This is a genomic window from Nocardioides sp. 31GB23, assembly GCF_040012395.1.
Lineage (GTDB): Bacteria > Actinomycetota > Actinomycetes > Propionibacteriales > Nocardioidaceae > Nocardioides > Nocardioides salarius.
In genome coordinates this window covers 1-57,671 of record NZ_JBDYKJ010000010.1, presented here as the reverse complement: position 1 = coordinate 57,671, position 57,671 = coordinate 1, and the positions used below count along the sequence as shown (strand labels likewise).

47 protein-coding genes, 1 tRNA gene and 1 pseudogene (1 of these 49 running past the window's edge) are annotated in these 57,671 nt (G+C 73.3%); 32 read left to right on the top strand and 17 right to left on the bottom strand.

What is annotated here, in order from left to right; all coding sequences use genetic code 11:
• Nucleotides 1–496 carry the beginning of an amidohydrolase family protein gene (locus ABKW28_RS04810; RefSeq protein ID WP_348606772.1) on the bottom strand. The gene continues 1,106 nt to the left of window position 1, outside the view, so 496 of the gene's 1,602 nt are visible here — the first part of the coding sequence; it begins with the start codon at nt 494–496; its stop codon lies off the left edge, out of view.
• Nucleotides 497–644: 148 nt separating this feature from the next.
• Between ABKW28_RS04810 and ABKW28_RS04805 the strand changes: the two genes are divergently transcribed.
• Genes ABKW28_RS04805 through ABKW28_RS04780 form a run of 6 tightly spaced genes read left to right on the top strand, consistent with a single transcriptional unit; the run spans nt 645 to nt 6,043 of the window.
• Entirely contained in the window at nt 645–2,483 is a 1,839-nt protein-coding gene (locus ABKW28_RS04805; protein WP_348606769.1) for an ABC transporter ATP-binding protein, read from the top strand.
• On the top strand, nt 2,480–4,291 hold the full coding sequence (locus ABKW28_RS04800) for an ABC transporter ATP-binding protein (RefSeq protein WP_348606766.1): 1,812 nt from the start codon (nt 2,480–2,482) through the stop codon (nt 4,289–4,291). Before ABKW28_RS04805 ends, ABKW28_RS04800 begins: the two co-directional genes overlap by 4 nt.
• Before the next feature lie 33 nt (nt 4,292–4,324).
• Nucleotides 4,325–4,687 (top strand): phosphoribosyl-AMP cyclohydrolase, encoded by a 363-nt coding sequence (hisI, locus tag ABKW28_RS04795; RefSeq protein WP_193670252.1) that lies wholly within the window; start codon nt 4,325–4,327, stop codon nt 4,685–4,687.
• Complete coding sequence (locus ABKW28_RS04790; RefSeq protein WP_348606763.1) at nt 4,680–5,324, top strand: Trp biosynthesis-associated membrane protein; 645 nt, start codon at nt 4,680–4,682, stop codon at nt 5,322–5,324. Before hisI ends, ABKW28_RS04790 begins: the two co-directional genes overlap by 8 nt.
• 58 nt (nt 5,325–5,382) lie before the next feature.
• Nucleotides 5,383–5,586, top strand: coding sequence for an HGxxPAAW family protein (locus ABKW28_RS04785; protein WP_348606760.1), 204 nt, complete (start codon nt 5,383–5,385; stop codon nt 5,584–5,586).
• Nucleotides 5,587–5,599: 13 nt separating this feature from the next.
• Nucleotides 5,600–6,043, top strand: coding sequence for a DUF2752 domain-containing protein (locus ABKW28_RS04780; RefSeq protein WP_348606757.1), 444 nt, complete (start codon nt 5,600–5,602; stop codon nt 6,041–6,043).
• Between the two features lie 18 nt (nt 6,044–6,061).
• Here ABKW28_RS04780 and ABKW28_RS04775 read toward each other — a convergent pair whose 3' ends face one another.
• Nucleotides 6,062–6,430, bottom strand: coding sequence for a DUF4190 domain-containing protein (locus ABKW28_RS04775; protein WP_348606754.1), 369 nt, complete (start codon nt 6,428–6,430; stop codon nt 6,062–6,064).
• Nucleotides 6,431–6,477: 47 nt separating this feature from the next.
• Here ABKW28_RS04775 and trpC point away from each other — a divergent pair, with 47 nt between their 5' ends.
• From trpC to pyk, 11 genes are all read left to right on the top strand, one after another.
• Nucleotides 6,478–7,260, top strand: coding sequence for an indole-3-glycerol phosphate synthase TrpC (trpC, locus tag ABKW28_RS04770; RefSeq protein ID WP_193670257.1), 783 nt, complete (start codon nt 6,478–6,480; stop codon nt 7,258–7,260).
• On the top strand, nt 7,257–8,552 hold the full coding sequence (gene trpB, locus ABKW28_RS04765; protein WP_348606751.1) for a tryptophan synthase subunit beta: 1,296 nt from the start codon (nt 7,257–7,259) through the stop codon (nt 8,550–8,552). Before trpC ends, trpB begins: the two co-directional genes overlap by 4 nt.
• Complete coding sequence (gene trpA, locus ABKW28_RS04760; protein WP_348606748.1) at nt 8,549–9,388, top strand: tryptophan synthase subunit alpha; 840 nt, start codon at nt 8,549–8,551, stop codon at nt 9,386–9,388. The genes trpB and trpA overlap by 4 nt, the downstream gene beginning before the upstream one ends.
• Entirely contained in the window at nt 9,381–10,010 is a 630-nt protein-coding gene (locus ABKW28_RS04755) for an SCO family protein (RefSeq protein WP_307823114.1), read from the top strand. The genes trpA and ABKW28_RS04755 overlap by 8 nt, the downstream gene beginning before the upstream one ends.
• Nucleotides 10,011–10,012: 2 nt before the next feature.
• Complete coding sequence (lgt, locus tag ABKW28_RS04750; RefSeq protein ID WP_193670260.1) at nt 10,013–10,909, top strand: prolipoprotein diacylglyceryl transferase; 897 nt, start codon at nt 10,013–10,015, stop codon at nt 10,907–10,909.
• A 196-nt stretch (nt 10,910–11,105) separates the two neighbouring features.
• Nucleotides 11,106–15,677: a glutamate synthase large subunit gene (gene gltB / locus ABKW28_RS04745; RefSeq protein ID WP_348606745.1), complete on the top strand. Its 4,572-nt coding sequence runs from the start codon at nt 11,106–11,108 to the stop codon at nt 15,675–15,677.
• Complete coding sequence (locus ABKW28_RS04740) at nt 15,670–17,136, top strand: glutamate synthase subunit beta (protein ID WP_348606740.1); 1,467 nt, start codon at nt 15,670–15,672, stop codon at nt 17,134–17,136. The genes gltB and ABKW28_RS04740 overlap by 8 nt, the downstream gene beginning before the upstream one ends.
• 49 nt (nt 17,137–17,185) lie before the next feature.
• Nucleotides 17,186–18,361 carry a sugar diacid recognition domain-containing protein gene (locus ABKW28_RS04735; RefSeq protein WP_348606734.1) on the top strand — a complete coding sequence of 392 codons (1,176 nt, stop codon included), beginning with the start codon at nt 17,186–17,188 and terminating at the stop codon, nt 18,359–18,361.
• Nucleotides 18,362–18,431: 70 nt separating this feature from the next.
• On the top strand, nt 18,432–19,796 hold the full coding sequence (locus tag ABKW28_RS04730) for a GntP family permease (protein ID WP_348606731.1): 1,365 nt from the start codon (nt 18,432–18,434) through the stop codon (nt 19,794–19,796).
• Complete coding sequence (locus tag ABKW28_RS04725; RefSeq protein ID WP_348606728.1) at nt 19,793–20,977, top strand: glycerate kinase; 1,185 nt, start codon at nt 19,793–19,795, stop codon at nt 20,975–20,977. Before ABKW28_RS04730 ends, ABKW28_RS04725 begins: the two co-directional genes overlap by 4 nt.
• Before the next feature lie 4 nt (nt 20,978–20,981).
• Nucleotides 20,982–22,439: a pyruvate kinase gene (pyk, locus tag ABKW28_RS04720; RefSeq protein ID WP_348606725.1), complete on the top strand. Its 1,458-nt coding sequence runs from the start codon at nt 20,982–20,984 to the stop codon at nt 22,437–22,439.
• A 12-nt stretch (nt 22,440–22,451) separates the two neighbouring features.
• On the opposite strand, the gene ABKW28_RS04715 is transcribed toward pyk, so the two are convergent.
• Both ABKW28_RS04715 and ABKW28_RS04710 read right to left on the bottom strand, forming a co-directional pair.
• Nucleotides 22,452–23,231, bottom strand: coding sequence for a helix-turn-helix domain-containing protein (locus ABKW28_RS04715; RefSeq protein WP_348606722.1), 780 nt, complete (start codon nt 23,229–23,231; stop codon nt 22,452–22,454).
• 66 nt (nt 23,232–23,297) lie between these two features.
• Nucleotides 23,298–23,380: transfer RNA gene (locus tag ABKW28_RS04710), tRNA-Leu, on the bottom strand.
• A gap of 69 nt (nt 23,381–23,449) precedes the next feature.
• Here ABKW28_RS04710 and ABKW28_RS04705 point away from each other — a divergent pair.
• From ABKW28_RS04705 to ABKW28_RS04685, 5 genes are all read left to right on the top strand, one after another.
• Nucleotides 23,450–24,085 (top strand): response regulator, encoded by a 636-nt coding sequence (locus tag ABKW28_RS04705; RefSeq protein WP_193670265.1) that lies wholly within the window; start codon nt 23,450–23,452, stop codon nt 24,083–24,085.
• A gap of 192 nt (nt 24,086–24,277) precedes the next feature.
• On the top strand, nt 24,278–25,597 hold the full coding sequence (locus tag ABKW28_RS04700; protein ID WP_348606720.1) for a branched-chain amino acid ABC transporter permease: 1,320 nt from the start codon (nt 24,278–24,280) through the stop codon (nt 25,595–25,597).
• Nucleotides 25,598–25,611: 14 nt separating this feature from the next.
• A complete protein-coding gene (locus ABKW28_RS04695) occupies nt 25,612–26,808 on the top strand; it encodes a branched-chain amino acid ABC transporter permease (protein WP_348606718.1) in 1,197 nt (398 codons plus the stop codon).
• Nucleotides 26,801–27,814, top strand: coding sequence for an ABC transporter ATP-binding protein (locus tag ABKW28_RS04690; RefSeq protein ID WP_348606716.1), 1,014 nt, complete (start codon nt 26,801–26,803; stop codon nt 27,812–27,814). Before ABKW28_RS04695 ends, ABKW28_RS04690 begins: the two co-directional genes overlap by 8 nt.
• Nucleotides 27,811–28,593, top strand: a complete 783-nt coding sequence (locus tag ABKW28_RS04685) for an ABC transporter ATP-binding protein (RefSeq protein WP_193670269.1) — start codon at nt 27,811–27,813, stop codon at nt 28,591–28,593. Before ABKW28_RS04690 ends, ABKW28_RS04685 begins: the two co-directional genes overlap by 4 nt.
• Before the next feature lie 203 nt (nt 28,594–28,796).
• On the opposite strand, the gene ABKW28_RS04680 is transcribed toward ABKW28_RS04685, so the two are convergent.
• Nucleotides 28,797–30,158, bottom strand: coding sequence for an ABC transporter substrate-binding protein (locus ABKW28_RS04680; protein ID WP_348606714.1), 1,362 nt, complete (start codon nt 30,156–30,158; stop codon nt 28,797–28,799).
• Nucleotides 30,159–30,309: 151 nt separating this feature from the next.
• Nucleotides 30,310–31,089, bottom strand: coding sequence for a DUF554 domain-containing protein (locus ABKW28_RS04675; protein WP_307823115.1), 780 nt, complete (start codon nt 31,087–31,089; stop codon nt 30,310–30,312).
• A 144-nt stretch (nt 31,090–31,233) separates the two neighbouring features.
• On the opposite strand from ABKW28_RS04675, the gene ABKW28_RS04670 reads away from it, so the two are divergent.
• The gene (locus ABKW28_RS04670) at nt 31,234–31,800 is read left to right on the top strand and encodes a GNAT family N-acetyltransferase (RefSeq protein ID WP_193670270.1); all 567 of its coding nucleotides are present in this window, start codon (nt 31,234–31,236) and stop codon (nt 31,798–31,800) included.
• Here the strand turns inward: ABKW28_RS04670 and ABKW28_RS04665 are convergent.
• Nucleotides 31,797–32,225, bottom strand: a complete 429-nt coding sequence (locus tag ABKW28_RS04665) for a hotdog fold thioesterase (protein WP_193670271.1) — start codon at nt 32,223–32,225, stop codon at nt 31,797–31,799. The genes ABKW28_RS04670 and ABKW28_RS04665 overlap by 4 nt on opposite strands.
• A 49-nt stretch (nt 32,226–32,274) precedes the next feature.
• On the opposite strand from ABKW28_RS04665, the gene polA reads away from it, so the two are divergent.
• Nucleotides 32,275–34,995 (top strand): DNA polymerase I, encoded by a 2,721-nt coding sequence (gene polA, locus ABKW28_RS04660; protein WP_193670272.1) that lies wholly within the window; start codon nt 32,275–32,277, stop codon nt 34,993–34,995.
• 58 nt (nt 34,996–35,053) lie between these two features.
• Here polA and ABKW28_RS04655 read toward each other — a convergent pair whose 3' ends face one another.
• Nucleotides 35,054–36,328 (bottom strand): polysaccharide biosynthesis protein, encoded by a 1,275-nt coding sequence (locus ABKW28_RS04655; RefSeq protein WP_348606712.1) that lies wholly within the window; start codon nt 36,326–36,328, stop codon nt 35,054–35,056.
• A gap of 79 nt (nt 36,329–36,407) precedes the next feature.
• Here ABKW28_RS04655 and ABKW28_RS04650 point away from each other — a divergent pair, with 79 nt between their 5' ends.
• Nucleotides 36,408–38,111, top strand: coding sequence for a hypothetical protein (locus ABKW28_RS04650; RefSeq protein WP_348606711.1), 1,704 nt, complete (start codon nt 36,408–36,410; stop codon nt 38,109–38,111).
• A gap of 67 nt (nt 38,112–38,178) precedes the next feature.
• Complete coding sequence (locus ABKW28_RS04645; protein ID WP_193670275.1) at nt 38,179–38,358, top strand: hypothetical protein; 180 nt, start codon at nt 38,179–38,181, stop codon at nt 38,356–38,358.
• Between the two features lie 22 nt (nt 38,359–38,380).
• On the opposite strand, the gene ABKW28_RS04640 is transcribed toward ABKW28_RS04645, so the two are convergent.
• Nucleotides 38,381–39,544: a glycosyltransferase family 4 protein gene (locus tag ABKW28_RS04640; RefSeq protein WP_193670276.1), complete on the bottom strand. Its 1,164-nt coding sequence runs from the start codon at nt 39,542–39,544 to the stop codon at nt 38,381–38,383.
• 32 nt (nt 39,545–39,576) lie between these two features.
• Between ABKW28_RS04640 and ABKW28_RS04635 the strand changes: the two genes are divergently transcribed.
• On the top strand, nt 39,577–40,344 hold the full coding sequence (locus ABKW28_RS04635) for a class I SAM-dependent methyltransferase (RefSeq protein WP_348606710.1): 768 nt from the start codon (nt 39,577–39,579) through the stop codon (nt 40,342–40,344).
• A complete protein-coding gene (locus tag ABKW28_RS04630; RefSeq protein ID WP_348606708.1) occupies nt 40,341–44,546 on the top strand; it encodes an alpha-(1->3)-arabinofuranosyltransferase family protein in 4,206 nt (1,401 codons plus the stop codon). Before ABKW28_RS04635 ends, ABKW28_RS04630 begins: the two co-directional genes overlap by 4 nt.
• Here the strand turns inward: ABKW28_RS04630 and ABKW28_RS04625 are convergent.
• A complete protein-coding gene (locus ABKW28_RS04625; RefSeq protein WP_193670278.1) occupies nt 44,432–45,664 on the bottom strand; it encodes an acyltransferase in 1,233 nt (410 codons plus the stop codon). The genes ABKW28_RS04630 and ABKW28_RS04625 overlap by 115 nt on opposite strands.
• Entirely contained in the window at nt 45,661–47,508 is a 1,848-nt protein-coding gene (locus tag ABKW28_RS04620) for a hypothetical protein (protein ID WP_348606706.1), read from the bottom strand. Before ABKW28_RS04620 ends, ABKW28_RS04625 begins: the two co-directional genes overlap by 4 nt.
• Before the next feature lie 103 nt (nt 47,509–47,611).
• Here ABKW28_RS04620 and ABKW28_RS04615 point away from each other — a divergent pair, with 103 nt between their 5' ends.
• On the top strand, nt 47,612–48,529 hold the full coding sequence (locus ABKW28_RS04615) for a DUF3068 domain-containing protein (RefSeq protein ID WP_193670280.1): 918 nt from the start codon (nt 47,612–47,614) through the stop codon (nt 48,527–48,529).
• A gap of 37 nt (nt 48,530–48,566) precedes the next feature.
• On the opposite strand, the gene ABKW28_RS04610 is transcribed toward ABKW28_RS04615, so the two are convergent.
• Both ABKW28_RS04610 and ABKW28_RS04605 read right to left on the bottom strand, forming a co-directional pair.
• Nucleotides 48,567–49,427, bottom strand: coding sequence for a class I SAM-dependent methyltransferase (locus ABKW28_RS04610; protein ID WP_307823117.1), 861 nt, complete (start codon nt 49,425–49,427; stop codon nt 48,567–48,569).
• Nucleotides 49,424–50,116 carry a hypothetical protein gene (locus ABKW28_RS04605; protein WP_348606704.1) on the bottom strand — a complete coding sequence of 231 codons (693 nt, stop codon included), beginning with the start codon at nt 50,114–50,116 and terminating at the stop codon, nt 49,424–49,426. Before ABKW28_RS04605 ends, ABKW28_RS04610 begins: the two co-directional genes overlap by 4 nt.
• Nucleotides 50,117–50,174: 58 nt before the next feature.
• Here ABKW28_RS04605 and ABKW28_RS04600 point away from each other — a divergent pair, with 58 nt between their 5' ends.
• Both ABKW28_RS04600 and rpsA read left to right on the top strand, forming a co-directional pair.
• A complete protein-coding gene (locus ABKW28_RS04600) occupies nt 50,175–51,125 on the top strand; it encodes an aminoglycoside phosphotransferase family protein (protein WP_348606702.1) in 951 nt (316 codons plus the stop codon).
• 255 nt (nt 51,126–51,380) lie between these two features.
• Nucleotides 51,381–52,871 (top strand): 30S ribosomal protein S1, encoded by a 1,491-nt coding sequence (gene rpsA / locus ABKW28_RS04595; RefSeq protein WP_193670283.1) that lies wholly within the window; start codon nt 51,381–51,383, stop codon nt 52,869–52,871.
• 117 nt (nt 52,872–52,988) lie between these two features.
• Here the strand turns inward: rpsA and ABKW28_RS04590 are convergent, their stop codons facing one another.
• Entirely contained in the window at nt 52,989–53,156 is a 168-nt protein-coding gene (locus ABKW28_RS04590) for a hypothetical protein (protein WP_193670284.1), read from the bottom strand.
• 91 nt (nt 53,157–53,247) lie between these two features.
• Here ABKW28_RS04590 and ABKW28_RS04585 point away from each other — a divergent pair, with 91 nt between their 5' ends.
• Nucleotides 53,248–54,192 carry a helix-turn-helix domain-containing protein gene (locus tag ABKW28_RS04585; protein ID WP_348606700.1) on the top strand — a complete coding sequence of 315 codons (945 nt, stop codon included), beginning with the start codon at nt 53,248–53,250 and terminating at the stop codon, nt 54,190–54,192.
• A 12-nt stretch (nt 54,193–54,204) separates the two neighbouring features.
• On the opposite strand, the gene ABKW28_RS04580 is transcribed toward ABKW28_RS04585, so the two are convergent.
• The 3 genes and pseudogenes from ABKW28_RS04580 to ABKW28_RS04570 form a co-directional block, all read right to left on the bottom strand.
• Nucleotides 54,205–55,803 carry an SLC13 family permease gene (locus tag ABKW28_RS04580; RefSeq protein WP_348606695.1) on the bottom strand — a complete coding sequence of 533 codons (1,599 nt, stop codon included), beginning with the start codon at nt 55,801–55,803 and terminating at the stop codon, nt 54,205–54,207.
• A gap of 77 nt (nt 55,804–55,880) precedes the next feature.
• On the bottom strand, nt 55,881–57,155 hold the full coding sequence (locus tag ABKW28_RS04575) for an AMP-binding protein (RefSeq protein WP_348606694.1): 1,275 nt from the start codon (nt 57,153–57,155) through the stop codon (nt 55,881–55,883).
• Nucleotides 57,156–57,197: 42 nt separating this feature from the next.
• Nucleotides 57,198–57,671, bottom strand: a pseudogene (locus ABKW28_RS04570) (hypothetical protein); the annotation flags it as partial.

The window sequence follows — 57,671 nt, the reverse complement described above, 5'->3', positions numbered from 1 at the left end:
AGTGGCCGTCGACGCGGGTCAGGTAGGTGCGCCGGCCCGGCGCGGCCCGCTCGAGCTCGTCGCCGGTGGGCGGGCGTCCCGCGCGCCACGGCGTCTCGTCCCAGCCCTGGCCGACCAGCACCGCGTCGTCGGGGTGGCGCCGCGCGTGCGTGGCCAGGGCGTCGAGCACGTCGTCGAGCCCCGTGGCGGCGGCGTACGCCGGCCCGGAGAGGTCGAGGCCCGTCAGCGCGAAGCCGGTGCGCACGGTGTGCACGTGGCTGTCGACGAAGGCAGGGGTGACCAGGGCGCCGTCGAGGGCGACCACCTGCGGCGCGCCGTCGCCGGTGCCGGCCCACGCGTCGGCGTCGTCCTCGCTGCCCAGCGCCACCACCCGGCCGTCCTCGACCGCGAGGGCCGTGGGGCCCCCGCCGGGCCGGGCCGGCGACGTCGGGTCGAGGAGCCGGGCGCCGCGCAGCACGGTGCGGCGGGCCCGGGCGGAGGGAGCGGGGGCGTCCATGGCGTCACTGTAGGGGCGGGTGAGCAGGGGTGATCAGGGTGAGTGGGGTGAGCTCGGGTGCGGGGCCGAGCAGGAATAGCCTCGGGTGCCGCGGGGTTGGCCCGCGGTCCGGGCAGACCGGTCGAGCGTGCGACGAGACGGGGGAACGGTGAGCCAGCAGGCAGGGTCGGACCGGGCGGCAGCGAACCGGGCCACGACCACTCGCGACGGGTTCGCCGTGCTGTGGGTCGCCATCAAGCGCGAGCCGTGGGTCTTCGCGGTCTCCGCGCTGGGCAGCGTGCTCTTCGGTGCCCTGACGGTGGCCGACGCGTGGGTGCTGGGCTGGTCGACGGAGAACGTCGTGCTGCCCGCCCTCGAGACCGGTGAGGTCGGTGCGGGGATGCTGTGGGCGGTGCTGGCGCTCTTCCTGGGCGTGGCCATCCTGCGCGCGGTCGGCATCGTCGCGCGTCGCCTGGGCGCCGGCATCATGCAGTACCGGATGCAGGCGCACACCCGCCGTGCCGTGACCCGCCAGTACCTCGCCCTGCCGATGGAGTGGCACCAGCGCCACCCGACCGGGCAGCTGCTCTCCAACGCCAACTCCGACGTCGAGGCCGCCTGGGGCCCGGTCGCGCCGCTGCCGATGGCGGTCGGCACGGTCGCGATGATGGTCATCGCGGTGGTCCAGATGCTCGTCGCCGACCTGGTGCTGGCCGTGGTCGGGCTGCTCGTCTTCCCCGCGGTGATCGCCGCCAACGTCGTCTTCCAGCGGCTCAGCTCGCCGCTGATGACCCGGGCGCAGCAGCTGCGCGCGGAGCTCTCGGAGGTCGCCCACGAGTCCTTCGACGGCGCCATGGTCGTCAAGACCCTGGGCCGCGAGGGCGAGGAGACCGCCCGGTTCGCGGCGAAGGCCCAGGAGCTGCGCGGGGTGCTGGTGCGCGCCGGGCGCATCCGGGCGGCCTTCGACCCCTCCCTCGCGGCGCTGCCCAACCTGGGCGTGCTGGTCGTCCTGGCCGTCGGGGTCGCGCGGGTGCAGAGCGGTGCCACCGACCCCGGCAACGTCGTGCAGGTGGCCTACCTGCTGACCATCGTCTCCTTCCCGATCCGCTCGATCGGCTGGCTGCTGGGGGAGTTCCCCCGCAGCGTCGTGGGCTTCCGGCGGGTCACCAGCGTGCTCGAGGCCACCGGCGAGATGCCGTACGGCGACGCGGCGCTGGCGCGCACCGGCCGCGGTGGCGCGCACCTCGAGATCGACGGCCTGAGCTACTCCCACGTCCCCGGCCAGCGGCTCCTCGACGACCTGCGCTTCAGCGTCGAGCCGGGGCGCACGGTGGCGCTGGTGGGAGCCACCGCCTCCGGCAAGAGCACCCTGACCTCGTTGGTCAGCCGCCTGGTCGACCCCGACGCCGGTCGGATCCTCCTCGACGGCCAGGACGTGCGCGACCTCGCGCCCGGCCAGCTGGCCCGGGCGGTCTCGCTGGTGGCCCAGACCGCCTTCCTCTTCGACGACACCGTGCGCGGCAACATCACCCTGGGCGCCGACGTCAGCGACGAGGAGGTGTGGTCGGTGCTGCGCGCGGCCCAGGCCGACGGGTTCGTCGCCGCCCTGCCGCACGGCCTCGACAGCCGGCTCGGCGAGCGCGGCACCTCGCTCTCCGGCGGCCAGCGCCAGCGGATCTCGCTGGCCCGGGCGCTGGTGCGCCGGCCCCGGCTGCTGGTGCTCGACGACGCGACGTCCGCGGTCGACCCCGAGGTCGAGGCACGCATCCTGGCGGCGCTGCGCTCGGGTGCCGACGGCGCCGAGCGCCCGAGCCTGCTGGTCGTGGCCTACCGCAAGGCCACCATCGGGCTGGCCGACGAGGTCGTGCACCTCGAGGGCGGGCGCGTCGTCGACCGCGGCACCCACGACGAGCTGCTGGCGCGCAACCCCTCCTACGCCGCGCTGGTCAACGCCTACGAGGACGAGGCCGACGCCGTCACCACCACCACCGCAGGAGAGTCGTCATGAGTGCCGTCCGTGCCGCCTCGACCTCGGGCACCGCGCTCGACACCGGCGAGGAGATGCGTGCGATCGAGACGATCCGCCGCGGACTGCACCACTCGCCCGAGCTCACCGTCGGCATCCGCACCACCCTGGCCTACGCCGTGCTCGCCTCGGCGGGCCAGGTCGTGGTGCCGGTCGCGGTCCAGCAGACCCTCGACCGCGGGCTCGGCGCCGAGGGCGGCCCCGACCTCGCCTTCACCGCCTGGATGGGGGTGCTGGCCGCGCTGGCCATCGTGCTGACGTCGTGGGCGTCGTACAAGATGACCAGCCGGCTCTTCCGCACCGCCGAGGGCGGGCTGGCCACGCTGCGCACCAAGGCCTTCCGCCACGTCCACGACCTGCCGCTGCTGACCCAGAACACCGAGCGTCGCGGCGCCCTGGTCGCCCGGGTCACCAGCGACGTCGACCAGGTCAGCCAGTTCCTGGTCTTCGGCGGCCTGCTGTTCGTGGTCAGCATCGGGCAGGTCGTGATCGCGACCGCGGTGATGCTCGTCTACTCCTGGCAGCTGACGCTGGTGGTGTGGCTGTGCTTCGCACCGCTGTTCGCCTCGCTGAAGTACTTCCAGCGCAAGCTGTCGCAGGCCTACGGCACCGTGCGCCGCCAGGTCGGCGTGATGCTCTCGGCCATCTCCGAGCCGGTCGTCGGCGCCGCGGTGGTCCGGTCGTACGCCGTGCAGTCGCGCACCCAGGACCGCATCGACGAGGCCGTCGACGCGCACCGCGTCGCGAGCACCCGCGCCCAGGGCTTCACGGCCTTCTCCTTCTCGCTCGGCGGCGTCTCGGCGGGGCTGGCCAACGCCGGCGTCATCGTGGTGGGCGTGCTGCTGGGCCTGGACGGCGACATCTCGGCCGGCGAGATCCTCGCCTTCGCGTTCCTGGTCACGCTCTTCGTGGGACCGGTCCAGATGGGCACCCAGATCCTCACCGACGCCCAGCTCGCGATCGCGGGCTGGCGCCGGGTGATCGGCATCCTCGACACCCCCGCCGACCTCGTCGACCCCGGACCCGAGGGCCACGACCTGCCGCCGGGCCCGATCGACGTGCGCTTCGAGGACGTGACCTTCGCCTACCCCGGCGGCCCGCCGGTGCTGCGGGACGTCGACATGTCCATCGACGCGGGCCGCCGGGTGGCGATCGTGGGGGAGACGGGCTCGGGGAAGTCGACCTTCGCCAAGCTCCTGACCCGGCTCATGGATCCCTCGGAGGGCGCCGTGCTGCTCGACGGGGTCGACGTGCGCGACATCGCCCAGGCCACCCTGCGCCGCAGCGTCGTGCTGGTGCCGCAGGAGGGCTTCCTCTTCGACGACACCATCACCGCCAACGTGCGCTACGGCCGCCTCGACGCCTCCGAGGCCGACATCTGGGCCAGCGCGGAGGAGCTGGGCCTGGGGGACTGGCTGGCGGGGCTCCCGGCCGGGCTCGAGACCCGCGTGGGCCAGCGCGGCGACTCGCTGTCGGCCGGCGAGCGCCAGCTCGTGGCGCTGCTGCGCGCCCACCTGGCCGACCCCGACCTGCTGGTGCTCGACGAGGCCACCAGCGCGGTCGACCCGTCGCTGGAGATGCGGATCGGGCGTGCCCTCGAGCGGTTGATGAGCGGTCGCACCTCGGTCACCATCGCGCACCGGATGTCGACCGCCGAGGCCGCCGACGAGGTGGTCGTCGTCGACGCCGGCCGCCTCGTGCAGCGCGGGCCGCACGCCGACCTCGTCGCGCAGCCGGGATCGGTCTACGCGGGCCTGCACGCGTCGTGGGTGGCCCAGCAGGGGCGCTGAGCCCCGCCCGCCACTCCGGGGGATGATGGGGCCATGACCGACCAGCTCGCCCCCGACGTGGCCGCACGCCTCAAGCGCACCAGCGACGGGCTGGTGCCGGCCGTGGCCCAGCAGCACGACACCGGCGAGGTGCTGATGCTGGGCTGGATGGACGACACCGCGCTGGCCCGCACCCTGTCCACCGGCCGGGCCACCTACTGGTCGCGCAGCCGGGGCGAGTACTGGGTCAAGGGGGACACCTCGGGCCACGTGCAGCACGTCGTCGAGGTCCGCCTCGACTGCGACGGCGACACGATCCTGGTCAAGGTCGACCAGGTCGGCGCCGCCTGCCACACCGGCGAGCACACCTGCTTCGACGCCGACCTGCTGCCGCTGGGCGGCCCCGAGCGTGGCTGAGCCCCACCGCGCGCGGCGCGCCTTCGCCCCGGTCGTGCTGCTGGGCCTGGTCGCGGGCACCCTGACGGCCGTCGCCGGCACCCGGCCGGGCGTCGACGTCGTGGGCGACCCCGGCTCCGGCGTCACCGCCTCGGTCGGTCTCGGCGGCCCCGAGGCGGCCTACGACCTGCCGCTGGTCACCTCGCTCGCCCTGGTGGCGCTGGCCGCCTGGGGCGTGGTGCTCGTGACCCGCGGTCGGGTGCGTCGCGTCGTCGTCGCGGTGGGCCTCCTCGGGTCGGTGGGGGCCCTCGTGGCCGCGCTGGCCGCCTGGGGCAGCCTGCCCGACGAGCTGCGCACCGCGCTCGAGCAGGTGGGCGCCGGCGACACCGATGTCACGCGCACCGGCTGGTACGCCACCGCGGTGGTCGGCTCGCTGCTGCTGGTGCTCGCCTCGGGCGCGGCGCTGCGGCTGGTGCCGCACTGGCCCGAGATGGGCAGCCGGTACGACGCCCCGACGGGCCAGGCGGCCGGCGCCCGGCCGGCCGCGCCCACCCGCCCGGTGGAGGAGCTCTCCGGCCTCGACCTGTGGCGCGCCATCGACGAGGGCCACGACCCGACCGACGACGACACGTCGGGGCCGGACCGGGGTGCGGGCTGAGCCCGGCGCGCCACTACACTCGGCCGCACCGATCGACGTACACCCGAGGAGCAGCGACATGTCGAACAACCACGGCAACACCCCCGCAGCCTGGACCGCGGTGGTCGTGGGACTCCTCGGCTTCACCGTCGGCAGCGTGGGCCTGCTCTTCAGCCCCGTGAGCTTCACGGTCTTCTGGATCGGCGTGGCGATCACCCTCGCCGCCGGCATCGTCTTCCTCGTGATGGCCAAGATGGGCCTGCACGAGGAGGCCGGGCACTGAGCACTCCGCCGCGATGAGCGTCCTGGCCCCCGTCGCGCCGCCGCCGACGCCCCGGCGCGAGCGGCTGCGGGCGCCGGCGCTGACCATCGGCGGCCTGGCGCTGGCCACCATCGCCCTGCGGCTGCACGACCCGCACGTCGCCGGCAGCTGGGGCATCTGCCCCTCCGCGGCGCTGGGCTTCTGGTGCCCGGGCTGCGGCGGCCTGCGGGCCGTCAACGACCTGACCCATGGCGACGTCGCCTCGGCGGCCTCGAGCAACCTGCTGCTCGTGGTGCTGATGCCGGTGGCCGTGGCGCTGCTGGCCGCATGGGCGCTCTCGCGCTGGCACGGACGCCGCGCGCCCCGGCTGCGGGGACGCGCGGCGGCGGTCGTGCTGGTGGCCGGGCTGGTCGTGGTGGGCGCGTTCACGCTCCTGCGCAACCTGCCGCTGCCGGTGGGCACCTGGCTGGCGCCCTGACCCGGGGCCGGCTCGCGATCAGCTGGTGGAGAAGTCGAAGCTGAAGCCGCCGCTGGCGATGACGATGATCTGCACGACGAGGAAGACCAGGGCGACGATGCCCAGGATGAAGCCGGCCTTGGCCAGGCCGGCGCCCTGCTGGCCGGTGGTGGCGATCTCGGCCTGTGCCTGACGGCCCAGCACGATCGCCAGGATGCCCAGCGGGCCGCAGCACAGCAGCGAGACGATGCCGCTGACCAGTGACCAGGTGGCCTTCTTCGAGGTGCCGACGGGCTGGTCGCCGCCGTAGGCGGGCTGCCCGTACTGCGGCGGTGGGGCCAGAGTCCTCGGAACATATCGTCGCCGGTGGCTCCGGCGCAGGCGGACGCGCCAGGAGCGCCCAGCCACGGGCGTGACAGACTCGAGTCGTCCCCACCACCGTTCCAGGAGTCCCCGTGTCCGTCCTCGACGACATCGTCGCCGGCGTCCGGGTCGACCTCGCCGAGCGCCAGGCCACCACGTCGCTGAGCGACCTGCGTGCCGCGCTCGCCGACGTCGACGCGCCGCGCGACCCGATGCCGCACCTGCGCGCCCCCGGCTCGAGCGTCATCGCCGAGGTCAAGCGCAGGAGCCCGAGCAAGGGCGCCCTCGCCGACATCCCCGACCCCACGGTCCTGGCCCGCGAGTACGCCGCCGGGGGCGCGGCCGCGATCAGCGTGCTGACCGAGCAGCGGCGCTTCGGCGGGTCGCTGGCCGACCTGCGCGCGGTGCGCGCCGCGGTGGACACCCCGCTGCTGCGCAAGGACTTCATCGTCACCGACTACCAGCTCTGGGAGGCCCGGGCCGCCGGCGCCGACCTGGCGCTGCTGATCGTGGCCGCCCTCGACGACGACGACCTGCGCCGGCTGCACGACCTGGCCGGTGAGCTGGGGCTGACCGCGCTGGTCGAGGTGCACGACGAGGCCGAGACCGAGCGCGCGGTCGCCCTGGGGGCGCCGCTGGTCGGCGTCAACGCCCGCAACCTCAAGACCCTCGAGATCGACCCGGCCACCTTCGCCCGGCTGGCCCCGCAGGTCCCCGACGACGTGGTCAAGGTCGCCGAGTCCGGCGTCGTCGGCGTCGACGACGTCCGTCGCCACGTCGGCGAGGGCGCCCGCGCGGTGCTCGTCGGCGAGGCGCTCGTCAAGGACGGCGACCCCCGCGCCGCCGTCGCCGCCATGACAGGAGTCCAGGCATGAGCACCACCAGCAGCCCCGTCCCCCCGTCCTCGGGTCGCTTCGACGCCGACGCGCAGGGCTGGTTCGGCGGGCCCGAGGAGGGCTGGGGCGGGCGCTTCATGCCCGAGGCCCTGATCGCCGCCCTCGACGAGCTCACCGAGGCCTGGACCGGCGCGATGGCCGACCCCGCCTTCGTGGGGGAGTTCGAGCACGTGCTGCGCGACTACGCCGGCCTGCCCAGCCCGCTCTTCCACGCCACCCGCCTCAGCGAGCAGGTCGGGTGCCGGGTGCTGCTCAAGCGCGAGGACCTCAACCACACCGGCGCCCACAAGATCCGCAACGTGCTGGGCCAGGCGCTGCTGACCAAGCGGATGGGCAAGCAGCGGGTCATCGCCGAGACCGGGGCCGGCCAGCACGGCGTCGCGAGCGCGACCGCGGCGGCGTACTTCGGGCTCGACTGCACCGTCTACATGGGCGCGGTCGACACCCGCCGCCAGGCTCTCAACGTGGCCCGGATGCACCTGCTGGGCGCCGAGGTGATCCCGGTCGAGTCGGGCAGCGCCACCCTCAAGGACGCCATCAACGAGGCGCTGCGCGACTGGGTCGCCTCGGTCGACCACACCGCCTACCTCTTCGGCACCGCCGCCGGACCGCACCCGTTCCCGAGCATGGTGCGCGACTTCACCCGCGGCATCGGCGACGAGTCCCGCGCCCAGTGCCTCGAGCAGTACGGCGTGCTGCCCGACGCGATCGCGGCCTGCGTCGGCGGCGGCTCCAACGCGATCGGGCTGTTCACCGCGTTCCTCGACGACGACGACGTGGCGATCTACGGCTTCGAGCCCGGCGGCGAGGGCGTGGACACCCCGCGCCACGCCGCGACCATCCACGCCGCCGACCGGGGCGTGCTGCACGGCGCCCGCACCTACGTGCTGCAGGACGCCGACGGCCAGACGCTCGAGTCGCACTCGATCAGCGCCGGGCTGGACTACCCCGGCGTGGGCCCGCAGCACGCCCACCTCGCCGCGACCGGCCGAGCGACGTACCTGCCGGTGACCGACGACGAGGCGATGAGCGCGATGGCGCTGCTGAGCCGCACCGAGGGGATCATCCCGGCGATCGAGACGGCCCACGCCGTCGCGGGCGCGATCCGCGTCGGGGAGCGGCTCGCGGTCGAGAAGGGCCCCGAGGCCACCGTGCTGATCAGCCTCTCCGGGCGCGGCGACAAGGACATGGGCACCGCGATCGAGTACTTCGGCCTCGGCGAGACCAAGGTCGACCTCGACGACGACATCACCGAGGAGCCGGTCGGATGAGCGCGCCCACCAGCAGCACCGACCGCACCGTCGCCTCCGCCTTCGCCTCCGCGCGCGCGGAGGGCCGCGCGGCCCTGGTCGGCTACCTGCCCGCCGGCTTCCCCGACGTCCAGGGCGGCATCGACGCGATGCTGGTCATGGTCGAGGCCGGCTGCGACGTCATCGAGGTCGGGCTGCCCTACTCCGACCCGGTGATGGACGGCCCCACCATCCAGGCCGCCGCCCAGCAGGCCCTCGAGCGCGGCGCCCGCACCGACGACGTGCTGCGCACGGTCGAGGCCGTGGCCGCGACCGGCACGCCCACCGTGGTGATGACCTACTGGAACCCGGTCGAGCGCTACGGCGTCGAGCGGTTCGCTGCCGGGCTCGCGGCCGCCGGGGGAGCCGGGCTGATCACCCCCGACCTGACCCCCGACTTCGCCCCCGAGTGGATCGCCGCCGCCGACCGGCACGGCCTCGACAAGATCTTCCTGGTGGCGCCGTCCTCGACGCCCGCACGGGTCGCGATGACCGTGCGCGCCAGCCGCGGGTTCGTCTACGCCACCGCCGTGATGGGCGTGACCGGCGCACGCACGACCACCAGCGACCTGGCCGGCCCCCTCGTGGCCCGCACCAAGCAGGCCGTGGCCGAGGCCGGCCTCGACCTGCCGGTCGGCGTGGGGCTCGGCGTCGGCAACGGCGACCAGGCCGCCGAGGTGGCGTCGTACGCCGACGCGGTCATCGTCGGCTCGGCCTTCGTGCGCACCCTGCTCGACCACCCCGACGACCGCGCCGCCGGCCTCGAGGCCCTGCGCGCGCTGACCCACGACCTCGCGGAGGGCGTCCGACGTGCCTGAGACGACCCGCTCGACCCGCCGGCTGCTCGCGCCGCTGCTGGCGGCCGCCGCCCTGCTGCTCAGCGCCTGCGGGGGCGGCAGCGAGGCCTCGACGGCCCAGCTCAGCGCCCAGGTGGTCGACCCGCCCTTCGACGTCTCCTCGACGCCGCTGACCGACACCGACGGCGAGCCGTTCTCGCTGACCGACGACACCGACGCGCGCCTGACGCTGGTGTTCTTCGGCTACACCCGCTGCCCCGACATCTGCCCGGCGGTGCTCACCAACCTGGCCAGCGCGATGACCCGGCTCGACGAGGCCGACCGCGAGCAGGTCGAGGTGGTCTTCGTGACCAGCGACCCGGCTCGCGACGACGCCGAGACGGTGCGCTCCTACCTCGACCGGATCGACCCCGACTTCACCGGGCTCACCGGCGACCTCGACGACATCGAGGAGGTCGGCGAGTCGATCGCCATCGGCGTCACCGACGGCACCAGGCTGCCCAGCGGCGGCTACGACCCCAACACCCACAGCACCCAGGTGGTGGCCATCGACGGCGGCGACGACGCCCCGCTCTACTGGGGCCAGGAGACGTCGTCGGCGCAGTTCGCCGCCGACATCCACGCCCTGCTCGAGAGGGGCTGAGCATGGTGCTCGACCTGCTCGCCGGGCTCCCCGTGCTGCCGCTGTCGATCCCGAGCCCCTCCGAGGGCACCTGGTACGTCGGCCCGCTGCCGCTGCGCGGCTACGCGCTGAGCATCATCGCCGGCATCGTGGCCGCCATCTGGATCGGCGAGCGCCGCTGGGTGGCCCGCGGCGGGCGCGCCGGCGACATCCAGGACCTCGCGATCTGGGCGGTGCCCTTCGGCCTGGTCGGCGCCCGCGCCTACCACGTCGCCACCGACGCGAGCCGCTACTTCGGCGAGGACGGCAACCCCTGGCAGGCCCTCTACATCTGGAAGGGCGGCCTGGGCATCTGGGGCGGCATCGCGCTGGGCGCTGTCGGCGTCGTGGTCGGTGCGCGCCTCAAGGGCATCCGGCTGCTGCCGGTGCTCGACGCGATGGCCCCCGGCGTGCTCGTGGCCCAGGCGCTGGGCCGCTGGGGCAACTGGTTCAACCAGGAGCTCTACGGGCGGCCCACCGACCTGCCCTGGGGCCTGGAGATCGACCCGGTCAACTGGCCGCCCGGGCGCAGCTTCGAGCCGGGCACGACCTTCCACCCCACCTTCCTCTACGAGTCGCTGTGGGGACTGGCCGCCTTCGCCGTGCTGGTGTGGGCCGACCGGCGCTTCCGGCTCGGCCACGGCCAGGTGCTGGCGGCCTACGTCGCGCTCTACACGCTGGGGCGCGGCTGGATCGAGACGCTGCGCATCGACGACGTCGAGCTCTCCGACGTGGGCGGGCTGCGCTTCAACGTCTGGACCTCGATCGTGCTGTTCGTCGCGGCGGTGGCCTTCCTGGCCTGGTCGCGCCGTCGTCACCCCGATCGGGAGGAGCGGGTCTACGAGCCGGGCCGCGAGCCCGTCGAGGACGCCACGGCCTGAGGCGGCGCCCGTCTCACCAGGCGGCGACCGGGACCGCGCGGGCCGGACGCCCAGGTGACCGGTGCTAGCCTGAGCCTTCGCGTGGGCCAATGTCGTCCCCTGCGCTCGACTCAAGATCCGCTCCACCGCAGTCGCCGGTCCCGGACCAGCTCGACCAGGGTCCGTTCCCCGGCGGCGACGACGACGGGAGACCCCGGTGCCCTACCAGCACGCATTCCCGCCGCCCCAAGGGCTCTACGACCCCCGCCACGAGCACGACGCGTGCGGTGTGGCCTTCGTCGCGACCCTGACCGGCGTCGCCAGCCACGACATCGTGGCCCAGGCACTCACCGCCCTGCGCAACCTCGAGCACCGTGGTGCCGCGGGCGCCGAGCCCGACTCCGGCGACGGCGCCGGCATCCTGATGCAGGTGCCCGACGCGTTCCTGCGCGAGGCGACCGCCGAGCTCGGCATCGAGCTCCCGCCGCAGCGCGCGTACGCCGTCGGCACGGCGTTCCTGCCCGGTGACGACGAGCACGTGGGTGCCACCGTCGCCCGCATCGAGGAGATCGCGGCCGAGGAGGGCCTCGCGGTCCTCGGCTGGCGCGAGGTCCCCACCGACCCCAGCACCCTGGGTGCCACCGCCCTCGGCGTGATGCCGACCTTCCGCCAGCTCTTCGTGGCCGGCGCGACCCAGCGGGTCACCGGCATGTCGCTGGAGCGGATGGCCTTCTGCCTGCGCAAGCGCGCCGAGCGCGAGACCGACGTCTACTTCCCGTCGCTGTCGGCGCGCACCCTGGCCTACAAGGGCATGCTGACCACCGACCAGCTCGACCGGTTCTACCCCGACCTGGTCGACCCGCGGGTCGCCTCGGCGCTGGCCGTGGTGCACTCGCGCTTCTCGACCAACACCTTCCCGAGCTGGCCGCTCTCGCACCCGTTCCGCTACATCGCCCACAACGGCGAGATCAACACCGTGATGGGCAACCGCAACTGGATGCGGGCCCGCGAGGCGCTGCTCGACTCCGACCTGATCCCCGGCGACCTCGAGCGGCTCTACCCGATCGTCACCGACGGCGCCTCCGACTCCGCCTCCTTCGACGAGGTGCTCGAGCTGCTGCACATGGGCGGGCGCTCGCTGCCCCACTCGGTGCTGATGATGATCCCCGAGGCGTGGGAGAACCACGCCGAGATGGACGCGGCCCGCCGCGCCTTCTACGAGTTCCACGCCAGCATGATGGAGCCGTGGGACGGCCCCGCCTGCGTCGTCTTCACCGACGGCGACCAGATCGGCGCGGTGCTCGACCGCAACGGCCTGCGCCCCTCGCGCTACTGGGTCACCGACGACGGTCTCGTGGTGCTGGCCTCCGAGGTCGGCGTGCTCGACCTCGACCCCGCCACGATCGTGCGCAAGGGCCGGCTGCAGCCGGGCCGGATGTTCCTCGTCGACACCGAGGAGCACCGCATCATCGAGGACGAGGAGGTCAAGTCCGGCCTCGCGGGGGAGCACCCCTACGAGGAGTGGCTGCACGCCGGGCTGATCCACCTCGACGACATCCCCGAGCGCGAGCACATCGTGCACACCCACGCCAGCGTCACCCGGCGCCAGCAGGTCTTCGGCTACACCGAGGAGGAGCTGCGGGTCATCATCACCCCGATGGCCAACACCGGCGCCGAGCCGATCGGCTCGATGGGCACCGACACGCCCATCGCGGCGCTCTCGCAGAAGCCGCGCCTGCTCTTCGACTACTTCGCGCAGCTCTTCGCGCAGGTCACCAACCCGCCCCTCGACGCGATCCGCGAGGAGCTCGTCACCTCGCTGAGCGGCACCATCGGTCCCGAGTCCAACCTGCTCGAGCCCACCCCGGCCTCGTGCCGCCAGGTCGTGCTGCCGTTCCCGGTGATCTCCAACGACGACCTGGCCAAGATCCGCCACGTCAACCGGGACGGCGACATGCCGGGCTTCATCACCCACGTCTCCCGTGGCCTGTACGAGGTCGAGGGCGGCGGCGCCGCGCTGGCCGCGCGCATCGACGAGGTGTGCGCCGAGGTCAGCGCCGCCATCGCCGAGGGGGCACGCATCATCGTGCTCTCCGACCGGCACTCCACCGCCGAGCTGGCCCCGATCCCGTCGCTGCTGCTCACCGCCGCCGTGCACCACCACCTGGTGCGCGAGAAGACCCGCACCCAGGTCGGCCTGCTGGTCGAGGCCGGCGACGTGCGCGAGACCCACCACGTGGCGCTGCTGGTCGGCTACGGCGCGGCCGCGGTGAACCCCTACCTGGCCATGGAGTCCGCCGAGGACCTGGCCCGCGAGGGCTACTACGTCACCAGCGAGCCCGAGCAGGCCGTGGCCAACCTGGTCAAGGCGCTGGGCAAGGGCGTGCTGAAGGTGATGTCGAAGATGGGCGTCTCCACGGTCGCCTCCTACACCGGCGCGCAGATCTTCGAGGCCCTGGGCCTCTCGCAGTCGGTGGTCGACAAGTACTTCACCGGCACCACCTCCAAGCTCGGCGGCATCGAGCTCGACACCATCGCCGAGGAGGTCGCGCGCCGCCACCGCACGGCGTACCCGCGCGGCGGGATCATGCCCGGTCACCGCGAGCTCGAGATCGGCGGCGAGTACCAGTGGCGCCGCAGCGTCAACGGGGAGGCCGAGCCGCACCTGTTCGACCCCGAGACCGTCTTCCGGCTCCAGCACTCCACCCGCACGGGGCGCTACGACGTCTTCAAGCAGTACACCCAGCGCGTCGACGAGCAGTCCGAGCGGCTGATGACCCTGCGTGGGCTGTTCCGCTTCAAGGACGCCGAGCAGGCCGGGCGCGCCCCGGTGCCGATCGAGGAGGTCGAGCCGGTCTCCGAGATCGTGAAGCGGTTCTCGACCGGCGCGATGTCCTACGGGTCGATCAGCGGCGAGGCGCACGAGACCCTGGCCATCGCCATGAACCGGCTCGGCGCGAAGTCGAACACCGGCGAGGGCGGCGAGGACCCCGAGCGGCTCTACGACCCCGAGCGGCGCAGCTCGATCAAGCAGGTCGCCAGCGGCCGCTTCGGCGTGACGTCGGAGTACCTGACCAACGCCGACGACATCCAGATCAAGATGGCCCAGGGCGCCAAGCCGGGGGAGGGCGGGCAGCTGCCCGGCCACAAGGTCTACCCGTGGGTGGCCAAGACCCGGCACAGCACGCCCGGCGTGGGCCTGATCAGCCCGCCGCCGCACCACGACATCTACTCGATCGAGGACCTGGCGCAGCTGATCCACGACCTCAAGAACGCCAACCCCGCGGCCCGCGTGCACGTCAAGCTGGTCTCCGAGGTCGGCGTCGGCACGGTCGCGACCGGTGTCTCGAAGGCGCACGCCGACGTGGTGCTGATCTCGGGCCACGACGGCGGCACCGGCGCCTCGCCGCTGACCTCGCTCAAGCACGCCGGCGGGCCCTGGGAGCTCGGCCTGGCCGAGACCCAGCAGACGCTGCTGCTCAACGGGCTGCGCGACCGGATCGTCGTGCAGACCGACGGCCAGCTCAAGACCGGTCGTGACGTGGTCGTCGCGGCGCTGCTCGGCGCCGAGGAGTACGGCTTCGCCACCGCGCCGCTGGTGGTCTCGGGCTGCATCATGATGCGGGTCTGCCACCTCGACACCTGCCCGGTGGGCGTGGCCACGCAGAACCCGGTGCTGCGCGAGCGGTTCTCGGGCAAGGCCGAGTACATCGTCAACTTCTTCACCTACATCGCCGAAGAGGTGCGCGAGCTCCTCGCCGAGCTCGGGTTCCGCAGCCTCGACGAGGCGATCGGCCAGGTCGACGTGCTCGACGTGGCCCCGGCGGTGGAGCACTGGAAGGCCGCGGGCCTCGACCTGAGCCCGATCCTGCACCGCCCCGACGCCTCGGCCTTCCCCGACCAGGACCTGCGCTGCACCAAGAGCCAGGACCACGGGCTGGAGAGGTCGCTCGACGTGACCGAGCTGGTGCCGCTGGCCCAGCCGGCCCTCGAGAGCGGCGAGCCGGTGCGGGCCCAGGTCGCGGTGCGCAACGTGCACCGCACGGTGGGCACGATCCTGGGCCACGAAGTCACCAAGCGCTACGGCGGCGAGGGCCTGCCCGACGGCACCATCGACCTGACCTTCCTCGGCTCGGCGGGGCAGTCCTTCGGCGCCTTCGTGCCGCAGGGCATCACCCTGCGCCTCGAGGGCGACGCCAACGACTACGTCGGCAAGGGCCTCTCGGGCGGGCGCATCGTGGTGCGCCCCGACCGGGCCGCGACCTTCACCGCCTCCGAGCAGACCATTGCCGGCAACACGATCGCCTACGGTGCGACGTCGGGCTCGGTCTTCATCCGGGGCGGGGTCGGCGAGCGCTGCTGCGTGCGCAACTCCGGCGCGCGGGTGGTCACCGAGGGCGTGGGCGACCACGCCGCGGAGTACATGACCGGCGGCCGCCTGGTCGTCCTGGGGCCCACCGGCCGCAACGTCGCCGCCGGCATGTCCGGCGGCGTGGCCTGGGTGCTCGACCTCGACGAGGCGCGGGTCAACCGTGAGCTCGTCGAGCTGGTGCCCGTCGAGGGCGAGGTCGCCGAGGAGCTCGAGGCGCTGGTGCGCAGCCACCTCGAGGAGACCGGTTCGGAGGTCGCCGAGGCGCTGCTGGCCGACTGGTCGCAGTCGCTGGCCCGCTTCACCGAGGTGATGCCGCGCGACTACCGCATCTCCCTGGAGGCCAAGGCCAAGGCCGAGGCCGACGGGCTCGACGAGAACGAGACCGCTCACGCGATGATGGAGGCGCTCCATGGCTGACCCCAAGGGCTTTCTGAAGGAGGGTCGCAAGGTCGCGGCCCGTCGTCCGGTCGAGGAGCGGGTGGGGGACTGGAACGAGGTCTACCCCGACGGCGTCGGCCGTGCCCTGCTGCCGATCATCACCCCGCAGGCCGGGCGCTGCATGGACTGCGGCATCCCGTTCTGCCACCAGGGCTGCCCGCTGGGCAACATCATCCCCGAGTGGAACGACCTGGTCTGGCGCGACGACTGGGAGGGGGCGATCGAGCGGCTGCACGCCACGAACAACTTCCCCGAGTTCACCGGTCGGCTCTGCCCGGCGCCCTGCGAGACCGCCTGCGTGCTGGGCATCAACCAGGACCCGGTGACCATCAAGAACGTCGAGGTCTCGATCATCGACAAGGCGTGGGAGTCCGGCACCGTGCGGCCCCAGCCCCCGGAGTGGCTCTCGGGCCGCACCGTGGCGGTGATCGGCTCGGGCCCCGCCGGCCTGGCCGCCGCCCAGCAGCTGACCCGGGCCGGGCACACCGTGGCGGTCTACGAGCGCGCCGACAAGATCGGCGGGCTGCTGCGCTACGGCATCCCCGAGTTCAAGATGGAGAAGAAGCACCTCGACCGGCGGCTGGACCAGATGCGCCGCGAGGGCACGGTCTTCCGCGCCGGCGTCGACGTCGGTGGCGACCTGACCGGGCAGCGCCTGGCCGACCGGTACGACGCCGTCGTGCTGGCCACCGGCTCGACCGTGGCCCGCGACCTGGGCGTCGAGGGCCGTGAGCTGGACGGCATCCACCAGGCCATGGACTTCCTGCCGCAGGCCAACCGCGTCGCGGTCGGCGAGAAGGTGGAGGGCCAGGTCACCGCCGAGGGCAAGCACGTGGTCATCATCGGCGGCGGAGACACCGGCGCCGACTGCCTGGGCACGTCGACGCGCCAGCAGGCCGCCTCGATCACCCAGCTCGAGATCATGCCGGAGCCGCCGGGCACCCGCCCGGAGGGCCAGCCGTGGCCGACCTACCCGATGACCTTCCGGGTCTCCTCGGCCCACGAGGAGGCGGGGGAGCGGGTCTACGCCGTGTCCACCAAGCGCTTCATCGGCGACGAGGCCGGCCACGTGCGCGCCCTCGAGCTCGTCGACGTCGTCCTGGAGGACGGGCGCCCGACCGAGGTCGAGGGCAGCAGCCGCGAGATCCCGGCCGACCTGGTGCTCTTCGCGATGGGCTTCACCGGCCCCGAGCGCGAGGGACTGGTCGAGCAGCTCGACCTCGAGCTCGACGAGCGGGGCAACGTGCGGCGCGACGCGTCGTACGCCTCCTCGCGCCCGGGGGTCTTCGTGGCCGGCGACTGCGGTCGCGGCCAGTCGCTCATCGTGTGGGCGATCGCCGAGGGCCGCGCGGCGGCGTCGTACGTCGACGCCTACCTGACCGGGGAGACCGCGCTCCCCGCGCCGGTCAAGCCGACCGACCGCCCGCTGACGGTCTGATCCGCCGTCCGGGTCCCGGCGGCCTGCCACGCGGTGGCAGGCTGTCGGGATGCTGGACGAAGAGCTCGCCCAACGCATCGTCGAGCAGACGATGCAGCGACTGGGTCACAACGTCAACGTGATGGACCAGCGCGGCGTCATCGTCGGGTCGGGCGAGGCAGACCGCCTCGGCACGGTGCACGAGGCGGCGCTGCTGGCGATCACCTCGCGCCGCACGGTGGTCGTCGACCGCGCCGCGGCCGAGCGCCTCGAGGGCGTCCGCCCGGGCGTCAACGAGCCGCTGGTCCACCGCGGACAGGTGGTCGGCGCGATCGGGGTGAGCGGCGACCCCGACCTGCTCGGGGAGGTCAGCGCGCTGCTGGCCATGACGGCCGAGCTCATCCTGGAGCAGGTGCGCGCGATCGACGACGAGCAGTCGCGTCGCCGGCAACGCGAGGCGCTGGCCCGGGCCCTCGTCGACCCGGTCGTCGGCGACGCCGACTGCGCCGTGCTGGGTGAGCGGCTCGGGGTCGACCTCGACGTGCCGCGGGTCGCGGTGCTGGTGGAGGTGGCCGAGCCCCGCGCCGACCAGGGCGAGAGGCTGCGGCAGGTCCATCGGTCGCTGGAGCGCGGTGACCCCCGGGTGCTGGCGGCGCTCGTCGACCCGGGGCTCCTGCTGGTGCTGGTGCCGAGCGGTCCCTCGGGGGCGGCGGAGCGGGTCCTGGCCCTGACCGGACGAGCAGGCGCGGCGCTGGTGCTCCACGAGGGGACCGCCGCGGTGGCGGCGGCCGACGAGTCCTGGCGCCCCGTCGTGCGCTCGGCGCAGTCGGCCCACGACGTGCGCGAGCGTCGTCCGGTGTCGACGCAGCGGGTGCGGCGGCACCGCGACGACGAGACCGCCTACCTGCTGGCCGGGCTCGAGGACGACTGGCGCCTGCGCGCGCTGGCGGCGCCGTGGCGTGCCCTGCAGGCGCGGGACCCCCACGACGTCCTGTGCCACACCGTGGTGACGCTGCTGGAGCACGGGGGAGACCTCCTGGCGACGGCCGGCGCGCTGCGCGTGCACCGCAACACGCTGCGCTACCGGCTCGACCGGGTCGCCTCGCTCTCCGGTGCCGATCCGCGCGACCCCGAGGGCCTGTTCCGGCTGCGAGTCGGCCTCGCCCGCAGCGAGGCCCGGGCCGAGGTTGTGCAGCCGCACGACGATCAGCAGCACATCGGTCGTGGACATGGTGCACGTGCATGATGAGACGGCAGGCTCACCGGGCATAGCGTGACGGCAGTCACGGCCGACCCGATCTCACCTGGAGCCCCGCATGGACCTCGTCCTCGTCCTCGTCGCCGTCGTCGCCCTCATCGTGGTGGCGACGACGGCGCTGAAGACCCATCCGTTCCTCGCACTCCTGCTCGGGGCGTTCGCTGCCGCCTTCGGGTTCCGGCTGCCCCTGGACGAGGTGGTGCCCACCATCACCGGTGGCTTCGGTGGCATCCTGGGCGGGATCGGCATCGTCATCGTCCTGGGCACCATCATCGGCGTGGTCCTGGAGCGCAGCGGCGGAGCGGTGACCCTGGCCGAGGTGGTCGTGAAGGTCCTGGGACAGCGCTTCCCCACGCTGACCATCTCGGCGATAGGCTTCATCGTCTCGATCCCGGTCTTCTGCGACTCGGGCTACGTCATCCTGAACTCCCTGAAGGAGTCGATGGCCCGGCGCACGCACACCTCGATGGTGGCGATGTCGGTCGCCCTGGCCACGGGCCTCTTCGCCACCCACACGCTCGTGCCGCCGACGCCCGGACCGATCGCCGCCGCCGGCAACCTCGGGCTCACCGACCAGCTCGGCCTGGTCATCCTGGTCGGACTGGTCGTGGCCGTCGTCGCCGCCGCGGTCGGCCTGCTGTGGGCCAGCCGGTTCACCGACGCGGTGCCCGACGGCGCGGGCGGCGACGAGCTGGCGGCCGCCGTCGAGGACGTCGAGGCGCTCAAGGCCCGCTACGGGACGCTGCCCGGCCCCGCCGCGGCGCTGGCGCCGATCCTGGTGCCCATCCTGCTGATCTGCGTGGGGTCGGTGGCGGCCCTCCCGGCGGCGCCGCTCGGCGAGGGCGACGTCGCGTCGGTGGTCCGGTTCGTCGGGCAGCCCGTCGTGGCCCTCCTGGTCGGGCTGGCGCTGGCGGTGGCCCTGGTGCGTCCCGGCGCGGGCACGCGACGCGAGTCCTTCCGGGACGCGGTCGGCGACGGGCTCGTCGCCAGTGCGCCCATCCTGCTCATCACCGGTGCCGGTGGTGCCTTCGGTGCGGTCATCCAGGCCACCGACATCGGCGACTACCTCGGCTCCAACCTCTCCGAGCTGGGCATCGGCGTGCTGATGCCGTTCCTGGTCTCGGCCGCCCTCAAGAGCGCGCAGGGCTCCTCGACGGTCGCGCTGGTCACCACCTCGGCGCTGGTCGCGCCGCTGCTGGGTGACATCGGGATGGACTCCGACCTCGGTCGGGTCCTGGTGGTGATGGCCATCGGAGCAGGGGCGATGACGGTCTCGCACGCCAACGACAGCTACTTCTGGGTGGTCACCCAGTTCTCGCGGATGAGCGTCGCCCAGGCCTACCGCACCCAGACGGTGGCCACGCTGCTGATGGGCTGCACCGCGGCGGCCTTCACCTGGTTCCTGGCCCTGGTGCTGGTGTGAGGCCACCCAGGGTCGTCATCGCCCCGGACTCCTTCAAGGAGAGCCTCGCCGCGCCCGAGGTAGCGGCGGCGATCAGGGTGGGGCTCGCGAGGGTGTGGCCGGACGCCGACCTGGTCGAGCTGCCGGTCGCCGACGGCGGCGAGGGCACGGTGGCGGCGATGGTGGGCGCGGCCCACGGCCGACTGGTGACGCTCGACGTCCGTGGCCCCGACGGCCGGCCGGTCCGCGCGTCGTACGGACTGCTCGACGACGGCCGCACCGCCGTCGTCGAGGCCGCCGCGGCCGCGGGCCTGCACCTGGTCGCCGAGGCCGAGCGGGCGCCCGGCACGGCGACGACGTACGGCGTCGGCCAGCTGGTCGCCCACGCGCTCGACCAGGGGGTCGCTCGCGTCGTCGTCGGCCTGGGCGGGACGGCCACCAACGACGGGGGAGCGGGCCTGCTGGAGGCCCTCGGTGCCCGGATGCTCGACGCGCACGGCGAGCCCGTCGGGCAGGGGGGCGCCGCACTGCGGCACGTGCGACGGGTCGACCTCGCCGGTCTCCACGCAGGAGTGGGCGCTGCGGTGGTGGAGGCGGCCTGCGACGTGGACAACCCGCTGCTGGGGCCCCAGGGCGCCACCGCGGTGTTCGGTCCGCAGAAGGGCGTCGACGCCGAGGAAGTGGACGCGCTCGAGGACGCTCTCCGAACGTGGGCCGACGTGCTCGCCGCAGCCAGCGGCCACGACCCGCGCGAGGAGCCCGGCGCCGGTGCGGCCGGCGGCCTGGGCTTCGCTCTGCTCTCCGCGGCGTCGGCGCGGCTTCGCCCGGGCTTCCCCCTCGTGGCCGAGGCCGTCGGCCTGGGCCGGGCCGTCGCCGAGGCGGACCTCGTGGTGACGGGGGAGGGCTGCGTGGACGGCCAGACCGTGCGGGGCAAGGCGCCGTCCGGGGTCATCGCGCTCGCCCGGGAGGCCGGCGTCCCCGTGGTGGTGATCGGGGGGTCCGTGGGGCCCGGGTCCGACGAGGTGGTGCGCGCCGGCGCCGTGGCGGTGTTCGGGTGCGTGCCCGCTCCCGCGGGCATCGAGGAGGTGCTGGGTCAGGCGCGCGCCAACCTCGAGCGCACCGCGGAGCAGGTGGCGGCGACCTGGGAGTCGGGGCGACGCGCCGCCGGCATGTTGGATCGTTCCAACGGACAGGTAGGGTGAGCGCGTGCGTAGAGCCAAGATCGTCTGCACCCTCGGTCCCGTCACCTCCTCGCGCGAGAGCATCCGTGCCCTCGTCAGCGCCGGCATGGACGTCGCCCGACTCAACATGAGCCACGGCAGCCACGCCGACCACGCCGAGACCTACCGCCTGGTGCGCGAGGCCGCCGACGAGACCGGCCACGGCGTCGGGATCTTCGCCGACCTCCAGGGCCCGAAGATCCGGCTCGAGACCTTCGCCGAGGGCTCGGCGCGGCTCGAGGTCGGTGCGGAGTGGACGATTACCACCCGCGACGTGCCGGGCGACGGTGAGATCTGCGGGACGACGTACAAGGGCCTGCCCGGTGACGTTGCCCCGGGCGACCCGCTGCTGATCGACGACGGGCGGGTGCGCCTCGAGGTGCTCGAGGTCGCCGAGACCGACGTGCGCTGCAGGGTCGTCGTGGGCGGCAGGGTCAGCAACAACAAGGGCATCAACCTGCCCGGCGTCGCGGTCTCCGTGCCGGCCCTGTCCGAGAAGGACATCGAGGACCTGCGCTTCGCGCTGCACCTCAGCGTCGACTTCGTCGCGCTCTCGTTCGTGCGCGACGCCGCCGACGCCGAGGACGTGCGTGCGATCATGCGCGAGGAGGGCGTGCTCGTCCCCGTCATCGCCAAGATCGAGAAGCCGCAGGCGATGGACAACCTCGACGAGATCATCGCGGCCTTCGACGGCTTCATGGTCGCCCGGGGTGACCTGGGCGTGGAGTGCCCCCTCGAGGACGTCCCCTTCCTGCAGAAGCGGATCATCGAGCAGGCGCGGCTCAACGCCAAGCCCGTCATCGTCGCCACCCAGATGCTGGAGTCGATGATCAGCGCTCCGGCGCCGACGCGGGCCGAGGCCTCCGACGTGGCCAACGCGGTGCTCGACGGCGCCGACGCGGTGATGCTGTCGGGCGAGACCAGCGTCGGTGACCACCCGGTCACCACCGTCGAGACGATGGCGCGCATCATCACCTCCACAGAGAACCACGCCCTGGCCAGCAACGGCTCCGGCGTGGCCACCATCGACTGGGACCCGCACACGCGCTCCGGCGTGATCGCCAAGGCGGCCGCGGAGGTCGCGGAGCGTGTCGACGCGAAGTACGTCGTCGCGTTCACCACCAGCGGCGACACCGCCCGGCGGATGGCGCGGCTGCGGGGACGGGTGCCCCTGCTGGCCTTCACGCCCGAGAACATCGTGCGCTCCCAGCTCTCCTTGACCTGGGGCGTGGAGACGTTCCGCACCGTCGAGGTCGAGCACACCGACGAGATGGTGCGCCAGGTCGACGAGCAGCTGCTGAAGATCGGTCGGGTCGCCGAGGGCGACCTGGTCGTGATCATCGCCGGTGCGCCCCCGGGCATACCCGGGTCCACCAACGCCCTGCGGATCCACCAGATGGGCGACGCCATCAACGAGGTGGCCCCGGCCTACCGCCGCGGCTGAGCCCCGCCCCGGTCAGGTCTTCGGCCCGACCAGCTCGTCGAGCCGGGCGACCCCGGCGCGCGTCGAGACGCTCACGGTGCTCGGCCCCGACCGGCGCCACGCCACGCCCGTCAGGTCGAGCGCCCAGCAGCAGAGACCCAGGATGTCCTCCGACCTGTTGCTGAACTGCCAGCGCGGGTAGTCGTAGCGCTTCAGCTCGCCGGCCACGAGCTTGTGGGTCCAGTTGGCGACGCGGCAGCCGTCGGAGTGGAACAGGCCCGCCAGGAGGGCCGCCGGTCGTCGGGCGACGATGTCGTGCTGCCAGTCGGTCAGGGCGATCTCCCGGTGGTGCTTCTTGCCGGGACCGTGCTGTGGGAACAGGCACGGCCAGTGCTTCCAGGAGACCGTCGTCACGACGCACCCGGGCTTGAGCCGCACGTGCGGACGCCCTCCCGGCTTCACCAGGGTCATCAGCAGGGCGATCCGGTCGTTGAGATCCGGGTAGCTCACGTCGTTGAAGACGTGCAGGTTCCAGACACCTCGACGTCCTGCGCTGATGTGCCCGTCGCCGAGGTACCAGCCGAGGAGCTCGGCGTAGGCCGGCTCGTGGAGCCGGCCCCCGTCGCAGCGAGGGCACCGGGCCGTCGTGTGGTCCTGCCCGCGTGCCCGTCCCTCCTGCTGGTACAGCCGCCTCCAGCGTCGGATGGTGGAGAGGGCGACCCCGTGCATGAGGGCGTTCTCCCGATCCGGGACCCCGGCCGCACCGGCGGCCAGGGCGCTGCGCACGGTGCTCTCGGGGCGGACGTGCGGCATGCCGCTCATGCTGGACGCTGCCACCGACAGTCGGTGGATCGAGAGGTGGCAGGGCCGAGAACTCGGTGCCGGGTGTGGGATTCGAACCCACAAGTCCTCGCGGACAGTGGTGTTTGAGACCACCGCGTATGCCGTTCCGCCAACCCGGCCTGGGCCGCGGTCAGGGTAGCCGACTCCCTGAACGCGCGGCGACGCGGGAGCGTCGCTAGCCTGGGCGGGTGACTGACCCGACCGCGACCTCCCGCACCGTCGTCATCGCCGAGGACGAGGTGCTGATCCGCATGGACCTCGCCGAGATGCTCGCCGAGGAGGGCTTCGACGTCGTGGGCCAGGCCGGCGACGGCGAGAGCGCCGTACGCCTGGCGCAGGAGCACCGGCCCGACCTGGTGATCCTCGACGTCAAGATGCCGGTCCTCGACGGGATCGCGGCGGCCGAGGCGATCGCGGGCCAGCGGATCGCGCCGGTCATCGTGCTGACGGCCTTCTCCCAGCGAGAGCTGGTCGAGCGCGCCCGCGACGCCGGCGCGATGGCCTACCTGGTCAAGCCGTTCAGCCACACCGACCTGGTGCCGGCGATCGAGATGGCGCTGAGCCGGTTCGCCGAGGTGCAGGCGCTGGAGACCGAGGTGGCCGGGCTGACCGACCGGCTCGAGACCCGCAAGAGCGTCGACCGCGCCAAGAGCGTGCTGCAGCGCGAGCTGGGGGTCTCGGAGCCCGAGGCCTTCCGCTGGATCCAGAAGACCGCGATGGACCTGCGGCTCTCGATGCGCCAGGTCGCCGACGGCGTCGTCGAGCACGGCGTCGCCGGATCCGCCGCCGGCGACGGCGAGGACTCGTCGCCGCAGGGCGGCTGAGCACCTCTCTTGGTCTCGGCTCGGTCACGAGCCGGTAAAGCCCGCCACGACGCGACGAGAAGTTGACGGCGTTGTGGTGAGGTAGGTCTCACTGTGCCCCTAGACTGCCGGGCGGCGCCCAGCCGGGCGCGCGAGAGGAGATCGCACGTGAAGGCTTGCCCCAGGCCACCTGGCCTACGACGACGAACGTCCGTGGTCGGTGCCCTCATGGGCATGCTGCTGGCCCCGCTCCTCGCTCTGGGCCTCGGTGCCTCGCCGGCGAGCGCCGGCGTGGCGACACTCTGCCTGGCCCAGCCCGGCCAGACCGCCTGCGTCAGCGGCACCGTCGGCAACCGGACCAACCCGGTCGAGGGTGCCGACGTGGTGCTGCGCGACGACGCCGGCACCGAGGTCGACGCGCTCACCACGGGCCCCGACGGCAAGTACAGCTTCCAGGTGGACGAGGCGGGCGACTACTTCCTCTTCGTCGACCCCGAGTCGCTGCCCGACGACGTCGAGATCATCCCGCCGGCCCCGCGGTTCCAGGAGGACGACGGCAGCATCCGCGTGCCGGTCAAGCTCGGCCGCACCGTGGCCCCCGACCTGGAGGTCCGCTCGGTCGACTACGACGCCGAGGGTGCCGGGTTCGGCGAGCAGATCGTCCAGAGCGTCGCGCAGGGCCTGCGGCTGGGGCTGCTGCTCGCGCTCGCCTCGGTCGGACTCTCCCTGATCTACGGCACCACCGGCCTGTCCAGCTTCTCCCACGCCGAGCAGGTGACGCTGGGCGGCATGGTCGCCTACGGCCTGGTCAACGTCGCGGGCATGAACCTGTGGGTGGGCATCCTGCTCACCACCGTCATCTGCGGCGCGACGGGCTACGTGCAGGACCGGCTGATGTGGCAACCACTGCGACGCCGTGGACTGGGCCTGACCCAGATGATGATCGTGACGATCGGTCTGGCGCTCGCGGCGCAGTACGCCTTCCAGTTCTTCGTCGGTGCCTCGCAGCAGAAGGTCGTCGTGCGCACCTTCGACGTGGTCGAGATCGGCCCCGTCCGGATGACCGACATGTCCTTCGTGGCGATGGGCGTCGCGCTGGTCGCGATCGCGGCCGTCGGCTTCGTGCTGCTGCGCACCCGGGTCGGCCAGGCCACCCGCGCGGTCTCCGACAACCCCGCGCTGGCGGCGGCCTCGGGCATCGACGTCGACCGCATCATCCGCCTCGTGTGGATCGCGGCCACCGCGCTGGCCGGTCTCGGCGGCGTCTTCTACGCGCTGGTGGTCAGCAACGGCATCCGCTGGGACACCGGCATGCAGATCCTGCTGCTGCTCTTCGCGGCCGTGACGCTGGGTGGCCTGGGCACCGCCTTCGGTGCCTTCGTCGGCGCCATCATCATCGGTCTCGTCGTGGAGCTCGCCGGTCCGCTGGGCGCTCCCGGTGACCTCAAGTACGCGGTGGCGCTGGTCATCCTCATCCTGCTGCTGATGGTCAGGCCCCAGGGCCTGCTCGGACGCGCCGTCCGAGTCGGCTGAGAAGGAGCCTGCAGATGAACGAGTTCCTCGGAATCCTCGACGCCGTGGTCGGCGAGGCCATCTCGCCCGACACCGCGGCCGTCGCCATCGCCGTCATCGGCCTCAACATCCACTTCGGCTTCACCGGCCTGCTCAACATCGGCCAGGCCGGCTACATGCTGCTCGGCGCCTACGGCATGGCCATCTCGATCACCTACGACATCCCGCTGGCCGTCGCCGTGCTCATCGGGCTCGTCGTCTCGGTGCTGTTCTCGCTGATCCTGGGTCTGCCCACGCTGAAGCTACGAGGCGACTACCTGGCCATCGTGACGATCTCGGCGGCGGAGATCATCCGCTACACCGGTCGCCTGGCCGCCTTCGAGGACTTCACCGGAGGCTCGCAGGGCATCTTCGGCAAGGACTACCAGGGCCCGTTCATGGACCTGTCGTTCTTCGGCAGCGGCAGCTTCGACCTGCTGCCGCTCAACTACCTCGACGCCGGCGGCGGCGCTGCGCTGCGCGTGGTCGGCCTCCTGGTCGCCGTGGCCGCGATCGCGGCCATCGTCGTGGTGGCCAAGCGGGCCAAGGCAGCCGACGGCGAGCCGCCGAAGGTGGGCACCACGGCCACGCCCAAGCTCGTGATCGCCGCGCTCAGCGTCGTGCTGTTCCTGGCGCTGTTCTTCTCCTTCCCCCAGAGCGAGCCGCGCACCAGCGTGGACGGCTGGTGGGTCCGGGCGGTGGCCTGGTCCCTGGTGGGCGTCTCCTGCATCATCGTGTTCCTCCTGGTGCGCAGCCCCTGGGGCCGACTCCTGCGCGGCATCCGCGAGGACGAGGAGGCGATGCGCAGCCTCGGCAAGAACGTCTTCGCCATCAAGATGCAGGCCCTGATCATCGGTGGCATGTTCGGTGCCCTCGGCGGCATGGTCTACGTGCTGACCGGCTCCGTGCAGGCCGACTCGATGGGTCGCCAGCTGACCTTCTTCGCCTACACCGCGCTGCTGCTCGGTGGCGCCGCCACGATCTTCGGCCCGGTGCTCGGCTCGATCATCTTCTTCTCCGCCCGCATCCTGGTCCGCGAGCTGTCCGGCGCCTACGTGCCCAACAGCATCATGAGCACCCAGCAGACCGAGCAGTTCTCCTACGTCGTCGTCGGCGTGGCACTGGTCCTGTTGGTGATCTTCCGACCACAAGGCATCCTCGGCAACAAGAGAGAGCTGCGTTTCCATGTCTGAGCCCACGACCCCGAGCACCCCGAGCGGGACCACGACGACCGCCGGCCAGGGCGACCTGGCCGACCCCGCCGCGCGTCGCGCACTGATGGCGGGCGTGGTCCAGGAGCCGGGAGCGGCCAAGCCCGAGCCGATCCTGACCGTCGACCGCATCACCCGGCACTTCGGTGGCATCACGGCCGTCGACGTCGAGCACCTCGAGGTCCAGCGCGGCCTCATCACCGCGCTGATCGGGCCCAACGGTGCCGGCAAGACGACGTTCTTCAACCTCATCACGGGCTTCGACAAGCCGTCGTCGGCCGGCAAGGGCGCGCACTGGTCCTTCAACGGGGCCAAGCTCGACAAGACCTCGGCGCCCAAGGTGGCCAAGGCCGGCATGGTGCGCACCTTCCAGCTCACCAAGGCGCTGAGCCGGATGACGGTGATGGACAACATGATGCTGGGCGCCAAGGACCAGACCGGCGAGAGCCTGGCCAAGGCCATGTTCAGGCCGCTGTGGCAGTCCCAGGAGGGCGAGGTGCGGGCCAAGGCCGAGGAGCTGCTGGCCCGCTTCAAGCTGCTGGAGAAGAAGGACGACTACGCGGGCAGCCTCTCCGGCGGCCAGCGCAAGCTCCTCGAGATGGCCCGGGCGCTGATGACCGACCCGACCATGATCATGCTCGACGAGCCGATGGCCGGGGTGAACCCGGCGCTGACCCAGTCGCTGCTCGGCCACATCCAGAGCCTGCGCGACGAGGGCATGACCGTGCTCTTCGTCGAGCACGACATGCACGTCGTGCAGCACATCTCCGACTGGGTCGTGGTGATGGCCGAGGGCCGGATCGTCGCCGAGGGCCCGGCCGACACCGTGATGGCCAACCCCGCGGTGATCGACGCCTACCTGGGCGCGCACCACGACACCGACCTGGGCGACGACGACCTGCTCAGCGACGAGGTCGTCAAGGAGCTGCACCACGAGGCCGACGAGGAAGAGGCGGCCCGACGGGACGCGGAGAAGGGGAAGCGATGACCACCCAGACGAACGCCGAGCTGCCGCCGGGCGTCCCGGCCGGCTCGCGGCCCGTGGTCGAGGCCAAGGACCTGGTCGCCGGCTACCTGCCGGGCGTCAACATCCTCAACGGGTGCAGCCTGACCGCCTACCCCGGCGAGATGATCGGCATCATCGGCCCCAACGGTGCCGGCAAGTCCACCCTGCTCAAGGCGATGTTCGGGCTGGTGAAGATCCACTCCGGCAGCGTGCACCTGGGTGAGCGCGACATCACCAACATGCGCGCCAACCAGCTGGTCCAGATGGGCGTGGGCTTCGTGCCGCAGACGGAGAACGTCTTCCCGTCGCTGTCCATCCAGGAGAACCTGCGGATGGGGCTCTTCCTGCGCCCCAAGAAGCTGCGGGAGCGCCTCGACGCGATGTGGGACCTGTTCCCCAACCTGCACGAGCGCAAGGACCGCAGCGCCGGCGCGCTGTCGGGCGGTGAGCGTCAGTCGCTGGCGATGGCCCGCGCGCTGATGATGGAGCCGTCCGTGCTGCTGCTCGACGAGCCGTCGGCCGGCCTCTCGCCGGTGCGCCAGGACGAGACGTTCATCCGCACCCGCCAGATCAACAAGACCGGCGTGTGCGTGGTGATGGTCGAGCAGAACGCCCGTCGCTGCCTGCAGGTCTGCGACCGCGGCTACGTCCTCGACCAGGGGCGCGACGCCTACACCGGCGGCGGTCGCGAGCTGGCCAACGACCCCAAGGTCATCGAGCTCTACCTGGGCACGCTGGCCAAGGAGGTCGGCAAGGAGTAGCCACGCCGCCCACTGCGCGACGTACGCCGCACGGCCCCGGACCTCGTGGTCCGGGGCCGTACGCATGTCCGGGTGACAGCGTGTACGCGCGCCGGTGGCCGTGGGAGGCGACGCCGGCCCACCGTCCACGTCGCGCCCCGGGGGACGGCGAAGGGCCCCGCACCAGGATCGGTGCGGGGCCCTCGTCGACGAGCGTCAGGGGGTCAGGACTGCTTCTGGCCCTCGACCGTGGCGGTCAGCTCGTTCTTGTTGTCCTCGTTGAAGGTGTAGATCCCGACGAACGCGGAGGACGGGTCGTTCTCCTCGTCGATGGGACCGATGCCCGAGGGACCGACGTAGCGGACCTCGTTGCCCTCGTCGAGCATGGCGGTGCAGTCGGCGTAGGAGGTGCACTCCTCGCCGTCGGTGGCGCCGGAGACCGCAGCGAAGTTCTGCTGCACCGTCTCGGAGTCGGTCGCACCGCCCTTGTAGGCGGCCAGGGCCGCGAGGATGGTGGCGTCGTACGACTCGGCCGCGTAGGCGAAGTCGGTCAGGCCGTCACCGAAGGCGAACTCGTTCCAGGCGATCAGGCGGTCCTTGAAGTCCTGGGCCGCGTCGGCACCGGGGATGGTGCCCTGGGCGCCGGTCAGGGTGCCCGACTCGAAGTCCTCCGAGTAGTCGGCGGTGTTGCCGTCGGAGAAGTACGTCGCCGACATGTCCCACCCGGTCGAGGCGAGCTCGGGCACGATGGCCTTCGTCTCGTCGAACGCGAGGATCACGATCGCGTCGGGGTTGGAGTTGACGGCGGCCGAGACCTCGGAGGAGAAGGTCGTCTGACCGGCCGGGAACTCGTCGCCGTCGCCCTTGCAGCCGTAGGTGCACTCGCCACCGCCGGCCTCGACGGTCTCCTGGACCACGTCACGCAGGCCGGTGCCGTAGGTGTCGGAGAAGACGATGAACGCGATCTTCTGGAAGCCGTCGGAGGAGATCAGCGAACCGAGGGCGTTGCCCTGGATGCCGTCCGGCGGGGCGGTGCGGAAGTAGAAGTCGCTGTAGCCGCTCAGGTCGACCGCGGTGTTGGCGGGGGAGACCTGGGTGACCTTGGCGGCGGTGAGGCGGTCCACGAAGTTCAGCGAGACGCTGGAGGACGCGGCACCGATGACGACCGAGGCCTCGTCCTGGATCAGCTTGCGCGCCGAGGCGGTGCTGATGGACAGGTCGGTGGTGTCACCGGAGTCCTCGATCTGGTGGCACGCCTGCGCGCCGTTGACGCCGCCGGCGGCGTTGATGTCGGAGACGGCCATGCCGACACCGGCGACCTCGGGCGGGCCGAGGAACGCGAGGTTGCCGGTCAGCGGCAGGATGCCGCCGGCCTTGAACGTGTCGGCGTTCGAGGAGCCGTCGGCGCACTCGTCGTTGGTGAACTCGTCGTCGGCGGGCGCCGGCGACTCGCTCGACTCGCTGGTGGGCTCGTTGTCAGTGGCCTCGGGCTCGGAGTCCTCCGAGCCGCAGGCGGTCAGCACCAGGCCGAGCGCGGCGGTGCCGGCCATGAGCTTGACCCAGTGGGATGTGGTCGATCGATTCACGTGGTGAACCCTTTCCTCAGGTGTTGGTGCCTTCACCGGTGCCCGACCCCCGGAGGTCTGGCGTAGCACGGTCACGGTAGACCTCACGGGGTGTGAGACGCGGCACACCGGGGGAGCGTTGCCGAATCGTGACGTGATCGCGGGAACTCCGTCACCGGAGGACGGCGACCAGCTGCACCAGCAGGGGGGCGACCACGAGCGCCGGCAGCAGGTCGGAGACCGCGACCTCACGGATCCGCAGCAGCCGCAGCGCGACCCCGACGAGCACCAGTCCGCCCACCGCGGTGACCGCGGCCAGGTGGGCCTCCGGCAGCAGGTCGCCCAGGCCGAGGCCGGCCAGTGTCAGGCCGCCCTGCACGACCACGATGGTCAGCACCGAGGCCGCGACCCCCCACCCGAAGGACGCGGCGAAGGCGATCGCGGCGAAGCCGTCGAGCGTGGACTTGAGGAACAGCTGGTCGGCGCCGTTGCCGAGGCCGTCGTTGAGCGAGCCCAGGATGGTCAGCGGTCCGGTGCAGAAGACCAGCGAGGCGACGACGAAGCCCTCGACGAAGCGCTGGCGGTCGACCGAGCCGGCGCCGCCGGCCAGGCGGCGCTGCAGGAACCGGCCCAGGCCCTCGACGCGCTGCTCGAGGCGCAGCAGGGACCCGGTGATGCCGCCCAGCAGCACCGAGCCCAGCACGATCAGCATGGGTGCGCTGTCGCCGACCTCGTCGGCCAGCGTCGGTGAGAGCACCTCGACGGCGGCGGTGGCCGCGATCAGCAGGGTCACCAGCCCGAGCCCGTCGGTGACCAGCTCGCGGGTGCGCTCGGGCAGGCGGTGGCCCAGCAGCACGCCCAGCAGGCAGCCGAGCAGCACCGTGGTGACGTTGACGGCCGTGCCGACACCGGGCACCAGCATCGGGGGCGGGGACAGCAGCAGCGGGCTCACGGTTCCTCGAGGATGTCCGGCCCCGGAGGGCGAGGTAAAGGTGGTCTCGACCATGCGACAGCACGGCGCGCAGGAGCGTAGTCTCGCCCGGACGGACGCGCCCACGCGGGCGCACCACTGCTGAGGGTCCGAAAGGCGCACGCGATGAGTCGGAGCTCGGTGAGCCTGCGGTGCGCGGGCGAGCAGGACGCGCTGTTCCTGGCCGACCTCTGGAGCGAGCACCTTCGCCGCTGCGACCGCGAGGAGCAGGTCGCCGACCTCGAGCAGGTGATCAAGGAGGCCGCGCTCTCGTCGGAGCAGCGGTTGCTGGTCGCCGAGCACGACGGCCGGCCGGCCGGCGCGGTGCTGCTGCGCGTGGCGACGCTGAGCCCGATCAACCTCGAGCCCGTGGTCCAGTGCTACACGCCGACCGTGGTGCCCGACCTGCGCCGGCACGGCGTCGGCCGCACGCTGGTCGAGGCGGCCGTCGCCTGGGCGGAGGACCTCGGCATCTCGCACGTGATGACCGCGGCCTCCGCGTCCTCGCGCGATGCCAACCGGTTCATGGCCCGGCTCGCCCTGCGCCCCCAGGCGGTGCTGCGGGTCGCGGCCACGCCGTCGGTGCGTGCGAAGGTCGAGGCGCAGCGGCCGGTCTCCGAGCGCCCCCGCTCGGCGCGCGGGCAGATGCTCGCGGCGCGACGCTCGCTGCGTCGCCAGCAGAGCGCCGGCTAGAGCCCCACGCGCTCGCGGGGCACCAGCGAGCAGGTGATCCGCGAGGTGCACACCCGCTTGCCGCGCTCGTCGGTGATCACCACCTCCCAGGTGGCGCTCGTGCGCCCCAGGTGCGCGGGGGTGGCGACGCCGGTCACCGTCCCGCTGGTGGCCGAGCGGTGGTGGGTGGCGTTGATGTCGACGCCCACCGCGACCCGGTCGGGGTGGGCGTGCACCGCGGAGCCGATCGAGCCGAGCGTCTCGGCCAGCACCACCGAGGCGCCGCCGTGGAGCAGGCCGTAGGGCTGGGTGTTGCCCTCGACGGGCATCGTGGCCACCACCCGCTCGCTGGAGACCTCGAGCAGCTCGACGCCCATCTTCTCGTTCAGTGCGCCCATGCCCTGCGGCATCGCGGCGACGTACTGCTCCACGTCCATCTCGCTCATGGGCTCAACCTAGCGAGGCGTCGTCGGCGCCAACGGTTAGGGTCGCTGCGTGCCCGAGACGACTGCCCCCACCCGCCCGCGGCTGCTCCTGCTCGACGGCCACTCGTTGGCCTACCGGGCCTTCTTCGCGCTGCCGGTCGAGAACTTCTCCACCACCACGGGCCAGCACACCAACGCCGTCTACGGCTTCACCTCGATGCTCATCAACGTGCTGCGCGACGAGCAGCCGACCCACGTGGGCGTGGCCTTCGACGTCTCGCGCCAGACGTTCCGGATGGCCGAGTACTCCGAGTACAAGGCCAAGCGCCAGAAGACGCCCGGGGAGTTCTCCAGCCAGCTGCCGCTGATCGAGGAGGTCCTCGACGCGCTGCGCATCCCCTTCCTGAAGAAGGAGGGCTACGAGGCCGACGACATCATCGCCACCCTCGTGACCCAGGCCCTCGCCGAGGACCCCGAGATGGAGGTGCTGATCCTCACCGGCGACCGCGACTCGCTGCAGCTGGTGACGGAGCGCTCCACGGTGCTCTACCCGATGCGGGGCGTCTCCGACCTGGCCCGGATGACCCCCGAGGCGGTCGAGACCAAGTACGGCGTGCCGCCCGCGCGCTACCCCGAGCTGGCCGCGATCGTGGGGGAGACCTCCGACAACCTCCCGGGCGTGCCCGGTGTGGGCCAGGGCTTCGCGGCGCGGTGGATCAACACCTACGACGGCCTCGACAACGTCATCACCCACGCCGACAAGATCACCGGCAAGAAGGGCGAGGCGCTGCGCGAGCACCTGGGCGAGGTGATGCGCAACCGGCGCCTCAACGCCCTCGTGCGCGACCTCGACCTCGAGCTGCGCCCCGCCGACCTGGCGCTGCGTCCCTGGGACCGCCAGGAGGTGCACACCCTCTTCGACGGCCTGGAGTTCCGGGTGCTGCGCGACCGGCTCTTCGAGACGCTGACCTCCGAGGAGGTCGTCGACGGCTCCGGCTTCGAGCTCGAGGGCGCCCGGCTGGCTCCCGGCGAGGTGGCCGCGTGGCTCGCCCAGCACGCCGTGGAGCGTGTCGGTGTCACCGTGCAGGGCACCTGGCGAGCGGGCACGGGCGAGGTGCACTCGCTCGCGCTGGCCGCCGACGACGGCACCGCGGCCTGGTTCGACGCCGCCGAGATCACCCCCGACGACGACGCCGCGGTCGCGGCCTGGCTCGCCGACCCCGACCGCCCCAAGGTGCTGCACGACGCCAAGGGCCCGATGCTGGCGCTGGCGGCGCGCGGCTGGCGGCTCGAGGGCCTGCAGTCCGACACCGCCCTGGCCGCCTACCTGGTGCGCCCCGACCAGCGCTCCTACGACCTGGCGGACCTGACGCTGCGCTACCTCAAGCGCGAGCTCAAGCAGGGCGGCGGCGACGACGGCCAGCTCAGCCTCGACAGCCTCGACGCCGGTCTCGACTCCGGTCTGGAGGGTGCCGGCGACTCGGCGGCGCGCACCGCGATGCTGCACGCGCGTGCCGTGCTCGACCTGGCCGAGGCGCTCGACGGCGCCGTCGCCGAGCACGGGGGCACCGAGCTGCTCGCCCACGTCGAGCTCCCGCTGGTGCACCTGCTGGCCCGCATGGAGACGACCGGCATCGCGGTCGACACCGAGCACCTCGAGTCCCTGGAGTCGCACTTCGGTGACGAGGTGCGCGCGGCCGCCGACGCGGCGTACGCCGTGATCGGCAAGGAGATCAACCTCGGCTCGCCCAAGCAGCTGCAGGTGGTGCTCTTCGACGAGCTCGCGATGCCGAAGACCAAGCGCACCAAGACCGGCTACACCACCGACGCCGACGCGCTGCAGGCGCTCTACGTCAAGACCGAGCACCCGTTCCTGCTGCACCTGCTGCGCCACCGCGACGTCATCCGGCTGCGCCAGACCATCGAGGGCCTGCTCAAGACCGTGGCCTCCGACGGTCGCATCCACACCACCTTCAACCAGACCATCGCCGCCACCGGGCGCCTGTCCAGCACCGACCCCAACCTGCAGAACATCCCGGTGCGCACCGAGGAGGGCCGGCGCATCCGCGAGGCCTTCGTGGTGGGCGAGGGGCACGAGTCGCTGATGACGGCCGACTACAGCCAGATCGAGATGCGGATCATGGCGCACCTCTCCGAGGACGCGCTGCTCATCGAGGCGTTCCGCTCCGGCAGCGACTTCCACTCGATCACCGCCGCGCGGGTCTTCGACATCCCGGCCGAGCAGGTCGGCACCGAGGAGCGGGCCAAGATCAAGGCGATGAACTACGGCCTGGCCTACGGTCTCTCGGCCTTCGGCCTGGGCCAGCAGCTGGGCATCGAGCCGGCCGAGGCCAGGGGGCTGATGGACGAGTACTTCGAGACCTTCGGCGGCATCCGTGACTACTTGGGCGGGATCGTCGACGAGGCCCGGCGCACCGGCTACACCGAGACGATCGAGGGACGCCGCCGCTACCTGCCCGACCTGACCAGCGACAACCGCCAGCGCCGCGAGATGGCCGAGCGGATGGCTCTCAACGCCCCGATCCAGGGCTCGGCCGCCGACCTGATCAAGATCGCCATGCTGCGCGTGCAGCGCGCCATCGACGAGTCGTCGCTCTCCTCGCGGATGCTGCTGCAGGTCCACGACGAGCTGGTGCTCGAGGTGGCCCCCGGTGAGCGCGAGCCCCTCGAGGCGCTGGTGCGCGCCGAGATGGGCGCCGCCGCCGAGCTGACGGTCCCGCTCGACGTGTCGGTCGGCACCGGGCGCAGCTGGCACGAGGCCGCGCACTGACCGACGGCGCCGATCCGGGCCGGCTCGACGCGAAGCTGGGGCCGGGTCGGCGCGAGATTCAGGCCGGGTCGCGCAGGCGGTGCAGGCTCAGCACCAGCAGGGCGGTGAAGAGGGTCGCGTCGACGGCGATCACCACGAGCACCAGCGCGCTCAACGAGGCGGTGGCGGCCGCCGCGGCGACCAGCACGAGCACCGCCAGCCACACCAGGTACGCCGAGCGGGTGCCCCGGCGCGCGAGGACCGAGTAGACCAGCAGCTGCAGCATCGCCAGCAGGGTGCCGACCACCGCGAAGAGCCACAGCCGCGACTGCACGTCGGCGTACTCCTGGCCCCCGACGAAGACCATGGCCAGCCCGCTGAGCAGCCAGGCGCCCAGCGTGGCGACCACCCCGAGGGCAGCGACCAGGCCCAGGCTGCGCAGCAGGGCCAGGCGACGCTCCTCGACCGTCGACATCGACGGGAACGCCACGACCACCACGAACTGGGGCAGGAACAGCACCGCCTTGGTCAGGATCAGCCCGGCGGCGTAGAGCCCGGCGTCGTGGTCGTCGAGGACGTTGCGGGCCACCACGATGTCGGCGTTGGAGAGCACGAAGAAGGCCAGCAGGGCCAGCGAGGCGGTGACCGCCTCGCGGGCCACGGGGCGCCGCGTGTGCGCCTCGCTGTGGCTGCCCGCCTCGCGCGGGCGGCGCAGGGCGACGTACCCGATGACCGCCGGCACGAACATCGCGATCATCACGCCGAGCATCGCCGCGGTCTCGGTGGGGGAGACCAGGAGGCACAGGGTGCCGACGAGCACCCGCGGGACGCCCATGCCGAGGTAGACCATCCCCAGCGGCAGCCAGCGGCGCTCGCCCTGCAGGATGCCGGCCTGGCCGCCCATCACGGTGAGCGGGACGGCGCTCAGGGCGAGCAGCGCCGCCGGCAGCACGCTGTCGAGGCGCAGCACCACCATGACCACGGGGGAGAGCACGAGCATCAGCGCGCCGAGGCCGAGGGCGGCGCGGTAGGTCACGGCGAGCACCACGCCCTCGATCTGGGCGACGTGGTCGGGGTCGGCGGAGATCCGGCGGGCACCGGTGGCCTGCAGGCCCAGCTGCAGCACCGCGACGACCATCAGCAGCGCCATCAGCGGCGCGAGCGCGCCGTAGTCTGCCGGACCGAGCAGGCGGGCCGAGATCATCTGGAAGGCGTAGGTCGCCACGTTCATGACGCCCATGGCCACGGCGATGCCCGCGCTGCCGCGCAGCAGGGCCCGCAGGCCGGTGCGACCCGGGGCGCCGGCGCCGGGGGCGGTGGGGCCGCTCGGCGCGTCCTCCGTGGTGCTCGTCACGGGTCGAGGGTAGGTCAGCGGGCCGCACCACGAGCAACTTCGGCGGGTCCGGCCGGTGACGGTGTGGTTTCCTTCGCGCGTGGACCTGGGGCGGCGACGAGGACTGGTGGTGCCGCTCTGGTCGGTGCTGCTCGCCGTGCTGCTGCTCGGCCCCGCGCTCGCCCCGGGCTACGTGCTCACCTACGACATGGTCTGGGTGCCCGACCTGGCGCTGCGCTCCGACGCCCTCGGCACGGGCAGCGGGCTGCCGCGTGCGGTGCCCTCGGACGCGGTGGTGGCGGTGCTCGACGACGTCGTGCCGGGGATGGTGCTGCAGAAGCTCGTGCTGCTGGGCTCGCTGGTCGTCGGCGGGCTGGGCGCCGCGCGGCTGGCCCCCCGGGGCAGCCTGCTGGGCGCGCTGGCGGCGGTGACGCTGTGGCAGTGGAACCCCCTGGTGGTCGAGCGGCTGGGCCTGGGGCACTGGCCCGTCCTGCTGGGGTACGCCGCGCTCCCGTGGCTGGTCGGCGCGGCCCGGCGCTGGCGCGAGGAGGGCCGGATGCCCGGCGTGCTGGCTCTGCTGGTCGTCGTCGGCTCGCTGAGCGCGAGCGCCGGGCTGGCCACCGCCGCCGTGCTGCTGGTCCTCGCGACCCGACGGGAGCCGGTGCAGGTGGCCAGGGTGGCGGCGGTGGCGCTGCTGGCCAACGCGCCGTGGCTGGTGGCTGGTCTGCTGCACGCGGGCGCGGCGCTGGGCGACCCCGCCGGGGCCGCGGTCTTCGCGCTGGCCGACGAGGGCGCGCTGCCCGGCCCACTGGCGGCGCTCGGCCTGGGTGGCGCCTGGAACGCCGAGGTCCTGCCGGCCTCCCGCGCCGGGGCCGCGGCCTGGGTCTCGACGGGCGTCCTGGTGCTGCTCGCCGCGGTGGGCTGGCGCGGCTGGTGGCGGCGGGTCGGCACCCGAGAGGCCGGCGGGCTGCTGGTGCTGTGGCTGCTGGGATGGGGCACCGCGGTCGCGACCTGGCTGGCCCCGGGCGCGCTGGGCTGGCTGGCCGCCACCGTGCCGGGCGCCGGGGTGGTCCGGGACGGCGCGCGGGTCCTGGTGCTGTGCGCGCCGCTGCTGGTCCCGGTCGTGGCCCAGGGGGTCGTCGAGGTGCGTGCGTGGGTCGTCCGCGCGTGGCCGGGACGGCTGCCGCTGGCGCCGGGCCTCGTGGTCGGCGCGCTGCTGACCACCTGGCCGGTCACGCTGATGCCCGACGTGGCCGGCGACCTGCGCGCGGTGTCCTACCCGTCGTCGTACGAGCAGGCGCGCGCGGCGGTGGCCGCGGCCGGGCCCGGCGACGTGCTGGTGCTGCCGCTGAGCCCCTTCCGGGCCCCTGCCTGGAACGGCGGACGCACGGTGCTCGACCCCCTGGGGCGCTACCTGGGGCGGGACCACGTGGCCGGCGACGAGCTGGTCGTCTCGGGCGTCGCGGTCGCGGGGGAGGACCCCCGGGCCCGCCGCGCCGCCCAGGCGCTCTCCGCGGCCGACGCGGCCTCCAGGTCCGAGGCACTGGCGGCTTCGGGCATCGGCGTGGTGGTGCGCGACCGCACGGCCCCCGGAGGGCGCGACGACGCGTCGGTCGAGCTGGCCGGGCGCGAGCTGCTGCGCACCCAGGACCTGGTGGTGACCGAGGTGGCGGGGGCCGGGGGACGACGCGCACCCGCGAGCTGGGTGGTGGCGATGGTGGTGGCGTGGGCGGCCTGGCTGGCCCTGCTGGCTGCGGCGGCCGGTCGCGCCTGGCAGAGGGTACGGACCTCTCGTTACCGATGAGTCAAGAAATCGTCACATCGGTGCTACGCGCTGCTACTCTCCAGTCACCTTTGAGGGAGGGTCTTCTGTGTCTGCAATTCTCAGTGGCGGTCTGTCCGCCATCGTCGCCACCGTCACCACCACCGCGGTCGGCGGCGTCGTCGCCGCCGTGACGGTCGTCAGCCTGGTCAACTCCAGCACCGGGACCGAGGGTCCGTCGCCGGCGAACGTCAACCAGCCGGTCGTCCAGTACGGCACCAACGGCTGACCCGGACCACCGGACGGGCCCGCTAGTCGGAGCCGGCCACCCGCCGGCCCGACAGCACCGCCACCAGCACGTCGGCGAACGACTGCTGGGCCCGTGTCCACGTGAAGCGCCGGCTCTGCTCCAGGGCGCCGCGGCCCAGCTGCTCGCGCAGCGCCGCGTCGTCCAGGAGCCGGCCCAACGTGGCCGTGAAGCTCGCCTGGTCGTCGACCAGCACCCCCGAGTGCCCGTCGACCACCGACTCCTGGGTCCCGCCCGCGGAGCGGTAGGCCAGTGTGGGCGTGGTGTGCATGCCGGCCTCGCCGATCACCAGGCCCCAGCCCTCCTTGAGCGAGGGCAGCGCCAGGACCCAGGCCCGCTCGTAGACCTCGTGCTTGTGCTCCTCGTCGACGTGACCTTCGAAGACCACGCTGGCGCCGGCACCGCGCGCCGCGACGTACTCGTGCAGCTCGGCCTCCCACCAGCCCGAGCCCACGACGTGCAGGCGCAGGTCGGGGTGGCGCGCGCGCAGCGCGAGCACGGCGTCGACCGCGTGCTCGACCTGCTTGTGCGGCACCAGCCGCCCCACCACCGCGACCATCGGCGTCGGGCTCTTGCCGGGGTCGACGTGCACGTAGGGGTCGGTGCCGTTGTGCACCACCGCGGTGCGCGCCGGGTCGACGCCGAGCTCGGCGAGCTCGTCGCGGGTCGCGCTCGAGACCGCGACGTACTGCTGGCGTCGGTAGAGCCAGGGCGCCAGCCGGCGCTCGATCCACCAGCCGACCTGGCCCGAGCGGCCCGGGTAGACCACGGGCCACTGCTCGCGGTGCACGTGGTGGACCAGCACCAGCACGGGACGCCTGGTCACCAGGCGCGAGAAGAAGGGCAGACCGTTCTGGACGTCGACCACCACGTCGGGGGCGCCGTGCGGACCGTCGAGGTCACCGCGGCGCAGCGCCCGCATGCCCTGGGCGTAGACGCTGAGCTTGGTGCCGCGGCGCACGAAGCGCACGCCGTCGACGACCTCCTCGGGCGGCGCAGCGGCGTGCGCGGCACAGAAGACGGTGACGGTGCAGCCACGCTCGACGAGGCCGGCCGCCATCTTCTCCAGGTAGCGCTCGGCGCCCCCGCCCTCGGGGTTGGCGGTGTCGCGCCAGCTGAGGAACGCGACGTGGCGACCGGCGAGCGGCCCGGTGTGCTGTTCGTGCATCGGGGGAAGGTACCAGTGGGTAGGGTGCGCGCGTGCCGAGCCCGATGACGTCCCGTCCCCGCTCCCGGGCCTTCCGCGCCACGCTGCGCCGGTCGGTGCGGCTGCTGCGGGAGTTCCGCCACGAGCAGGACGACCCGGCGCGCTTCTACACCGCCCTGGCGCAGGACTCCGCCGCCCAGCTGGCCTCCTACACCGACCTGGAGGGCACGGTCCTGCTCGACGTGGGCGGCGGTCCCGGCTACTTCCGCGACGCCTTCACCGCCGCGGGTGCGACCTACCTGGCACTGGACTCCGACGTCGGCGAGCTGGCCGGCCTGGGCACCATCGCCAACGGCACCGTCGTGGGCAGCGGCATGCAGCTGCCCTTCCGCGACCGCAGCGTCGACGTCTGCTACTCCTCCAACGTGCTCGAGCACGTGCCCGAGCCGTGGACGATGGCCCGCGAGATGGTGCGGGTCACCAGGCCGGGCGGCCTGGTCTTCATCAGCTACACCGTGTGGTTCGGGCCGTGGGGCGGGCACGAGACCGCGCCGTGGCACTACCTCGGTGGCGCCCGGGCCCGACGCCGCTACGCGCGCACCCACGGCCACGAGCCGAAGAACAGGTACGGCGAGTCGCTCTTCGCCGTCACCGTGGGGGCCGGTCTCGACTGGGCGCGGCAGGAGGCCGCCGCCGGCGGCGTGGAGCTGGTCGACCTCAGCCCGCGCTACAACCCCTGGTGGTCGCGTTGGCTGCTGCGGGTGCCGGTGCTGCGCGAGGTCGTGACCTGGAACCTCGTGATCGTGCTGCGCCGGCGATGAGCGAGGCCGCCGCGACCGACGGTGGTCGCCTCGGTCTGCGCGTGCTCGCAGGCTGCGCCCTGCTCGTGGGCCTGGCGTTCGTGCAGGACCCGGGGCTGCTGGCCGCCGACACGAAGTTCGACCTCGTCGCGGCGCCGGGCGACTTCCTGGCTCGCGCGCTGCACCTGTGGGACGGCGAGGGAGCGCTGGGGCAGCTGCAGAACCAGGCCTACGGCTACCTGTGGCCGATGGGCGGCTTCTTCTGGCTCGGCGCGCTCCTGGCCGTGCCCGGCTGGGTGGTGCAACGGCTCTGGTGGGGGCTGGTGCTGGCGGTCGCCTTCGCCGGCACCGCCCGGCTGGCCCGTGCCCTGGGTGTGCGCAGCGACCTGGCGTGCCTGGTCGCGGGCGCGGCGTTCGCCCTCTCCCCGCGGGTGCTGACCACGATGGGCCCGATCTCGAGCGAGACCTGGCCCGTCGCCCTGGTCCCGTGGGTGCTGCTGCCGCTGGTCGTGGGTGCCGAGCGTGGCTCGCCGCGCCGGGCCGCGGCGCTCTCGGCGCTGGCGATCAGCCTGGTCGGGGGAGTCAACGCGGCCGCGTCCTTCGCGGTGATCCCGCTCGGGGCGCTGTGGCTGCTGACCCGCGCGCCCGGGCCGCGGCGGCGCGCGCTGATGCTCTGGTGGCCGGCCTTCACCCTGCTGGGCACGCTGTGGTGGCTGGTCCCGCTGGCGCTGATGGGCTCCTACAGCCCCCCGTTCCTGGACTACATCGAGTCGGCGTCGGTCACCACGTTCCCCACCACGATCGTCGACGCGCTGCGCGGCACGTCGAACTGGGTGCCCTACGTCGAGGGCGGATCGCGGGCGGGACGAGACCTGTTGACGACGTCGTTCCTGGCGCTGAACTCGGCGGTCGTGCTGGTGCTCGGGCTCGCCGGGCTGATGCTGCGAGACCACCCGCACCGGCGCTTCCTGGGCCTGGGCCTGCTCGTCGGGCTGCTGATGGTCACCGCTGGTCACCTGGGTGCGGTGCAGGGCTGGTTCGCCCCGGCCCTGCAGGTGCAGCTCGACGGGGTGCTGTCGCCGCTGCGCAACGTGCACAAGTTCGACCCCGTGCTGCGGCTGCCGCTGGTCATCGGCCTGGCGCTCAGCCTCGACGCGCTGGTGGCATCGGGGCGCCGAGGTGCGGCCCGTGCCGGCGACGCCCGGACCGCCCGCCTGGTGCGCCTGAACACCGCGACGGCGCTGGCCGTCACGGTGGCGGTCGTCGCCGGGGCCGCCGCCCCGGCGCTCGCCGGCCGCGTCGCACCCGCCGGGGCCGTCCTCGAGGTCCCGGGCTACTGGACCGAGACGGCTGCCTGGCTCGAGGACCAGGAGCGCGAGGAGGGTGATGCGACCGCGCTGCTCGTGCCCGGCTCCACCTTCGCGCGCTACCTGTGGGGCGACCCCGACGACGAGCCGATGCAGTGGCTGGCCGGCACCCGGTGGGCGGTGCGCAACGTCGTGCCGCTCGTGCCCCCCGGGAACATCCGGATGCTCGACGGGATCGAGGCACGCCTGGCGCAGGGCCACGGCTCCCCGGGGCTGGCTGCGTCCCTGCGCCGCGCGGGCCTGCGCTACGTCGTGGTGCGCGGCGACCTCGAGCGCGCCGACGACGCGCCCGACCCGGTCCTGGTGCGCCAGGCCCTGCGCGAGAGCCCAGGGGTCGTCCAGGTGGCCGGCTTCGGGCCGCTGCTGGGCGGGGTCGCGCTGCTCGACCAGGACGACGGTGGGCGGGTGCTCGCGGCCGGCGGCTGGCAGAGCGCCTACCAGGCCGTCGAGGTGTGGGCCGTCACGGACGCCGAGCCCGCGGTCGCGGCCGACGTCACTGCCCTGGTCGCGGCGGGCCCCGAGGACCTCGCCGACCTGGTCGACGCCGGCGCGCTCGACGACCGGCCCGTCGTGCTGGCCGCCGACGTGCCCACCGAGCTGCCCGAGCAGCTGGACGACGTCCCCGTCGTGCTGAGCGACGGGCTGCGCGTGCGTGAGCGCTCCTTCGCCCGCATCCACGACGGCAGCTCGGCCGCACTGGTCGAGGGCGACGTGCGGCGCACCGGCAACCCGGTGCGCGACTACCTGCTCGACGAGGGCGACCGGTGGTCCACCACCGCGCGGCTGGTCGGGGCGGCGTCGCTGTCGGCATCCTCCTCGGCCTCCGACGCCGACTCCCTGGGGAGCATCCGGCGGGGGTCCTCGCCGTGGGCGGCCCTCGACGGCGCCGAGGAGTCGGCGTGGCGCTCGGGGCCCGGTCGCGCGGGCACCGCGTGGTGGCGCCTCGACCTCGAGACCCCGCTCGACCCGAGCACCGTGCGGCTCGTCGGCGGCCCCGACGCCGCCGACGACCAGGAGGTGCAGGTGCGCACCGGCGCGGGCACCTCCGACCCGGTCGAGGTCGGGCCCGGCGAGAGCCGCACGGTCCCGCTCGAGGGCGGCCCGACGTCCTACGTCGAGGTGCGCTCGCTCGAGGCGGACCGGACGCTGAGCCTGGCCGAGGTCCGCATCCCCGGCGTGCAGGTGCGCCGTCCGCTGGTCCTGCCGCTGCTGCCCGAGGCGTGGGGTGCCCCGGACGCCGTGGTGCTGCGCGCCGACAAGGACCACCGGAACGGGTGCGTGGAGCTCGGCGACGTCGAGCAGGAGCGCAACGAGGTCCGCTGCGTGCAGCGCCGCGTCGTCGAGCCCGAGGAGGCCGACGGCCTCGACCGGGTGGTGCGCCTGGCCGCCCCGGCCGACTTCTCCGAGGTCGCGCTGCGGGTGCGTCCCCGCGCCGGCGACGCGTTGTCGCGGCTGGTGCTGCAGGGCCGCGCGGTCGGGGTGCAGGCCAGCAGCACGGCTGTGCCGGACCCGCGGGGCTCGGCCCTGGCGGCCCTCGACGGCAACCCCGGCACGACCTGGCTCGCCGACCCGGACGACCCGAGCCCGACCCTGCGGGTCTCGTGGCTCGGCGTCGAGAGGGTGCGCTTCCTGCGCCTGCGCACCGACGCCGACGCCGCCGCGGCCACCCCGACCCGGGTGCGGGTGAGCTGGGGTGCGCAGAGCCTCGAGGTCGACCTCGTCGACGGCCGGGCACGCCTGCCGGGTGTCCGCACCGACACGCTGGACGTCGAGGTGCTCGAGACCGAGGACGTCACCGACCTCGGCTTCGACGGGGTGCCGCACCCGGTCGGCGCCGGCATCGGCGAGCTCCGCCTGGGCGGGGTGCCCTACGAGCCGCTGCGTCTCTCGCTCGACCGGCGTCGCTACGCCTGCGGCACCGGGCCCAACCTGCGCGTCGGAGCGACCACCTGGCGCACCCGCGTCGAGGGGTCCCCGGCGCAGCTGGCGGCGGGCCGCAGCACCGAGGTGGTGCCCTGCGGACCTGGCGCCGGGCCCACGCAGCGGCGGTTGAGCCTGCCCCAGGGCGAGACCACGGTGCGGATGAGCGACACGGCGGCGTTCGCGGTGGAGTCGGTCGTGCTGGGCTCGTTGCCCGAGCCCGCGCCGGGCGCCCTCCTCGACGCCGGCCTCGACCTGGCGCGCTCCCCGGCCGGTCGCGATGTGGGCGAGCCCCCGGGGGACGCGAGGTTGGCCGCGGTGCGGGAGAACACCAACCCCGGCTGGACCGGCGCGCGCGAGGGCGAGGGACTGGTCCCGCTCACGGTCGACGGTTGGCAGCAGGCCTGGCTGCTCCCGCCCGGGTCGGCCGGCCCGCTGGAGCTGCGCTTCGCGCCCGACCGCGCCTACCGCTGGGGCCTGGTGGTCGGGGCGCTGGGCCTGCTGGTGCTGCTGCTCGTGGTCGTCGTGCCGCTGGTGCGCCGCCGCGCGGCCCGCGACGTCGAGCATCCGCCCCTCTCGGCGCGCCAGGCCCGTCCCGCGACGGCGGCGCTCACCGCTGTGCTGGGCGCCGGGCTGCTGGCCGGATGGGCGGGCCTGCTGCTCGCCGTGGTGAGCGTCGGCGTCGTGGTGCTGCTGCGACGCCGTGCGCCCGACTGGGAGCCGTGGCTGCTGGCGCTGCCCGCGTTCGCGGCGGTGGCGGCGTACGCCGCGCGGCCCTGGGGCGACCCGGCCGGCTGGGCCGGGACGCTGGCCTGGCCCGCCTACCTGGTGGTGCTGCCGGTGGCGGCGGTGCTCTTCTCGGCCGGTGCCGCACCGCGGCGGCGCAGGGGATGGACGCTCTTGAGGCGCAGCGCCGGCCGCTCGACGAGGCGGTAGGCCACCTCGGCGGCGACGATGCTGGCCACCAGCGTGAGGGCCCAGATCTGCAGGCCGCGACCGGCGAAGAGCTCCCACCCGGTCGTCCGCATCACCAGGTGCAGCAGCGGCAGGTGCAGGCAGAAGATCCCGTAGGAGACCAGGCCCAGGTGCCGCGCGCCGCGGTTGGTCAGCAGCCGGTCGAAGGTGGTGGCGCCCGCGTCGGGACGGCGCACCCGCAGCACCGCGGGCAGCACCAGCAGAGCGCCCACCGCCGCGTAGAGCAGGTGCTTGGTCAGCGACTGTCCGGCGGTCGGGGCGGCGAGCAGGACCGGCCCGGCCACCGGGGTCGAGGCCACCAGCAGCAGGCCGACCGCCGCGCTCCAGCAGACCCCGGGCTGCGCGGCCAGGCGCGCCAGCAGCGAGACGGGTCGCCCGCCCCGACCACGCACCAGGAGCACCTGGGCCAGGGCCAGCCCGATGCCCGCGGCGAACCAGGTCAGGTAGGCCGGCAGCCACTGCCCGGCGTCGACGTCACGGCCCTCCCCGACGCGCAGCGCGCCGTCGAGGTGCCACCACACGCTGGCCGCCACCATCGCGGCCAGCACCGCCACCGTGCGCCGGACGTCGAGACCGGGTCGGCGCCCGGTCGCCAGGAGCATCAGCAGCGGGAGGAGCAGGTAGAAGTGCACCTCGACCATCAGGCTCCACATGTGGGTCAGGCCCGCCGGGAAGGCGGGGTCGACCATCGAGGAGGACAGCAGCACCGCCGCGGCCCGGTCGCCGGCGCCGAGGGCGGCGTTGGCGTCGATGAACCACAGCGCGGCCAGCACCGCGACCAGGTAGACCGGCACGATGCGCAGGAACCGCTTCCACAGGTAGTGCCCGGTGGCGGGTCGCGCCGAGGCGTCGGCGGCCGCCTGCAGCCACGCCCGCGAGAGCAGGAAGCCGGAGAGCACGAAGAAGAGCGCCACGCCCACGTCGAGACGCGCGAGCAGACGACCGGCGGTGCCGTTGTCGGTGTACTCGCCGCCCCAGAAGGCGGCGTGCGTGGTCAGCACGGCCACGGCACCGACCGCGCGCAGCGCGTCGAGGTGCGGGAACTGCTCGACGACCCGCTCGGGCGGCGGGGTGCTCACAGCGGGTCCCCGGCGACGGCCTCGCCGACCTCGACCACGTCGACGCACAGGGTGGTGCCCGAGCGGAGCCCACCGAGGGTGACCTGGGCGATCTCCGCCTCCACGCGCCAGAACAGCTCGCCGGGGCCCTGGGGCACCGCAGCGCGCGTCGTGGTGTCCTGCACCGTCACCTCCACCGTGTCGTCGCTCGACGCGGCGAAGCCCAGGTGCACCCACCAGGTGCTGTCGAAGGCCGTGCCGTCGAGGTCGATGGTGACGGGGGAGGGGCCGATCCGCCAACCGCAGCCCTCGTCGGGCCCCGGCGCAGCGTCGACGGCGACGTCGATCTCGGCCCGGTGGGCCCGGCCGGCCTCGTCGAGGACGACCAGGTCGTCGGTGACCTCGGGGAAGCGCAGCCCGGGCACCTGCAGCGGCAGCAGCCGCAGCGTCGTGTTGGCCGGGAACTGGTAGCCGGGCACCACCTGGGGCGGCACGACCTGGTCGGCCAGGTCGAGGCTGCCCCGGCCCGCGAGCGTCTCGCGGGCGGTCTGCAGGTAGGCCTCGCCGGGGTTGTCCTGGTGCCAGGTGCGCACGTAGGCCGCCGAGCTCAGCACGCCGCCGAGCAGCACCGCAGTGACCGCCAGCGCCCCGGCGACGCGCGCCGCGGGGCGCGGTGGGGCGGGCAGCCGCTCGAGCAGTGCCGGCCGAGGCGAGCGCGGCTCGCTGGAGCCGACCGCTCCCTCGACCCGGGTGGTGGCCAGCACCAGCGCCAGCAGCGCCACCGGCAGCACGTCGGTGAGGTAGCGGTACTCCAGGCCCACCACCCCGCCGACGACCTGGGCCCGGCTGGTCAGGACCAGCACGTACGCCACGAGGGCGTAGCCGGCCAGCAGCACCCACGCCCGGCCGGTGCGCCGGCGCAGCAGCGCCAGCCCTGCCACGCACGAGACCAGCACCACCCAGGTCAGCGCGACCACCCACCCCGGCGGGTCGGCGTACGACGTCGGGGGGTTGCTGGCCTCCCAGCGCCAGGGCCCGCCGAGCAGGCCCACGGGCAGCGTCGAGCCCAGCATCGACCACGCCAGGTCGTCGCCGACGGCCTCGCCGGTCTGCGACTCGACGAAGACCTGCGGCACCTGGGTCAGGTAGTAGGCGCTGAAGGCGACGCCCACGGTGCCGAGCAGCGCGGCGGCGCGCCAGTGCCCGGCCACCGCGCTGCGGACCCGCCGCCAGGGGCCGCCCTCGGTGAACCAGCCGAGCAGCAGGGCGGCCAGCACCAGCGGGACCAGGACGGCCTTGACGTAGGCCAGCAGCCCCAGGACCACGAGTGCGGCGGTCGCGGCCAGCCAGCGGCCGCGCCCGGTGCGCAGGTGCAGGACCCACGTGGCGACCGCACCCATGAGCACCGCCTGCAGCGGCAGCTGGTTGAGCGCGGCCGCCCACCACATCGTGGCGGGCAGCGCGATGACGGAGGTCTGGTGCAGCGCCAGGAGCACCACGACGCGCCAGCGCGCACCGACCAGCACCAGGAGCATGGCGGCGCAGGCCACCCCGGCGAGCACGTGCAGGGTCAGCGTGGTCGCGGCGGCCGCGGCCCACCGGTCCGGCTCGGCGGTCGAGACCAGCCAGGCCAGGGCGCGTCCCAGCGGCATCAGCTGGGAGTCGAAGGGGTCTAGGAGCTGGCGCGGGGAGCGCGCGCCCAACGCGTCGCGCACCAGGCGGTGGTCGTCGGTGTAGAACCACGAGCCGTGCAGCGCCCAGCCGCGGGACAGCGCCCCGGCCACGAGCACGGCGGCGCAGGCGAGCAGGACCCGGACGCGTGCGGTGGTGGTGGCCTGGGCGGGCTCGGCGGCAGTCAGCGGCACGGCGAGAGTGTGTCACCGGCGCACGGGTTTGTGACGATTGCCACGAAAACGGCTACTCGGCAGTACGCTGCGCTCACACATCGTTCTCTGGGGAGGGAAATTCGTGCGCAAGATTCTAGGACCGGTCCTGCTCGGACTCGGCGGCTTTCTGTTGATCGCCGGTCTGCTGGGGCTCGTCTGGGCACCTGGCGTCGTCGAGAAGACCCCGATCCAGGTCGAGACCATCACCATGCTCGAGGGCCAGGCCGGCAAGCTCGACACCTCGACCGGAGACCTGGTCGACAACCCGATCTTCGCCATCAGCGACACCCGCACCGACACCGAGCTGTCCGACGACGACGCCGTCGCGTGGCTCTCGACCTCGTGCGTGATGATCGACCGCGGGGGCGACCGGGTGTGCGACGAGGACTCCGAGGACCTGATCACGGCCTCCGTCGACATCTTCGCCACCGACCGCGTGACCGCGCTGGCCGACAACGAGACCCTCGACCTGCCCGCCGACGCGGTGCCCCACGACGGCCTGGTCAACAAGTGGCCCTTCGGCGCCGAGCAGGAGACCTACCCCTACTGGGACGGCACCGTCGGCCAGGCCGTCGACGCCGCCTACGACCGCACCGAGTCGATCGAGGGCACCGAGACCTACGTCTACCGTGTCGAGATCGACGAGGCGCCCATCGAGGTCGCCGAGGGCGTGCCGGGCACCTACACGACCGTCAAGGAGATCTTCGTCGAGCCGCAGACCGGCGCGATCCTCAACCAGACCGAGGACCAGCAGCGCTACCTCGCCGACGGCACCCCGGCGCTCGACCTCCAGCTCGCCTTCACCGACGAGCAGGTCGCCCAGGGCGTCGACGACAACGCCGGTGACCGGCAGCTGCTGACCCTGGTCACCACGGTCCTGCCGATCGTCGGGTTCGTCGGGGGCGCGATCTGCCTCGTCGCCGGGCTGCTCCTGCTGCGTGGCCGCTCCAGGACCACGACCCACAGCCGCAAGCAGGACCTCGTCGGCGCCGGTCGCTGACCCGTTCCACCCACCGGCCCTGGTGGTCGACCCGCGTTCAGCGCAGGTCGGCCACCAGGATCGCTGTTCCAGGGGTCAGTCGGCCCCGCACGCCCGACCAGCCGCCCCACACGCGCTCGTGGTGCTCGGGCCACTCGGGCTCGAGCAGGCGTGCCAGCGCGAACCCGGCTCCGGCCAGCAGACCGACCCAGTCGCCCAGCGTGCGGTGGTGCTCGACGTAGCTCACCTCGCCCGTCGCGTCGTCGACCTCGACGTAGGGGGTGCGGTCCCAGTAGGACTGCGAGGCCACGAGGCCGGCCTCGCCGGGGTCGTCGGGGAACATCCACCGGGTCGGGTGGGTGATGGAGAAGGCGAAGCGCCCGCCCGGTCGCAGCACCCGGGCGGTCTCGCTCACGGCCTCGTCGATGTCGGCGACGAACTGCAGCGCCCCGAACGAGCTGAACACCACGTCGAAGGAGTCGTCGCGGAAGGGCAGCGCCGTGGCGGTGGCCAGGACCGAGGGCACGGCCACGTCGGTGGCAGCGTCGATGCGGCGTGAGTGCTGCAGCTGGCGGTGCGACAGGTCGAGCCCGAAGGAGCGTCCGCCCGCCGCCCGTACCCAGCGCGAGCACTGACCGGCCCCGGAGCCGACCTCGAGCACGTCGCGGCCCTCGAGGTCGCCCAGCACCCCGGCCTCGGCCTCCGTGAGGCCCTCGGGGCCCCACACGAAGCCGACGTCGCCGAGGAACTCGCCGTGGGTGGCCTGGTAGTCGTCGGCGTAGCGGTCCCAGTCGGGCCCGTTGGCGCGGCGCGACTCCGCCTCGTCGACCGCGCGTCGTTCGGCACGCACCGGCGCCTGCGGCGGGTGGTCGCGGGAGTCGGGGGTGACCGGGGGACGACCCGGCGGCTGGACGGTCACGGGCCGAGCGGGGTCGGCTTGCGCCGCGACATCGGGAAGCGGCCGGCGAGGTCGCCGAGCGGGCCGACGGCACGGCCGAGCGCGTCGGCGGACGACGACAGCGTCGGGACCACCTCGGCCAGCTCGGCGAGCCGCGGCTGGATCGCCTCCAGGGTGGCGCCGAGCTGGACCAGCTGGTCGAGGGTGCCTCCCTCGTCGAGCAGCTTCTCGATGAACGAGTCGTCGGTGAGCAGCCGGTCGGCCAGCCCACCGGGCCGCAGCACCCGGTCCAGGACGCCGTCGGCGGCCACCACCCGCTCGAGGGCGCCGTCCTCGGCGAGCAGCCGGTCGAGGGAGCCCCCCGGCGCCAGCAGCCGGTCGACCGGTCCGCCCTCGACGAGCAGCCGGTCGACGACGCCGTCCCGCGCCAGCATCCGCCCCAGCGGGCGGTCGGGGGCCATCAGCTCGTTGACGGCCCCGGCCAGCCGCATCGGCCCGTGCTCGTCGGTCAGCAGGTCGGTGAGCTGCTGGGCGTAGCCCCGCTCGCCGATCACTCGCAGCAGCAGGTCGGCGTACCCGCCCTGGCGGCGCAGCGGCCCCTCGGGCGAGGCCAGGACGCCCAGGGCGAGCGTGGTGCGGGTCGCGGCGACGCTGACGCGCCACGGCAGGAGCGCGGCCTCGCGGAGCGCCGGCGGCAGGGGGAGCAGCATGGGTCAACCGTACGGTCACGCGCGCCCCCGTGGGTGTCGACGTGGCAGCATCCGGGCCGTGGACACCCCAGAGTCGAGCCCCGCCCCGGACTTCGCCTCGCTTCGTCCCCTCGAGGGAGGCTGGTCGGGGGAGACGTTCGTGGCAGAGGCCGGCGGTGAGCGCACGGTGGTGCGGATCTACGCGGGACGGCGCGGCCCCGAGGCGCCCGCCGTCGATGCCGCCGTGCTCGCGCTCGCCGCCGGCGTGGTGCCGGGGGTGCCTCCCGTCCTCGAGGTGCGCCGGGCCGACCCCGACCAGGGGCTGCCCGGGCTCCTGGTGACCGGCTTCCTGCCCGGGGAGCGGGGCGACCTGCTGCTCCCGCGCCTCGACGACGCGGGGGCCGCGGCCGCCGGCGAGGCGCTGGGACGGGTGCTGGCCGCGCTGGCCGGCGCGGCGCTGCCCCGCGGGGGAGCATTCGTCGACGCCGCGCTGACGATCGGCCCGCACCCGGCGCCGTACGACGTCGACGGGCTGGACGAGCTGGTCGAGGTGATGGTGCAGACGCCCGGGTCGCGGCTGCCCGACCTCGGCCTGTCGGCGCTGGACACCCTGGCCGGCCTGGCCCGCGAGGCGCAGGACCTGCTCGACGAGGTGCCGCAGCACTGCCTGGTGCACAGCGACCTGAACCCCAAGAACCTGCTGCTGCGCCGGCACGAGGGCGCCGAGCCCCGCGTCGAGGTCACCGGGGTGCTCGACTGGGAGTTCGCCCACGCCGGCCACCCGTTCACCGACCTGGGCAACCTGCTGCGCTTCGACCGGCGACCGGCCTTCCACGACGCCGTGCTGGCGACGTACGCCGACCTGCGCGGCCTCGACGTCCGGCGGGCGCTCGACCTGGCCCGGGCCGCCGACCTGCCGGCGCTGGTCGAGCTGGCCTCACGTGCGGGCGCGAACCCGGTGTGCGACCGCGCCGCGGTGCGGCTGCGTGCCATCATCGCGAGTGGTGACCTGCACGCGACCGAGGACTGAGCTGCTCGGCGCCCTGCCGCGCGGGTGCCCGCCTGGTTGGACGGGCGTGTGACGCGCGGCGTACGCTGTTGCAGCGCCTGGAGTCTGCCTGCGTCCCATACGGAGCGGACCTGGCTCATCGCCTGTCCTGACCTCGTCGGTCGGGGTCGCCGCAGCCGCACCGCATCATGGGTGCCGCCGCGTCGACGGTGGTGGAAGAGGACCCCTCGCGCACGTCCGCACGATTCCTGACCACGTGAAGGTTCCACTTCCCTTATGACGAGCACCATCTCCACTCTTCCTGACTACGACGCGCCGCAGATCGCGATCAACGACATCGGGTCGGAAGAGGACTTCCTCGCCGCGATCGACGCGACCATCAAGTACTTCAACGACGGCGACATCGTCGACGGCACCATCGTCAAGGTGGACCGCGACGAGGTCCTGCTGGACATCGGCTACAAGACCGAGGGCGTCATCCCCTCGCGCGAGCTGTCGATCAAGCACGACGTCGACCCCAACGAGGTCGTCGCCGTCGGCGACAAGGTCGAGGCCCTCGTCCTCCAGAAGGAGGACAAGGAAGGCCGTCTGATCCTGTCCAAGAAGCGCGCGCAGTACGAGCGGGCCTGGGGCACCATCGAGCAGGTCAAGGAGGAGGACGGCGTCGTCGAGGGCACCGTCATCGAGGTCGTCAAGGGCGGCCTCATCCTCGACATCGGCCTGCGCGGCTTCCTGCCCGCCTCGCTGGTGGAAATGCGCCGCGTCCGCGACCTGCAGCCCTACGTGGGCCAGACGCTCGAGGCGAAGATCATCGAGCTCGACAAGAACCGCAACAACGTGGTCCTGTCCCGTCGCGCCTGGCTCGAGCAGACCCAGTCCGAGGTCCGCCACGGCTTCCTCACCCAGCTGCAGAAGGGCCAGATCCGCAAGGGTGTCGTGTCCTCGATCGTCAACTTCGGTGCCTTCGTGGACCTCGGTGGCGTCGACGGCCTCGTGCACGTCTCGGAGCTGTCCTGGAAGCACATCGACCACCCCTCCGAGGTCGTGGCCGTGGGCGACGAGGTCACCGTCGAGGTCCTCGACGTCGACATGGACCGCGAGCGGGTCTCGCTGTCGCTCAAGGCGACGCAGGAGGACCCCTGGCAGCACTTCGCCCGCACCCACCAGATCGGTCAGATCGTGCCCGGCAAGGTCACCAAGCTGGTGCCCTTCGGCTCGTTCGTCCGCGTCGAGGAGGGCATCGAGGGCCTGGTGCACATCTCCGAGCTCGCCGAGCGTCACGTCGAGATCCCCGAGCAGGTCGTCCAGGTCAACGACGACGTCATGGTCAAGATCATCGACATCGACCTCGAGCGTCGCCGGATCTCGCTGTCGCTCAAGCAGGCCAACGAGACCGCCGCCGCGTCGGACGTCGAGGAGTTCGACCCGACGCTGTACGGCATGACCGCGACCTACGACGAGCAGGGCAACTACGTCTACCCCGAGGGCTTCGACCCCGAGACGGGCGAGTGGCTCGAGGGCTTCGACGACCAGCGCGCTGTCTGGGAGGAGCAGTACGCCAAGGCGCACGCTCGCTGGGAGGCCCACGTCAAGCAGCAGGCCGAGGCCAAGGTGGCCGAGGTCGAGGCCGGCGAGGCCACCTCGTACTCCAGCGGTGGCAGCACCAGCACCGACGAGGTCGAGGGTGTCGAGACCGACGGCGGCTCGCTCGCCTCGGACGAGGCGCTGCAGGCGCTGCGTGAGAAGCTCACCGGCGGCGGCAACTGACCCGGCTGAGACCCAGCCGGTCGGCGCCACGCTGACCTGACGACGAGGGGCCCGGGACCCCGAGGGGGCCCGGGCCCCGAGAGGTGACCGGGCCCTCGTTGCGTCCGCGGCGCGGGCTCAGTGGTACCAGGAGCCGGAGTGGTCGAAGGGCTCGTCCGGGTGGCTGCGCGGCGGGCGGTAGTCGGTGTGGAAGAAGGGGTCGTCGGCGTCGATGACCTCGAGGAGCGCCAGTGCGACGCCCGTGACCAGCAGGACCAGGGTGATGAAGAAGAGTAGTTCGCTCATGGCAGCAATCATGCGCCTGCGTTGATCCTGCCAACAGTGGCAGAGATGTCAGGTGTCGACGTTTTCCTGCCATCCGTGACACACTGGGACGATGTTCAGCAACGTCGCCGTCCTCGTCTACGACGGGGTCGCGCCCTTCGAGCTCGGCGTCGTCTGCGAGGCGTTCGGGGTCGACCGGCGAGACGACGGCGTGCCCCTGGTCGACTTCGCCGTGTGTGCGCCGCGACCAGGACAGGTCGCGACGGACGCCGGCTTCTCGATCCTGGTCGAGCACGGGCTGGACCGGCTGGAGCAGGCCGACCTCGTCTGCGTCCCGGCGATGCCGCGCACGCCCGGCCTGCCGGAGGGCGTCGCCGGAGCGCTGCAGCGCGTGGTAGCTCGCGGCGCGCGCGTGCTCTCGGTCTGCTCGGGGGCCTTCACGCTCGGGGAGGCAGGGCTCCTCGACGGCCGCGCCTGCACCACGCACTGGCGACACACGGCCGAGCTCGCCGAGCGGTTCCCGCTGGCGCAGGTGGTGCCCGAGGTCCTGTACGTCGACGCCGGCCAGGTCGTGACCGGCGCCGGCACCGCGGCCGGCATCGACGCCTGCCTGCACCTGTGGCGCCAGGAGCACGGTTCCCGGGTCGCCGGAGCGGTCGCCAGGAGGATGGTGGTGGCCCCGCAGCGCGACGGGGGACAGGCGCAGTTCATCGCGCGGGCCGTGCCCGACTGCGATGCCGAGACGCTGGGCCCGCTGCTGACGTGGATCGTGGAGCACCTCGACGAGGAGCTGGGTGTCGATGCCCTCGCGCGCCGGGCGTTGATGTCGCCGCGGACGTTCGCACGGCGCTTCCGCGAGGAGACCGGCACCACCCCGCACAGCTGGGTGACCCACCAGCGGGTGGCCGCCGCGGAGGAGCTGCTCGAGCGCAGCGACCTGGGCGTCGAGCAGATCGCCGCCAGGCTCGGCTTCGGCAACGCGGCGACCTTGCGCCAGCAGTTCAGCCGGGTGCGGGGGATCAGTCCCCAGCAGTACCGGCGCCAGTTCGCCTGCTGAGGCCGTGACGCCTCACAGCACCAGGTCGAGGGCGAACGGGCCGATCGTGACGGTGAAGACCGTGATGAGGACGACGCCGAGCACGTTGAGCACGGCCCCGCCGCGCGCCATGTCGGCGATGCGCACCGCACCGGTGCCGAAGACGATGGCGTTGGGCGGGGTGCCGACCGGCAGCATGAACGCGCAGGTCGCCGCGAGCGCGGCCGGGATCAGCAGGGTCACCGGGTCGACACCGAGGCCGGCGGCGACGCCGCCGAGCACGGGGATGAAGGTCGCGGCGGTCGCGGTGTTGCTGGTGACCTCGGTCAGCAGCAGCACCAGCGCGACGACGGCGGCGAGCAGCAGGACGATCGGCAGCGCGCCCAGAGCGCCCACCTGCTCGCCGAACCAGGCGTCGAGCCCGGTGGCGGCCACGGCGCCGGCGAGGCTGAGGCCGCCGCCGAACAGGAGCAGCACGCCCCACGGGAGACCGCGCTCGGCGTCCTGCCACTCCAGGGTCATCCGGCCGCGGTCGTCGCCGGGGATCAGGAACATCACCAGGCCGGCGGTGATGGCGATCGCGGTGTCGTCGAAGCCGTCGAGCCAGGGGGCCCGCTCGCCGAGGTCGCCGATGCTGGCCAGCACACCGGGCACGACCCAGAAGAAGGCCGCGGTGGCGAAGACCGCCAGCACCACCTTCTCGCCCTGGCTGGCCGGGCCGAGGTCGTCGATCTGGGAGTCGATCAGCTCGCGCCCACCAGGGATCGAGTCGAGCCGGAAGCGGAAGATCACCCGGGTCACCAGCAGCCAGGCGAGGGCCAGGAAGACCACCACGAGGGGGAGGCCGAGCATCATCCACTCCGCGAAGCCGACGTCGCGGCCGAGCTCGGTGGACAGGTAGCCGGCCACGATCGCGTTGGGCGGCGAGCCCAGCAGGGTGCCGAGACCGCCGATGGAGGCCGCCCAGGCGACCGAGAGCAGCAGGGCGACGCCGAAGAGCCGCACGTCGGGGTCGTCGATGACCTCGTGGAGGCTCTCGCGCCCGCCGAGGCGCTCGGTGAGCTCGGCCTCGTCGGTGCTCTGCCGGCTGCCGGCGCTGTTCTCGACGACCAGTGCCAGCACCGACAGGGCGATGGGCAGCATCATCAGCGTCGTGGCGGTGTTGGAGACCCACATGGACAAGAAGGCCGTCGCGATCATCATCCCGAGGATGATCCGGCGCGGGTGGGTGCCGACGCGGCGCAGCGTGAGCAGGGCGATGCGCCGGTGCAGGTCCCACTTCTGCATGGCGATCGCGATCAGGAATCCTCCGAGGAAGAGGAAGACGATGGGGTCGGCGTACGGCGCCGTCGCGTCGGGGACGGCGACGCCGTCGGTCAGCGCGGGCAGCAGCGCGATGGGCAGCAGGGCCGTGGCCGCCAGAGGGAGGGCCTCGGTCATCCACCAGGTGGCCATCAGGGCGCCCACTGCGGCGACGACGCGCCCGTCCTGGGAGAGGTCGGCGCCACCCAGGGCCAGGTAGACCGCGGCGGCGATGACGACGCCGAGCACCCGCACCCCCCACGTGTGCCGTGCCGAGCGGGTGGGCCCGCCCTCGTGCTGCGGCGGCGCCGCCTGGTCCGTGCTGGTCATGGTGCCTCCCGAGAGAGACCGGCCCTGGACGTGTCAGCCGATCTGCTTCACCTCACACCTGCGCGATCGGGTCGGGCTCACCCCTGACGGTGGGGTGCGAGCTGGTCGCGGCGTACCTTGCCGGTCGCGGTGCGGGGCAGGTCGGGCACGTGGGTCCAGGTCTTGGGCCGCTTGGGCGGAGCGAGGTGCTGGCGGGCCCAGGCGTCGAGCTGCTCGTCGGTCGCCGCGCCCACGACCGCCGCGCAGACCCGCTGGCCCCAGTCGGGGTCGGGGACGGCGAAGACCGCCACGTCGTCGACCGCGGGGTGCTCGCGCAGGGCGTGCTCGACCTCGAGCGGGTAGACGTTGACGCCGCCGGTGATGATCAGGTCGGTGCGGCGCCCGTCGAGGTAGAGGTAGCCGTCGTCGTCGAGGCGGCCGACGTCGTTGACGGTGAAGGCCGGACCGTCCGGCGTCTCGCGCCAGGCGGCGGCGGTCTTGTCGGGTGCGCCGTGGTACTCGAAGCGGGCGTGCTCGGGCACGGTGCACCAGATGGTGCCGTCGTCGTCGACGTGCAGGCGGCGCCCGGGTCGCGCCCGTCCGACGGTGCCGGGGCGCTCGAGCCACTCCTCGCTGCGGCAGGCGGTGAACTGGCCCTCGGTGGAGCCGTAGAACTCCCAGGTGGAGCGGGGAGGGAAGGTCTCGAGGAGGCGTCGCTTGGTGGACAGGGGACAGGGCGCGCCGGCGTGCGCGACGAGGCGGAAGCTGCTCAGGTCGGGGATGCCGACCTCGTCCCAGTGCGCGAAGAGACGCTGCAGGTGCGTCGGCACGCAGAACATGGTCGTGGGCCGCTCGGTCTCGATCGCCCGGGTGGTCCGCCCGACGTCGAACGGACCGGGCACGACCACCCGGCCGCCGGCCAGCACCGTGCCCATGGCGAACCGGAGCGGCGCGGAGTGGTAGAGCGGGCTGAGGACGAGGTTGACGTCGGTGGCGGCGAAGCCCCACAGGTCGCGCTCCTCGGCGACCAGCGCTGCCGCGTCGGCGGGGGAGAGCAGTCCGCTGCTCACGCCCTTGGGGGTGCCGGTGGTGCCGCTGGTGACGTGCATCGGGCGGGCGCGCGGCATCCACCCGCTCAGCGGGCCCTCGAGGCGGACGTCGTCGAGCAGCGCCGCCAGTGCCTCCTCGTCGGTGACCACGAGGGCGGGGTCGAGGCCGCTGAGGATGCGCTCCCGCTCGTACGCCGTCAGCCGCGGGTCGAGGGGCACCGGCAGGACGCCGCGGGTCAGCAGCGCCATCACCGCCTCGAGGAGCAGCAGCGAGCCGGGCACCAGCAGGGCGACGCGCGAGCCCTCGGGCAGCGGGGTGGGCATGGGCCGATGGTAGGTGGGGACGTCCGGCCGGCGGCGGGCGGTTCAGCGCCTGCGGCGCTCGCGGGCGCGCAGCTCCCAGCCGCGGAGGGGGTGGTGGGTGAGGTGCCATCGGGGGTCGTGGGCGCGGTGGTGGTGCCAGGAGCAGAGTGGGATGGCTTCGAGGTCGGTGTCGCCGTGGTGTGACCAGGGGGTCAGGTGGTGGATCTCGGACCAGGCGAACGGTCTTTCACAGGTCCCGATCGCACACGTGTCGTGGACCAGAGCCAGTGCTTTTCGTTGATGGTGGCTATGGAGCCTTCGAGTCCTGCCGAGGTCGAGCGGGACGGACGTGGAGTTGAGGACGGCGGGGACGAGTCCTGCCTCGCACGCCAGGCGGCGCAGGTCGCCGGCGGCGGTGCGGATGCCGGTGTCGAGCTTGGCGGTGCCGGTCTCGTCGGGTCCGTGCCAGTCGGGCCAGTCGGCGGGGTCGAGCTTCCCGGCCTGGGTGAGGTCGTGGGTGAGGTCCTCGGCGGTCAT

Coding starts and splice junctions, on each gene's coding strand:
- ABKW28_RS04800 (WP_348606766.1), top strand. CDS start 2,480: ATGAGTGCCGTCCGTGCCGCCTCGACCTCGGGCACCGCGCTCGACACC.
- hisI (WP_193670252.1), top strand. CDS start 4,325: ATGACCGACCAGCTCGCCCCCGACGTGGCCGCACGCCTCAAGCGCACC.
- ABKW28_RS04785 (WP_348606760.1), top strand. CDS start 5,383: ATGTCGAACAACCACGGCAACACCCCCGCAGCCTGGACCGCGGTGGTC.
- ABKW28_RS04780 (WP_348606757.1), top strand. CDS start 5,600: ATGAGCGTCCTGGCCCCCGTCGCGCCGCCGCCGACGCCCCGGCGCGAG.
- trpB (WP_348606751.1), top strand. CDS start 7,257: ATGAGCACCACCAGCAGCCCCGTCCCCCCGTCCTCGGGTCGCTTCGAC.
- trpA (WP_348606748.1), top strand. CDS start 8,549: ATGAGCGCGCCCACCAGCAGCACCGACCGCACCGTCGCCTCCGCCTTC.
- lgt (WP_193670260.1), top strand. CDS start 10,013: ATGGTGCTCGACCTGCTCGCCGGGCTCCCCGTGCTGCCGCTGTCGATC.
- ABKW28_RS04740 (WP_348606740.1), top strand. CDS start 15,670: ATGGCTGACCCCAAGGGCTTTCTGAAGGAGGGTCGCAAGGTCGCGGCC.
- ABKW28_RS04735 (WP_348606734.1), top strand. CDS start 17,186: ATGCTGGACGAAGAGCTCGCCCAACGCATCGTCGAGCAGACGATGCAG.
- ABKW28_RS04730 (WP_348606731.1), top strand. CDS start 18,432: ATGGACCTCGTCCTCGTCCTCGTCGCCGTCGTCGCCCTCATCGTGGTG.
- ABKW28_RS04715 (WP_348606722.1), bottom strand. CDS start 23,231: ATGCCGCACGTCCGCCCCGAGAGCACCGTGCGCAGCGCCCTGGCCGCC.
- ABKW28_RS04695 (WP_348606718.1), top strand. CDS start 25,612: ATGAACGAGTTCCTCGGAATCCTCGACGCCGTGGTCGGCGAGGCCATC.
- ABKW28_RS04690 (WP_348606716.1), top strand. CDS start 26,801: ATGTCTGAGCCCACGACCCCGAGCACCCCGAGCGGGACCACGACGACC.
- ABKW28_RS04685 (WP_193670269.1), top strand. CDS start 27,811: ATGACCACCCAGACGAACGCCGAGCTGCCGCCGGGCGTCCCGGCCGGC.
- ABKW28_RS04670 (WP_193670270.1), top strand. CDS start 31,234: ATGAGTCGGAGCTCGGTGAGCCTGCGGTGCGCGGGCGAGCAGGACGCG.
- ABKW28_RS04665 (WP_193670271.1), bottom strand. CDS start 32,225: ATGAGCGAGATGGACGTGGAGCAGTACGTCGCCGCGATGCCGCAGGGC.
- ABKW28_RS04640 (WP_193670276.1), bottom strand. CDS start 39,544: ATGCACGAACAGCACACCGGGCCGCTCGCCGGTCGCCACGTCGCGTTC.
- ABKW28_RS04630 (WP_348606708.1), top strand. CDS start 40,341: ATGAGCGAGGCCGCCGCGACCGACGGTGGTCGCCTCGGTCTGCGCGTG.
- ABKW28_RS04605 (WP_348606704.1), bottom strand. CDS start 50,116: ATGCTGCTCCCCCTGCCGCCGGCGCTCCGCGAGGCCGCGCTCCTGCCG.
- rpsA (WP_193670283.1), top strand. CDS start 51,381: ATGACGAGCACCATCTCCACTCTTCCTGACTACGACGCGCCGCAGATC.
- ABKW28_RS04590 (WP_193670284.1), bottom strand. CDS start 53,156: ATGAGCGAACTACTCTTCTTCATCACCCTGGTCCTGCTGGTCACGGGC.
- ABKW28_RS04585 (WP_348606700.1), top strand. CDS start 53,248: ATGTTCAGCAACGTCGCCGTCCTCGTCTACGACGGGGTCGCGCCCTTC.
- ABKW28_RS04580 (WP_348606695.1), bottom strand. CDS start 55,803: ATGACCAGCACGGACCAGGCGGCGCCGCCGCAGCACGAGGGCGGGCCC.
- ABKW28_RS04575 (WP_348606694.1), bottom strand. CDS start 57,155: ATGCCCACCCCGCTGCCCGAGGGCTCGCGCGTCGCCCTGCTGGTGCCC.